The organism is Nostoc sp., assembly GCF_036919675.1.
Lineage (GTDB): Bacteria > Cyanobacteriota > Cyanobacteriia > Cyanobacteriales > Nostocaceae > Nostoc.
In genome coordinates, this window is sequence record NZ_JBALCP010000134.1 from 346,028 (window position 1) to 403,698 (window position 57,671).

The following is a 57,671-nucleotide window of genomic DNA, read 5'->3' on the forward strand; positions in this document are numbered from 1 at the left end:
AGACTTGTCAAAACACCAACGATACCGTGTCCTGTGAATACTTCTAATGCTATCAGAGAGACAAAACCAATCATTGCTAAACGACCGTTGAGCAGTTCTGCAAAAGGAGTGAAGCCTGTGTGATCGCCTTGCTCATCTATATAAACCTTTGGCTCAATCGCAAAGTTGTTCAGTTTGCCTTGGTCGTCAATTCTAGCAGTGTTTGTACGCATGGATTTTTCCCTGTCTTCTCTTTATGTAAATAAGTGTAACAAAGATATTAACATTTGTAAAGCAAATGCAGTGATTTATAAAATATTGGCTGTGTATTAAATAAACTCCCAAAACCTAACCTTCGATGAAACCACTAGCAATGTTAGATTTAAGTTATGATAAAAGATTGTTAACTTTTCTATTTTTAGCCAATCATGACAGCAACGGGTAAGGCAACCCAATTCGAGTACAAAGCACTGCACAAGCCGAACCAGCTTATTTATGGTTTAGGTCAGACGGCAGTGATTACAGGATGGACAGTAAAGCAGGCGATCGCTAAACACCTACAACCCGAAGATTATGCTGTAATTGGGCAACTATACTCGCCGACCCGTGGGATAAACTTACTAATTCGCAATTTGCTGTTGAATCCCCACGTCCGCTATTTAGTTGTTCTCAACGCTACGAAGGAAGACAAGAATGCAGGCGGATGTCAGTGCCTGCTGGACTTTTTCCGCAATGGTTTTGAAGAAGGTTCGAGTGACGACACTGGACGGCATTGTTGGATAATTCGCTCTACTATTCTTAGTTATATTGATATTGATATTGATATTAATGCCCTAGAAAAATTACGACAGTCCGTAGACTGCAAAGAAGCCAAATCAATTGCTGATGGAGTTAATCAAGTTAAATCCTATGCCGAACGGGAAGTAATTGAGCCGTGGGGTAAACCGTTAAAGTTTGATATGTCAACTATCGAATCAACTGTTTTACCAGGGCCACTCTATGGCCACCGAGTAGAAGGCAAGACTATAGCTGAAACTTGGGTAAAAATTATTCACCGCATTAAAACAACAGGCACGATTCGCCCTACGCTTCATGATGGACAATGGCAAGAACTGATTGACTTAATGGCAATTGTCACTTCGGAGCCAGATAACTTCCATTTTCCAGAACCAAATTACTTGCCATTTGATCACTCTTCCATCAATGCTTATACCTCGTCAATTTTAGATGATGTTTCTTACAGTGAAGAAGGAGTAAAGTACACATATGGTCAACGCCTGCGTTCAGGGTTTGATGAAATTGACCAAATTAAGGCAGTAATTAAAAAACTTTCAGATAATATTGATTCAGCTAGGGTAGTGATGTCCTTGTGGGATGTGCGTAATGACCTCCTCTTAAACGATAGTCCACCTTGCCTTAATCACATTTGGATACGAGTTGTTGATCATGAACTATCTTTAACAGCAACTTTCCGCAGTAATGATATGTTTTCAGCATGGCCTGCCAATGCTATGGGGTTAAGAGCTTTGCAAAAACATATTTGGGATGAAGTGACTAAACAATCAAGGCATCAGCTGAAAATGGGACCATTAATTACTATTAGCCAGAGTGCCCATATTTATGATGACTGTTTTGAAAATGCTGATCAGCTGATTCAACATCAGTACCCCAAAATTTTTAAGCAAAAGGATTACATCGATCCTTCAGGTAACTTTATGATCAATGTACAAGATGGCATGATTTTAGTAGAACACACAACGTCTGGCTCTGGAGAAGTAGTTAATTGTTATTCAGGTAAATCTGCAAGTCAAGTTTATGGGCAAATAGCAGCTGATTGTCCAGGTTTACAAGTAGAACATGCAATGTACTTGGGAGCGGAGTTGCAAAAAGCAGAAGTTGTTTTGTCAATAAGCCAAGGTCTAATTTATGAACAAGATAAGCCATTAAAAACCCATTTGATTTCAAAGTAAATTCAATTCTTAATTGTATAAAATAATATTATATACGAGGAAGTGTTACAATTTCTAGCTGATCTTGATATTTACCTTGACGGGCCTCATAACTGATAGCGCAGGGTTCACCTTCTAAAAATAGTAATTGCACCACACCTTCATTAGCGTAGATGCGACAGTCAGCACTAGAAGAATTAGAAAATTCTAAGGTAAGATGACCTCGCCATGCAGCCTCAGCAGGCGTTAAGTTTGCAATTATTCCACACCTTGCATACGTAGATTTACCTATACAAATTACTGTAATATTCTCAGGAACCTCTAGTTTTTCCAGAGCGACCCCAAGTCCATAGGAATGAGCAGGTAAAATAAAGTAGTTGCCATTGGCATCTGTGTGCAGTGCTGTTGGCTCCAAATTTTGGGGATTAAAGTTTTTGGGATCAACTACAGTTCCGGGTATGTGGCGAAAAATGCGGAACTCAGCCGGAGAAAGGCGTATATCGTAGCCGTAAGAAGATAAACCATAGCTGATTACAGGTTGAACCGCTACAGACTCATCTTTTTGCACTTTTCGGATTAAACTTGGCTCAAAGGGCGAAATTAGACCCTGTTGAGCCATTTCAGTAATCCAGATATCGTTTTTAATCACAAGTTCACAGCTAATTCAAACCGAATTACTAGAATATCGTGAACTGAGTATTTTGTTTAGGGTCGATAACTTCGGCGGATCTCTGTAATTTGATCTGCTACATCTAAGAGAGATTTTGGCATCTCTGGCCCTGTGAGAATTATATCGACCTGGGGAGGGCGTTTTGCCAGAAACGCTAAAACTTCGCTTTCAGGAATTAAACCAAAATTAATCGCTAAACTTAACTCATCCAAGACTACGAGAGAATACTTGCTTTCACACACTACCTGTTGTGTATACAGCCACAGCTTTTGTAAGGCTTGGTTTTCTGTATCTTCTAAATCTGGTGTATCGATACAACGAGGTAAATCACAGCGAATCCAATCTAAATTTTGCCCTAGTTGTATGGGTCGATCATGTCCTTGACGAATACCTCCTTTGAGGAACTGCACTATTAATACTGGCGTTCCTTGTCCAGCTATTCTCAGTGATTGAGCCATAACGCTCGTAAAAAAGTTGCGATGGGAGCTAGTGAAAACTTGCACTAGTCCTTCAACTGGATATGGTAAGGGAAGGGTTGAATTGATACTTGGAGTTTCTAGCTGGGCAACCATAGGGTTAAGTTCAAAAAGATACAATAAATTAAGGTTTTCTGCTGACCGAAGAGGACTCTTGGGAAGGCAGATTTGGGAACTTGGGGAAAAAAGAAAAAACCCCTTATCTACTTTCTTTTCAAGAAGAGTGAATTCATTTATGCAGAAAAAGAAAAGTTTCTTCCGAGATTGCTTGCAACGAGGTATAAGGCGTTCAAGTTTTCAGAGCAAGTAGATTTATCTATGGGGTAACCCCAAAATCCCCCTATCCCAAGAGTCCCTTATCCCAAAAGTCCTCTAGTTGACAGTAATTCTTACAAATCTGCCTGTATAATTAATCTGTTTTTCACACGTGTGGTGGATTTGGCAAATTGCATTCTTAGTCAAACACTACGTTTGTGCTGAAGTCAAGAGTTATTTTCGTTTTTTGTCTGAAAGTAGTTGTAAAAATGAAAACACATGAGTTAGAGTTCCAATTATTTCAAAAAAGCTGGGCATAACGGCTGAAAATCGCTATATGTTAGATTTCCCGGTTGTTTGGGCAAAACAGACTTAACAAGTAGTGAATTTGACAGGATGAGGAGTTAATTGTTGTGAGATTGGTGATTCTGGGAGGTTCAGGATCGGGGAAAAGCACTCAAGGACAAAGGCTTTGCAGATACTTTGATATTCCTCTGATTTCTACAGGAGAGATTTTACGGGAAGCAATATCTAGCGATCAGCCTTTTCCGGAATTTCAATGGTTACAAGCCGATCCCCGGACTTCTCTTTCGGTTTACGCTAGCTTGAGTGAACTAGGTTACCACGCACGGCCCTACATGCAAAAAGGGGAGTTAGTTCCAGACGAAATGATCATTGAATTGATCCAAATTCGCCTCAGACAACCAGATATTGACTGTGCTTGGGTGTTAGAAGGCTATCCCCGTACTGTTTTCCAAGCTGAAGAATTAGATTTTTTATTGGATAATTTAGGGCAAAAACTAGATTGGGCAATTTATCTCCAAGTCTCAGAAGCAGTCATGGTTAGCCGATCCTTGGGGCGATCGCTACCAGATGACCAACCGGAAATTGTGCAACGCCGTGTAGAATTATTCTACGATCGCACCATTCCCATCCTAGAATATTACGACCGTCGTCGCCGCCTATTGACCATCAACGGCGACCAGTCACCAGATATGGTGCAGCAAAATATTTTGACTCTGCTTTCAGTTCCTTAGAAAAGGAGCAGGGGAGGCAGGGGAAGAACTATTGATTATTGACCCATGCCCAATGCCCAATGCCCAATGCCCAATGCCCCTAAAATGATGATTTGCAACACTAAGGTAACCTTAAGGCAGTATTGTAAAACTTGAGGCAACTCTAATGGCTTGGCAGCGTCCAGACGGCCGTCTTCCCTACGAATTACGTCCAATCAGCTTTTACCCCAGTTTCACCCGCTTTGCCCCAGGTTCTGTTCTCACCAGATGTGGTGACACTCAGGTACTTTGTACCGTTAGCGTTACTAAAGGAGTTCCGAAGTTTCTTGAAGGAACTGGTAAAGGCTGGTTAACTGCTGAGTACCGGATGTTACCATCTGCTACTCAAAAACGGCAAGAAAGGGAATTATTGAAATTATCTGGACGGACGCAAGAAATTCAACGTCTAATTGGCCGTAGCTTACGCGCAGCAGTGGATTTTGAGGCTCTGGGAGAACGCACGCTGACTGTAGATGCCGATGTTTTGCAAGCAGACGCTGGAACTCGGACAACAGCGATTACAGGCTCTTTTGTCGCGTTGGCTCATGCGATTTCTAAATTGTTGCAGTCGGGCGGGTTGGAGCGATCGCCTCTGTGTGGACAGGTAGCAGCAGTTTCCGTAGGATTACTGGAGGGAGAGCCATTTTTGGATCTAAATTATCTTGAAGATGTGGCTGCAACAGTAGATTTTAACGTGGTGATGAATCAACACCTGGGAATTATTGAAGTCCAAGGAACAGCCGAAGAAGGCAGCTTTAGCCGTACTCAGTTGGATCAACTCCTAGATGTCGCTCAAAAAGGAATTCAGCAATTGTTAATCGCCCAACGCGAAGCGATCGCTGACTGGGAAGCATTGTTTGTAATTAATTAGTTTTATTAATTTTTAATAAGAATTAATAAATGTATCCTCTATGGCGTTACTCAACAAAGTATCAAGTAACTGGGTGTAAATAAAAATAATCATGAAAGTAATTAGTAGTTAGTACAACTGACTACTGACAACTCACCGTTAAAAATGATAATGAGCGTCTATATTTTTCCAGCCTACTTAATCCACGATGTTAAATGTTTCAAAATTTCAAAAGGAGGATTGTAATAAGTTCGGTATTGTATTGCTGGAAGCCAGCAATATGATGAAGCCATGAACAAAACCGTTGAAGTTCTACCGGATCAGCCAGCACTAGTTGCACGAGCGCTAGAATTAATTCTGTCCAAGTTAGAAACTGCCATTGAGCAGCGGGGGCGGTTTAGCATCGCCTTATCTGGCGGTAGTACACCTAAACCGTTATACGAAGCGATCGCTAATCAAAAACTGCCTTGGGATAAAATTCATATATTTTGGGGGGATGAGCGTTACGTACCACCAGATCACCCCGATAGCAATGAACTGATGACGCGTCGTGCGTGGCTAGATCGTGTTGACATCCCAGCGGCTAACATTCATCCCGTACCAACTTTAGAAGCCAATCCAGAACTGGCTGCTGCTAAGTATGAACAACAACTCAAAGAATTTTTCAATTCTCCTGGGGTCGAGTTTCCCTCATTGGATGTAGTATTACTAGGAATGGGTGATGATGCACATACCGCATCTTTGTTTCCCCACACAGAGGCTCTCAAAGTACGCGATCGTCTGCTGACTGTGGGTAACAAAAATGGAAACCTCAGGATAAGTTTCACATACCCCTTTATCAACTCTGCTCACAGCGTGATTTTTCTGGTTGCTGGTGCTAATAAACGACCAGCTTTGGCGCAAGTCTTTGCACCTGTAGCGGATGACTTCACTTACCCATCTCGCTTAATTCAGCCCCAAGGTGAACTTTGGTGGCTGCTGGATGCGGCAGCAGGTTTGGAACTCCAACATTAAACAATGGGGCACTTGTACTGAGCATCTCGGCTTCTCTACGAGACGCTACGCGAACGCTCGATGGAGCCGGCGTCGAAGTATTGGGCGCAAGAGGCAGTGCAAAGGGGCAGAAAGACTTACTGTAACTTCCCCTCTGCTCCTCTGGTTACTGAGCGCAGTCGTTGGCGCAGCCTCTCGTAGAGAAGTATGCTCCTTTCCTCGCGTCAGAGCGTCCAATTCATTGTTCCATCAGCAGTAATTGCTAGAATCTAAAGCTAGGGCCGCTCTCTGCTTGCCAGTCCTACCTATATTTATGATGATCTTGAACAAAGGCTAAATATCGATGATCGTCTGCCCTAATTGCAATCATCCTAACCCTGACGGCGCTGTCCAGTGTGAAGCTTGCTATACACCCTTACCCGCGACTACTAACTGTCCCAGTTGTGGGGCAACTGTGCAGGCAGATGCTGCATTCTGCGGTCAGTGTGGCTATAACCTTCACTCCGCAGGAGTTCCACATGTTCATACTGCGGTAGCTGCAACAGTTACTCCCGATATTCCTGTGGAAGTTCCGCAGTTAGATCCACCCGATCCACTGTTAGAACTTTTACAACCAGATGCTTTAGGAATAAGCGGTTCTACTAATTCCCATCCCTCCGGCTCATCTTTACCACCAACAGAGGTAGCAGTTACCCCAGTAGCTCCACCACAGGTATCTGTTACAGAAAGCAGCCTCCCAGAACCACCGCCAACCGTTGTAGCTCAACCCGTAGTTTCTGGACAAACTATTCCGACTCCACCACCTTTGGAACCAACGCCAGCCTCTGAAGCCGAACTACCCCCGCCAGCAGCAGCACCAACTGCAACTGCTGCCAGAACGCAATTGCAGCAGGTTACAGCGCGGTTAATCCACGTTCAAAGTGATCGGTTAATTGAATTGCCGCAAAATCTCTCTGTGATTCATATCGGCAAGCTGAATGACCGGATTCCCCCTGATATAGATGTTTCAGGATTTCCCAATTCAGAAATTGTCTCGCGGATTCATGCAGATATTCGCGTCGAGGGAGACGCTCACTATGTAGAGGATGTGGGAAGTTCCAATGGCACCTACATTAATAATTTGCCGCTCTTACCGGGGAATCGTCACCGCTTGCGACCAGGCGATCGCATCAGCTTGGGTAAAGGAGACTTAATGACATTCCTGTTTCAACTTGCTTAACTGATTCTCGATCAATTGTGACATCAGTCTAGGCGTTTTCTGCCCATCCTCCGGCATTCCTTTTGGAGGATAAACAAATGAACCGCATCAGACAAGCGACGGATAACTATGTTGTTCTTGATAGCGCCATAGTTTACAGCCGTCGCTTTGATGTGCGAATTGTTGCATTCCCCAGCAACCCCACTACCTTAATAATTACACTAGGATGGATGAAAATACACTGCCAATTTTAGATTTTGAATTTTCCGAAAAATCTAAAATCGTTCGACTGAGCGTTCGCGCAGCGTCTCGTAGAGAAGTCGAAGTCTAAAATCCAAAATTGAGTGACCAATGAAGGAACCAAGCAAAAATTTTAAACCCTTGCTCACCAAAGAAGCCCCGCCAGTTGTTGAACGTATGGGGCTAACCTGGCTAATTGCAGCAGCGATCGCAACTGCTTTACTGTGGCAAATACCAGGAGGGGATTATATCTTATACCCATTTACAATCCTGGCAACTTGGTTTCATGAAATGGGTCACGGCTTAATGGCACTCCTATTAGGGGGACAGTTTCAGAAGTTGCAGATTTTTAGCAATGGTTCCGGTGTCGCAACTTATGGCATCCGGCCGTTATTGGGGCCAATTGGCCCAGCAATGGTCGCAGCAGCAGGGCCAATGGGGCCGCCTCTTGCGGGTGCAGCTTTGATTCTGGCTTCCCGCAGTTTTACCACAGCTACCCTGAGTTTAAAAATATTAGGGAGTTTTTTGCTGTTTTCTACATTAATTTGGGTGCGTTCCTGGTTTGGATTGGTGGCAATTCCCTTACTGGGTTTAATAATCTTGGGTATCGCCCTGAGAGCACCTCGCTGGGCCCAAGGGTTTGCCATTCAATTGCTGGGTGTACAAGCTTGTGTGAGTACGTACCATCAACTTGATTATCTATTTAGTAGCTCTGCTGGCCCCCTTGGACTCTCTGATACAGCGCAAATGCAGCGGTATTTGCTTTTACCTTACTGGTTTTGGGGCGGTTTGATGGCGATCGCATCTCTGGTGATTTTAGTCCAAAGTCTCCGCGTTGCCTATCGTTCAAAATGAATATGCTCCCTTAGCGAGCGCCAAGCATTACTTAAACTGAAGGTTGAGCGCGAATTTCATTTGCACAAGCACGACCCTGTTCAAGATCAGCAATATTAGCAACAGTTGTTTCGGCAATATTGTAGAGAGCTTCTACTGTAAAAAAGGCTTGATGTCCGGTAATAAGTACATTGGGGAACGTTGTCAGACGTTGGAAAATATCATCTTGAATAATTTCGCCAGACAAATCTTCAAAGAACAATTCCGATTCTTGTTCGTAGACATCCACACCGAGATAGCCAATCTTACCAGACTTCAATCCCTCAATCACTGCTTGGGTATCAATCAGCGCTCCTCGGCTAGTGTTAATTAGCATCACGCCTGACTTAATCTGTTTGATAGCCTCAGCGTTAATCAAGTGATGCGTTTCGGGAATCAGGGGGCAATGCAGGGAGATAATATCGGAGTTGGCAAATAGCTCAGGTAGTTCTACATACTTTCCACCTAGCGCCTCCAATTCTGGATTGTGATAAACGTCATAGGCGAGTAGGTTACAGCCAAACCCCTTCATAATCTGTCCTAAAATCAGACCGATTTTGCCAGTGCCGACAATCCCCACTGTGCGCTCATGCAAATTAAATCCCAACAGTCCATCTAGGGAAAAATTGCCTTCTCGGACACGGTTATAGGCACGATGAATTTTGCGATTCAAGCTTAAAATCAATCCTACAGCATGTTCTGCTACTCCGTAGGGTGAATAGGCAGGAACACGCACAACAGTAATTCCTAAATCCGCTGCGGCTTGTAAGTCTACATTGTTAAACCCTGCACAGCGAAGGACAACCAGCCGAGTTCCCCATGAGGCGAGAAGCTCTAAAGTTGGGGCATCAACTTGGTCATGCACAAATACGCAAACCGTCGGAAATCCGGTGGCGAGGATAGCAGTATCCCGATTTAAACGGGGTTCAAAAAACACTAATTCGTGTTGGGTGAGAGAATTTGCAGCTGACAAAAAATGCCGATCATAGACTTTTGTACTGAAGACTGCTACTTTCATGCAAAACCTCAAGCTGTATGCTGCATGGTATTCGACTACATAATACCTTGGCAGTTAGAGAAGCGATGTCTATGACGGGCTATTCGGCATCACAGCTTTGAACATTGCCAGTCTTCAGGATTGGTGTTGGTGTAAGCGATTCAATTTTCTCGGTGAGTACTAAACTCAAACGTTTCCCTCAAAAATTAAGTGTTAATTATGCTTCATACCCAATAAATAATTAAGGTAAATGACTGACTTTTGGCTGCTCGAAGTAGCCATACATCACCCGAGAAACTTGACGAATAAAATCCCTAGCTCTATTGTCATTATTCGGTCTTCGGACAAAAATTCCTGCTAAATAACGCTTACCTGATGGCGTTTCAATGATACCCGCATCGCCTAGTACAAACCGCAGAGTACCTGTTTTATGAGCAATATTTGCACCATAACCTAAGCCAGATGGGAGCAATGTTCTATTGTGACAACGAATCATAATACCTAAAACTTGGGATTGACTTGTCATCGAAATTAACTGATTATTTGTAATCAAAGCTGACAGTCGTACCAAGTCTTTTGCACTAGTTTTATTAGTTCCTTTAAAGTCTCCTAGCAGATTGTGAATTACAGTGCTTTGCAATCCCCAACGGTGAAACTTTTGATTTAATTTAGATACACCACCTAAACGGTCAATAATCATATTTGTAGCAGTGTTATCGCTAATAGTCATCATCTTAGTTGCAGTTTGCAAGAGACTAAGCTTAGTTCCGACTCGTTGATACTGCATATCTCCAGAACCGCCAGTGACATGTTTCCGTCGCATCACTAAAGTTTCACCTAGTTTGATTCTCCCTGCATCTACTTCCTGAAACAAAGCAATCAAAATAGGATATTTAATTGTGCTAGCGGCAGAAAAAGCTTTATCACCATTAAAACTAAAATAATCCCCGGTTTGTAAGTCCATAAAAAACATTCCGGGAGTGAGGAATTTATAATGCTCCATTAATGCTTTGATAGGAGTTTTTAGTTCTGATATCTCGCGTCCCAGAGGAACTAAACCAGTGAATTTAGAAGTATTTATTCGGTTGACAGGATCGCTTAGAGGAACCGGAGGAATAAATTGAAGTTTTGGTAATTGTAAATTATATTGATTTGCACTCCAGTCATTTACGTTGCCAACTTGATTTGTGTTGGGATTCGCTTTTACTGGGGACGACAGTAAAAGAATACTTGTAAGGCTCAGTAAGAACCAGCGTAGTTTCATGCAGTGCTGTGAGGATAGTGTTGGATTTATTTACAGAGATTTTCCAAAGAAGTTAATCAAATCCGGATTGATTGACATAGTAATCCCTAAAATATCCCATGTCAAGAGAGATTAATAACACATTACCTAGAATATTGAAAACAAGAATTGTGGCAAAAAAACACAAGGTTGAATATATAAAATATGCATAGAGCACATCAATTAATTATGTATTTATACAAATATTAATAGATTATGATTACTGTTTTAATTTCGCTAGCAATGATTTATACATGGCGAGAGGGATAAAAAAAGCACTTGTAGTGGAACCAATTAAAAAACGGAAACTAAAGACTACAAAATGACTAATGCTCATTGGCTTTTGAGGATTTTCTCACTGTTCTAAAAGTTCTACAGGAGATTTATCTGCAACAGGTTGGGTGTTTGTTTCAGAGGTCATCTTAGAGGATGTTTGAAAAGTATTTCTGGTACTCTAAAACCTAACTCCCCTAGCCCCCCTTCCCTACAAGAGAATGGGGATTTCAAAGCCTCTCAGGAGTGAGAGAGAGGAATGGAAGTAGGGTTTTTAGTATACTTTAGGACTTTTCAAACATCCTCTTAGTTAACCTGATGAATTGCTAACTGCCAGAGTTGAATTTCATAACAGAGATGCTTATCAAAAATGGTGCGTGCTGCTAACCCCTCGACAATCGGCTTTTCCAGCCAGCGTTTGAACGCTAAACGACCGATCGCGTGTAATGGTGGGAGTGCGATCGCTACGACATCCGCAATATATTTGATGGTAGTCAGCCCAAAAGTCCGGAAGTTATCAACACCCAAGTCAATCGTTGGTGCAATTTGGCTGGAAATGTCCTCAGTCTTAATTAACTTGAATCCAGCTTTTATCAACGCCGCCTGAAGTTCGCTAACAACATGACAATTAGAAAAAATGCCCTTTTGATATCCAGCATCAGAGCGCATCATATCCGCAAGCAATAGGTAGCCACCACTACTCAATAAACGAGCTGCACCTTGAGCTAAATCGTCAGCAGCAATATATTGGCTGCTTTCACTGAACAGAACTAGGTCGTAGGAGTGTGAAGTGTGAAAATCTTCAAATCTCGTTAAGTAGAAAGGTACTTGAGAGTTGGTATTCTTGATAAACTTCTCTTGTTGGATTACATCGGGTGCTAATCCCTCAACAGTGAAACCGCGTGAGCACAAATATGCTGCGTTCCCACCGATACCGCAACCTACGTCAAGCACAGTTTTTGTATCCTCTGGAATAAAACTCAAAAGCTTGGCTGCATAAGCAACTTGCGCCGCACGCAGGCGACTTACAGTCAATTCTTCACCCGCAGTAGGTAGTGGCTCCCAATAGCCGTAATGGAGATAGGAGGAATCTGTGATTCCCATATAATAATCTATCGCCGCATTTTGATATCGAGTTGGTTTGGGAATGTTGATTGATTTTGACTTCAGCATTGATGAATAAAGTAAGTTTTAGGGTATTAGACTTGGTTGAAATTCTGACCAACGTTTGCAAACTTGTTCGTAGCAATCGGGTAGAGTAATTTTTAGTTGATGTAAGAAATTGACCTCAATCTGAGGATCAGCCTTCTCTACGAGACGCTGCGCCAACACCACCAGAAAAATATCTCTGGGTGTGATTGACTCGCTAGGTAATTGCGCCAACCACGATAATCGGAAATGTCTTGGGCTTGGGCGTTGCCGGAGCATTCCGTTACACAATAAAAAGCGATAATGTTATAGTAGTTTAGGAAATCTGCTAAAATTTCCCTTACTTCATAGCATATGAGTATAGAATAGATACTCAAATCTGTAAATAAATAGCTGGAGAGGTGTCCGAGTGGTTGATGGTGACGCACTCGAAATGCGTTTTGGGGAAACCCAACGGGGGTTCGAATCCCCCCCTCTCCGTTTTACCTTATTCTGCAAGCATTTCAATTATTTAAGCTTGAAGTCATCTGGTTTAATTAGTTTAAGTTATGTAACTATGGTTAAATCATAAGTATACGCAACATCATATTCATTATTGCCACAAAATTTAAAATATTCTATAAATTCCGAACTATTATAAATATTAATTTATTCAATCTTATTGGACTGAATAATCAGATTGCTTTGATGTTTTTCGCTAATTTGGTTATTAGCTTTAGTCAACAAATCTATAAAAATTTCGTTTACTAATTCGTGGGCGCTAATATTTTCATCTACACCGAAACAGACTTTCACTTCTAGGCGTATTGCGTAATTCTTCAGTTAATTCCTTTGCAAACTCAGATATTGAGTTCTAAGGCATTAAAACTTTGAGTTTTTTTGGGATAAACTAATGCCATCATGTGAGGAGTGAACAATGGCAAATCACAGCATGGGGAGAGTGCTCTCATTTAGTTTTATCAGCGTCTGTTTATATCTGGGTATTAGTATAGGAGTCATTATCCGGCTTGGGCAATCACAGCGATTAAACGCTGCTACTACACCTATCGAGCCTGTGCAATTTCCATTACCTATCCCTGAACTTACGCCATCAACAACAAAACAACAAACCTTTCCAGACACTATTACCATCAAAGCCGTTGGAGATATTATTCCCGGCACTAATTTCCCTAATTATAGATTACCCCGTTTTCGAGATCAATTATTACCAAAGTCAGTGAGAACTCAGTTGCAAGGATCTGATATCTTATTTGGTAACTTTGAAAGTAGCTTAACTAATTATCCCTACACTGCCAAAGATATTAGTCGTGGACAAGTATTTGCCTTTCGCTCCCCACCTGCATATGCCCAGCTATTTGCTGAAGCTGGTTTTAATGTGTTAAATATGGCGAATAACCATGCAATGGACTTTGGCCCAGTAGGATTTAAAGATACAAAGAAAAATCTTGAGGCTGTGGGCATTGCAACATTAGGTCATAAAAATCAAATTCTCTATTTGAAAGCTAACAATATCTCTGTGGCAATGATCGGGTTTTCTCCTTATGAAATATATAATTCCATCCATAATTTAGGAGTAGCCCAAGCACTCGTAGCAGAAGCCAAAAAGAAAGCCAAGATTATAGTAGTATCGATGCACGCTGGCGCCGAAGGAACGGGGGCACTACAAGTTAAGAATCAGACAGAGTTTTTTTATGGAGAAAACCGAGGTAATTCAATCAAGTTTGCTCGAAACATGATTGATGCGGGAGCAGACTTAGTACTAGGACATGGCCCTCACGTTCCCAGAGCGATGGAAATCTATAAAGGAAAAATCATTGCCTATTCTTTAGGAAATTTTCTGGGATACCGGACTTTATCTACAAATGCTCAGACGGGTGACTCAATGATTTTAGAAGTTAAACTCAACCCAGCGGGAAATTTGGTATCAAGTAAAATTATTCCTGTTCGGATGGATCGACAGGGAATCCCTCATATTGATCAGCGTTTTCAGACTGTAAGACTTATGCGTTATTTGAATAATCAAGCTTTTCCCAAGAATCCGGTGAAAATTAATAAGAAGGGGGAAATTGTTGTAGGCAATATCAAATAAAGAACCCTTTAATTGTTATCATCTCCCAATTTTTCCGGAAATTTCTCATTTTGAGGTTGACTCTGAATCGGTGAATTTGGCGTTTCCTGTGTTGGTACTACTACACCAGAAGGATCTGACTCTTTGGATTCGGTTGATGGTGCTGTTGGTATAACCACAGGATGTGATCGATTTAGAGGCTGAGGGGAGGCAGAATTTTGCTTAAAAACAGGTGAGTTATTTTGTGGCAATGGTGCCGGGGAAGCATTACGAGATGACCGGATCGCCCGTAGTTTCTCTACTAGCGAGGGTGTAGGTGAAACCTTAGGTAAAGGTGCGGATTGTTCAGAATCACGCCGTTGTGATTCTCCTGTAGGGTTGCTGGGAGTTTCTGGCGGGGAAGAACGACGATTACGCCGCCGCTGCTTGGAATTAGAAACAGGTGCTGATTCGGTTCTTGAGGTGGTGTTAGTCTGTTCACCATTCTCGAAGCTAGGTACTTTCGCGGCTGGCTTTTGAGTTGGCTGTTCAAAAAGCGGCTTTGCTGTTGGCTGCGGCTGAGATTTGGGTAAGATTCTAGTGATGCCAAAACCTGCTGTAGCGGCAACCAAGGCTACACCTATACCAATGAATATTTTAGATGACCCCAGTTTTTTCGCCACTACAGTCTCCTTGGCGATGCCTGGGTTGGGCTGCACCAACACAGATGGTCTATGAAGGTGGTTTTGGGTAGTTTTCCCAATTAATGCTGCCTGTTGGGCAGATAAATTGACAGTTGGGACTGCGTAAGTGGCTAAGGCTTCCGGTGTCATGTTCACCCCATCTCCAGGTAGCAGTTGTAACCACTCAGCAACTGTCGCTGGCCGAAAACGAGACTCCACCGCCATACCGCGCATTACGGCCTGATTGACAGCAGCACTCAAATGTGGTTGCAGTTCGCGGGGGGAAGGCATTTGTTCGCGATCGCGCAATAATGCTGGCATAGGAACTTGAGCAGTCAACAGGGCATACAAGGTTGCGGCTAAACCATAAACATCCGTGGCGGGTGTGCGCGGCGCTTGCGTCAGGTACTGCTCAATTGGAGAATAGCCCTCAGAAACCATACCCGTGTGAGTCTGCCTCACACTGCCATTAAATTCCCTGGCAATGCCAAAATCAATTAGCACTACTTCCTGTGTTCCAAGACGTTGGATGATATTATCTGGTTTGACATCTCGGTGCAGCAAACCGTTATTGTGTACTACCTGCAAAGCTGCCCCAATTTGCCGGATGTAATGAATTGCTGTAGCTTCTGGCAAAGATATCCCTGGTAATACAAATGCGTCTGTCAAGGTTTCGCCAGGAATGTATTCCATCACCATGTAAGGCAGTCCAGCTTCAACAAAAAAGTCACTGACTCGAACTATATTTGGGTGGATACACGTAGCTAATCGTCTGGCTTCATCTTGGAATTGGCGCTCAAATTTCGCGAAATCAGGATGTTGTCGCAGCCGTTCATTGATGGTTTTCATCACCACCTCCAGGCCCAAGTAGTGATGGGTAGCTTTAAACGTAATGCCAAAGCCACCCCGCCCTATTTCTTGAATTAGGGTATATTTTCCATCCTGCAAAATTGTGCCTGCTAACATAGAGAATCCTGAGTCTTGAGTGAGCAGATAACTAGCGAGTTCTGAGTCTTGAGGGATTACCAAAAAATTTTCCCATATTTTATATAGGGCAGGGTTCTTGCCTGTCTATCCTACAGGATGATTTAGTTGTTGGAACTCCCTAAGCGGGAAAAACCTCCCCACGATCACAACAGTTTTATCTTTTTCATAGGATAACGCGGGAGTCGAGAAATCCTGAAGGAAAAAACAGACTCAAGTTGTCTTCCACGTCCGTGATGTCAAGCAGGAAACTTGATTCTACATCCTACTTGCTACAACGCCTAAAGAGCAATTCACTGACTCGGCTCTAGCCACATTAAAAGGGATCGCTTCTGTGATTTACAACTCTGCCTGCAAATTGCTCAAGTCTGAGTTTTGCTGTCTTACTATTAACCATAAGCAAAAAATCAGTAAAATTCTTTCATTACCAAGTTACCAGCTTTTGCAGTTGGAGTAACGGTTTTAGCAGGTGCAGCCGTTGCTTGCTGAGTGACATTGCCAGCAGCTAAAGTAGCTAAAGTAAAAATTGCAGTAGCAGAAACTCGCATAATATTTAATCTAATTAACTGGGAGTTATACCAATTTTGGATTTTAGATTTTGGATTTCGGATTTTAGATTAAAAGTCTTGAACAGAAGACTATTCCAGGAATTTTAAACAATACTACCTATGCAAAATTGGTGTTAGTTGTAGGGAAGTAAAGAAATAGGGATAATACTAACTTCCAGCTTCTTCGCCGATTTTCCTATCTATACCTCTTACCCAAACAGACTGTTAATATTGATGTTTTGTTTCTTATGAGTAATCTATCTCGCTTATCCCTAGCCTCTAACTCCCAAGCTGCAACTTCTCCTTTGCGGTTACTTGTATTAAGTAATGGTCATGGGGAAGATGTAATTGCAGTTCGGATTTTGCAAGAACTCCAACGACAATCAAACCCACCAGAGATATTTGCTTTATCTCTGGTGGGCGAGGGACGTGCTTATCAACAGTTGAATATCCCTCTGATCGGTTCAGTCCGCACTATGCCTTCTGGCGGCTTTATTTATATGGATGGACGTCAATTAGTGCGGGATGTACGCGGTGGTTTATTGCAACTTACCCTTAGCCAGATTAAAGCTGTCCGCCGTTGGGTGAGTTCTCAAAAAAAATTAGGTAATAAAAGAGCAATTTTAGCTGTGGGAGATATTGTCCCGCTATTGTTTGCAACTTTCAGTGGCGCTAATTATGCTTTTGTGGGTACGGCGAAATCTGAATATTATGTGCGGGATGAAGCTGGATTATTACCACGCAAATCCAAAGATGCGCGTTGGGAAAACTTTTCTGGTTCAGTTTACCATCCTTGGGAACGTTGGTTAATGAGTCGTCGCCGTTGTAAGGCAGTGTTCCCTAGAGATGCACTGACGACGGAAATATTAAAACAATGGCCAATTCTAACTTTTAATTTGGGTAATCCGATGATGGATGGTCTGCAACCGACCTTTTCACGCCAACAATTTTATAGTCAGGATAGTCAACAGCAAGAAACAGTTCGACCTTTAATGGTGACTCTTCTTCCTGGTTCCCGTCCACCAGAGGCATATACTAACTGGGAAACAATTCTAATTGCCGTATCTGCGTTGATGGCAAGTTTCCAGGAGCGAGATTCAGTGTTCTATACTTCTGGCACAGTAGTGTTTTTAGGTGCGATCGCTCCTGGTTTAGACTCTAATATTTTATCCCAAAGTGTGCAATCCCAAGGCTGGCAAACTCAATCAGCATGTCCTATCAAAATCTCTGATCCAAATGTCTTGACATTTAAACAAAGGAATGCATATCTATTGCTGACACAACAAGCCTATAATGACTGTCTGCATTTGGGAGATTTAGCGATCGCAATGGCAGGTACAGCCACAGAACAGTTTATCGGTTTAGGGAAACCTGCGATCGCAATTCCCGGTAATGGGCCCCAATTTAACCCGGGCTTTGCTGAAGCTCAAAGTCGTCATTTAGGCTCATCTTTGATTTTAGTCGAGCAGCCAGCAGAAGTTTCCCAAATAGTCCAGTCCCTATTCAAAAATCCTGATATTTTGCAAATTATTGCCGAAAATGGTCTACGACGCATGGGTAAACCAGGAGCCGCATTACGCATTGCGGAATGTTTACAGGAACGATTGGGTTAAAGAGGCATTGGGCATTAGAGACAGAGCGCAGCAGCCAAGGGGGAAAATTAAAATTACCTCTTTCCCCTCTGCTCCCTGCTCCTTGCTCCCCTACCTCTTCGTCCTCTGCCTCCTCTGTTCCCTGCTGCTTGTCCAGTACCTTACGCCACCAACCCAGAACGTAGGGCCCTAACAGCAGCTTGGGTACGGTCATCGGCACATAATTTATTTAGAATATTACGAACATGGGTTTTCACAGTACCAACTGTAATATAAAGTTTCTCGGCAATTTGCCCATTGCTACACCCAGCTACAATCAACTCTAGGATTTCCAGTTCACGTTGAGTCAAGGGGTATGTTTCCAAAACTTGCTCATATTCTGACGCCAGCGCCTCAATTTTTACAGTCTTCGGCTTGTCAGAGGTTTGGCTCTCTCCAGGAATACCTTGCCGCATCTTCCGCAATACCACGTTGGCAATTGCCGGATCAATCCAAGAGTTACCGCCGTGAGTTGCTTGGATTGCCTCCGTTAATTTACTGATACTTGTTTCTTTCATGTAATAAGAATCAGCACCCGCCGCGAAAGCTGCAAGTACAGCATCCTCTGTATGATCCATTGTCAGGATCAGAATCTTCGTTGTGCCTTGCCCAGTTTCAGCTTGGTAGCGTTTGAATTTACGGGTGAGTTCGATGCCATCCATGTCAGGCAAGCCGATATCTACAACAGCTACATCTGGCTTTGCTGTTTCTAAAAGTTTTAATCCTTGGGTAGCATTTGCCGCTTCGCCAATTACTTTCAATGCGCTGTGAGATTGTAATGCCGCTCGTAGCCCCATTCGCGTTAAGTCGTGATCTTCAATTAAAATAATACTAATTTCATTCATAGTTATACTCACTCTGACGCTGTTTGCAATCTTTCAAAGTATTACCTTTTATAAGCGCTATCTATCTATTTTCCCAAACTAAAGATAGATGATTTTTCAACCAGTCTGCATCCACCGATAGAAATAAGAAACATCCGATCTTTTAGTATTTAGATAGAGGACATATCTAGCTGGAGATATATAGATACTTACATAAAAAGTATGAAATATTATTGAGAATAGTGCAAAATTGCCCCGTTTGCTCAGAATTCAGCTTTGAAGTAGGTAGCCATAATTAAACGCAATGAAAGTCCATATTATATTTATTTACACCCATCCGCTTAGTTGCTATCTTCCATCAGTTAATTACTATTATCTTGTATAAAGTTTTGAAAAAAAGCTGACAAAAATGGACAAATTATAACAGATCGAAGTTCTGACTTTTCACAGCTTCTGGAAAACCATACTTCCATTCCTCTTTCCTACTTTTGAGAGGCTTTGAATTTTCCCCCAACCATAGAAGAGTTGGGGCTGGGGGGTTAGGATTTCGCCCTCTTCTTTTCCATATGACCTGAATTATCAGGCTCATTGGTGGACAATTGCAAAAGGAATTCAAGCACAATTACCAAAGGTAATTAGTCGTGCGTCCATATGGTGGGAGACTTACGGCTGACAAGTTAGACGCTTCAGCAATCAAAGTGGACAAGTAATCTTTTTAATGCTAAAAGGCTTGGAAGCACTTGGTATTCTTCCCAAAGTTCACAAGAAGGTCTGGGGAATTTTCCAAACAGTGGAAGTCCGCGCTAGCCAAAAAAATGCTAACACAGGCCTGGCGATCGTTCAGAAAATTGTCAAAATTCCAGGAGGTAGGATTACTTCGGATTCACAAATAAATATAGGCAGTACTTTGTCATCTACTTGGTTTAAGCAATCTGATGAGTAAAACTACTCAGGCTTATGGTAGACGATAAATGGTATGCAACTCTGACCAATGGGTGACGACGGTCGCTTGCTGACTCATTTACAATTGTTTTAAGCTTAGTAAAGTATTTTATTTTACTTTATATCAGCTCTATCTGTTGTCTTCAGAGCAATAGTTTTCAGTTGATCAATTGCTAATTGTTTTAAAGCCATTAGTCATTAACGTTTAATTCCAATATTCGGGTAAATTAACCAGATTGAGAATATAACAGACTGAATTCAACCTAAAGAGAAGTATTGGATATTATACAAAATGCCTTAGTTAATCAAGTGAGAGATTTTAAATGTCCGAAAATCTTATATTCTTTAGTTGGATAATCTGAAAAGAGAAAGATTATACATCAACCTATGTTTGGCGGCAAAAATAAAAACTGATGAAACAGACGCTGAAAATTTTGGTTGTAGACGATAACGAAGTTGACCGGATGGCAGTCCGTGATGCGCTGACTAAAGCAGGTGTTCAAATGGAACTGTTTGAAGTAAGCGATGGCAATGATGCGTTTTCTGCCTTAAGCACTACTGCCTATGATTGTGTTTTCTTCGACTATCGCTTACCAGATCAGCATGGACTAACCTTTATTCAACAGCTACGTTCTTTAAAAATTAAAGTTCCTTCAGTAGTCCTAACTGCTCAAGGAGATGAACAAATTGCTGTGCAATTAATCAAAGCTGGTGCTACAGACTATCTATCTAAGTCTAAGATATCTCCAGAAATGTTGGCACAGGTTTTGCGGAGTGCGATTCGGATTTATTGGGCTGAAACGCAGGCAGCTTTGGTAAACCAGCAGCTCAGAGAAAGTCATGAACAACTCATTCGTAAAAACCAAGAATTGCAGAGACAACAGCAACAGATTCAAATGCAAAACTTCAAGCTATTGGAGGTATCACAGCTAAAATCACATTTTTTGGCAACTATGTCCCACGAACTCAGAACGCCGATGAATGCGATTATTGGTTTTTCGCAAATACTGTTTCGTTCTAAGTTCGGTCAACTAACGCACCAGCAAGCAGATATGGTTGAGCGGATCTTGAATAATGGGAAGCATTTGCTGATGCTAGTCAATGAAGTTCTTGACTTTTCCAAGTTGGAGGCAGGACGATTAGATTTAAAGGCGGAAATATTTGATGTATCAAAGGTAATAAATCTCACTGTAGGTGAAATGCGTTCCCTTGCTGATGCCAAAAATCTATCATTGTTAGTACAAACCGATTTGCAAAATACTTTGGTATTTAATGATCCGGTTCGGATCAAACAGATTTTAATTAACCTGCTCTCCAACGCCATTAAGTTCACAGAGTCTGGGGAAATTTGGGTTGAGGTTAAGGAACTACCTGCAAGTCGAGTGACAATTGTTGTTCGGGATACAGGTATTGGCATAGCACCCAGAGATTTTAAACGGATTTTTGAAGCATTTCGGCAAGTCGATCAAACTATCACTCGCAAATATCCAGGTACAGGTCTGGGTTTGGCAATTATAGATTCGCTGGTGCGAATGATGGGCGGCAAAATTTTTCTTGAGAGCAAATTAGGCATCGGTTCAATGTTTAAAATTGAATTGCCGCGTCAAATCAGATTATTCACTGAAGCAGCTGATGCTCCAGCTATACAGTTAGATGGCGACGAGATTTATCGCTCTGCTAAAAATCCGCATAATTCATCTTCTCAAACCAGGTAAGCAGCAATAGGATATCCGAAATTTAAACTATAAATTACTTTCAAAAAAACTGATAAAAGTTGATAAATTATGTCTGTAGTTGAAAACAATAAAATTTTTCGTATCCTCGCAGTTGATGATACTCTAGATAATCTCATTTTGGTTCAAGCAATTTTAGAAAGTGAGGGCTATGAAATTGATTTGGTTTCAGATGGAATAAAGGCTTTGCGGCAAGTTGAACAATCTCCACCCGATCTGATTCTGTTAGATGTGATGATGCCGGGAATCGATGGTTATGAAGTCACACGTCGGATTCGGAATAACCCAGCAATTAGTTATATTCCAATTCTGTTAATTACTGCCTTTCACGAATCTAGCGTTGTCGAAGGTTTGGATGCTGGTGCTGACGACTTTATTCGTAAACCATTTGATACCGATGAACTACTGGCAAGGGTGCGATCGCTGCTGCGTCTCAAGCACAGTCTGGACGAACAACAAAAAATGGCCCGCCAACGGGAAGATTTTGTTTCCCGTCTGACTCATGATTTGCGAACTCCCCTAGTAGCCTCCGATCGCATGTTAAATTTGTTTGAGATGGAAACATTCTGCAAAATTTCGCCGGAAATGAAACAGGCGATCGCAGTCATGATTCGCAGTAACAAAAATTTGATGGAAATGGTGAATACCCTCCTAGAAGTCTATCGCTTCGAGGCAGGTAAAAAAACGTTGAATTGGGAAGAATGCGATTTACGTGAGATATCTCAAGAAGTAGTGAGCGAACTAAGTCCTCTAACTAGTGAAAAAGGACTGACTCTGGAAATAGACATCCATGAATTAGACCCACAGAATAAAAACGCTGCTATTATTATGGGCGATCGCTTGGAACTACGGCGGGTGCTAAACAACTTGATCGCAAATGCCATCAAATTTACAGATACAGGAGGCATAACAATCCGCATTTTTGAAAAATCATCTAATCCAGTCAATCCAGATTTGGTAACAATTGAGATCCAAGATACAGGATATGGGATTACGCCAGAAGATCAGGCAACAATTTTCGAGCGATTTCGCCAAGGTAAACATAAACGTTCAGGTAGCGGCTTAGGACTACATCTATCCCACCGGATTGTAGAAGGGCACGCAGGAACTATCCAGGTCACCTCTGAACTAGGTAAAGGTAGTCTGTTCACTGTGCAACTACCTAAAAATACTTAAGTTCTCTCCTTCACCCAACAAGTTATGGTTGCTTGATCACATCTAAAGGTTCAGAAGTGCGATCACTTTGATCCCTAGAAAATAGATCAAGCAATAAATCTGATGCTTTTAATTAATACATTAACTAAGGTTTTTGTCAAGAGTAATTTAGATGCGCTTCCCTGACAATGCACCCGACAAAACTGATTAAACATCTAGGAAATTTTCAGACAGAATTAGACATAGTAATTTTAATCATGGTATGCATTTACGATGCATAAATCGTTTCAAGGTTTTATTAATCATTTTTTGATAGTAAATAGACCCACACTTTCGGGCAATAGGAATGGTTTCTGCCTACGATAGATGTGGTTCTTCAAATCATTCATTATCTGGTCTTTCCTATGAATGCGTAAGTCCTAAGATAAATATTTTTATCATTCTATGGATAGTAGGAATAACTATTTTACAAAGTTACTATTTAGCCTATTAATGCCTGAAAGAAGTGTATGCACCCTGGAATAATATCCAGGGTGTTTTTTCTTGAGGTTTTGTTGATAGCCAAAGCTTTTTTATAATAATTAAAAATTAAATATTATCTCCGACAAAGACAAACAGCGATGTCTACGAAGGGCTACGCTGACGCTATTTTCAACTTATGTGATAAATATTACATATGCTATCTAGATTTTAGCTCCTATTAGCGTCTTAGCAATTTTCCACATTGCCTCATCTTTGCTACTTATTGCTATAGTTAAATCCAAAGCTTCAAGAAAACAGCAAACATGCGAGTAACTCTAAATATCCCAATACGGTTCAGTTAAGGCTAAAACTCTTAATCAAAGTCAATTTTTTTAACGAACCGCCAAGGACGCCTTCGCGCAGCGTCTCGTTAGAGAAGGACGCTAAGAGAAAAAAGAAATGCTTAACTGAACTGTATTGCTAAATATCCCTGAAGAATTGGCAACTCGCTTAAATTTACTGGAAGATCATCTGCCACAAATTTTAGAATTGGGACTGCGTGAGCTAAATGCTATATCCCAGACAGGTTTTACAGGTATGGCAGAAGTACTAGAGTTTTTAGCGCAACTACCAACACCAGAAGAAATTATTGCACTGTGTCCATAGAATCCGCAAGAAGCAGTTACAATTGGAGCGGTGCTCCGTATATACGGAGCACCGCTCCGATAAGGATAACCCATCTGCGGCGAAAGGAGAAAGCGATGCCGACAAATACGATGAAGGCGATTCGGCTGCACGAGTTCGGTGGACCTGAGGTGCTGCGTTACGAAGAGGCACCGGTTCTCGAGCTGAAGCCCGGTGAGGTTCTCGTTCGCGTTCAGGCGATCGGCGTCAATCCTCCCGACTGGTACCTGCGCGACGGATACAAGGCGCTTCCTCCTGAGATGAGGCCATCGGTGCCCCTGCCCGTCATCCCGGGGTCGGACGTGTCCGGCGTCGTCGAGGCCGTCGCCGAGGACGTGCAGGGCTTCTCCGTCGGCGATGAGGTCTTCGGCATGATCCGCTTCCCCAGCTACGGCAAGAGCGATGCCTATGCCGAGTACGTCGCCGCGCCTGCGTCGGACCTGGCACGCAAGCCGGCCGGCATCGATCACATGCGTGCCGCCGGCGCACCGATGTCGGGGCTCACGGCGTGGCAGTTCCTGATCGACCTGGGGCACGATGAACCGAACCCGCTCCAACCGGAGAGGCATCGCCCCGTGCCGCTCGGGGGCAAGACAGTGCTCGTCAATGGTGCCGCGGGCGGCGTGGGGCACATTGCGGTACAACTGGCAAAGTGGCAGGGTGCGCACGTCATCGCGGTGGCATCGGGCACGCAGGAGTCGTTTCTGCGCGAGCTCGGTGCTGACCAATTCATCGATTATGCCAAGAGCCTTCCCGAGGACGTCGCGCACGACGTCGATCTCGTCCTCGATACGCTCGGCGGTCCCACCACCGGTCGTTTCCTGCGCACGCTCAGGCGTGGCGGCGCCTTGTTTCCCGTTTTTCCGGGCTTCTCCGACGCTGAGGAGGCCGCGAAGCTGGGCGTCACGGTCTCGATGACCCAAGTGCGCTCGAACGGTCCGCAGCTCGCGGAATTCGGGCGCTTACTCGATGCCGGGACGGTTCGTGTCGCCATCGACAGCACGTTTCCGCTTGCGGATGCTCGAAGGGCGCACGAACGAGCCGCCCGTGGGCACATCCAAGGCAAGATCGTGCTTACGTGTAGCGACCTGCAATTATAAATGCCCAAAGCTGCAATCAGGACTTTTTCAAACCAGGATTATTTGCAACTATAATTACGCTTCAACCAGGATTAATTGCAACTGAACCAGGATTAAATGCAAGCAACCTGCAATCATCCGTTTCAACCAGTATTATTTGCAATTAACCGAAAGTGCTGTCAAACATCCATTGAACCACCTAAGAAGATGCGTTCGCTCTCTTGGGCAAGTTGTTGCAAATCAGACTTGACTACACTCCCGGTAGGCTGATCTAGCATGGCATCCAGCCAACCGGGAACTCCGTACTGAAATAGAGCTTGCATTGTCTGAGCAGTCATCGTCACATTACGCGTACCGAAGAAGTAATCCCCCTTCATCCGTTATACGAATTGGTCACGCTTTGCCAGAAATTCCTCGATTGTCAAATCAGCAACATGCAGGCGTATTCCACAATTGATGTCAGAACTGACAGCGCCAGAGATGACCTGACCCATAGTTTCTACGACTGAACCAATGGCAACACCCGCATCACCTGGGTGAAAGTCAGGCGTAGCACAGGCACGACAAACGCATCCACCTGACGGGTGGAGGACGCTTGCCAAATTCGCTAACTGCTTCAGTGCCTTAGCTTCAACAGGGAAATCTTTTGGCAGTAGCACTTCTGCAACAGGGGCATCAGGAGAATTAACTAAACGAACTGAATAAGTGCGATTGTTGTAAGTAACATCTAAACCCTGGCGCTCTAAAGCACGCAGGAGACGTTTCAGATTTTTTGGCTGCATGAAAACTCCAAATAGAGCCTTAAAAAAGACTCTTTGTTGTGAAGAGATTTAGGAGACTTGGGTTCAGCAGCCGCGTCTCAAGTGGTGCGGAGGGTCATTTTCCCAGAACTGTGGGGAAAACAACAGGTTATATAGCCTTGATAACACATACTTGCATCGGGAGACAAGTTTTTTGTAGTATTTTGTATTTTTAGCGATTTATGTACTACGTCTGTAAAGAAATTTGAAGTTTAGCTAAAAACTTTTAAAATTCTCTAGACTCTCCAGCCGGCTAGAGAGTCTAGGATGAATTCAAGGCGACTTTCTTTCCAGTTATTTCTGACTGTTGACGGTTGTCCCTCAGTCATCCAGTTTGGTCTGGCTAGGTTGTTCATTTTATCCCGTAAATCTATGACTCTCCAACTCACAGTTCCTAATATGGCTTGTTCTGCTTGTGCAGGCACCATTACCAAAGCACTTCAGGCAGTCGATGCCAACGCCAGCATTCAGGCTGATCCTACAACCAAGCTTGTCAGTGTAGAAACTCAAGCATCAGAAACAGTAATTAAAGAAGCGTTGGCTGCTGCTGGCTATCCAGTTGCTTAATCTTTAAGATCCTCCCACATCAATCACGGCGGTTCATCTAGTTATGGATACTCTCACACTCAAACTTCGAGGCATGAGTTGCGCCGCTTGCGCCAACAACATCGAAAAGGCAATTCGCTCTGTTCCTGGGGTGATTGACTGCAACGTTAACTTTGGAGCCGAACAAGCCGCTATCAAGTACGATCGCTCTCTAGCAAATTTGGAGAAAATTCAAGCTGCTATAGATGCTGCGGGATACTCTTCCTACTCACTCCAGGAAGAATTGCTCTCTGAAGAAGATGATGCTGAGAAAGCGAGTAGGCAAGCATTACAACGCCAACTCTCCCTCAAGGTAGTGGTGGGAGGTGTAATCAGCATTTTCCTATTTTTGGGGTCGTTGCCCATGATGACTGGGCTGAACTTCCCCTTAATTCCAAGCTTCCTGCAAAATCCTTGGGTACAGTTAGTGCTGACAACACCCGTCGTGTTCTGGTGTGGTGGATCTTTTTACCGAAATGGCTGGAAAACCCTCAAGCGCCATACGGCGACAATGGACACGCTGATTGCTTTGGGCACAAGTGCAGCCTATCTATATTCTTTGTTTGTCACTATTTTCCCGAAATTTTTTATTGCTCAGGGCTTGATACCTCATCTTTATTACGAAGTTGCCGCCATTGTCATTACCTTAATTTTGTTGGGGCGGTTGTTGGAAAATCGCGCTAGGGGACAAACTTCTGAAGCCATCCGCAAACTCATTGGACTGCAAGCCAGAGATGCCAGAGTTATCCGCGATGGTAGGGAAATTGATGTTCCTATCGCCGAAGTCAGAATCAACGATGTAATTTTGGTGCGTCCTGGTGAAAAGATTCCAGTAGATGGCAAAGTGATTGCAGGCGCTTCGACGGTAGATGAAGCGATGGTGACGGGTGAAAGTTTGCCAGTTAAAAAGCAACCAGGAGATGAAGTGATTGGGGCAACGATTAACGGTGCGGGTGCATTTCAGTTTCGGGTGACACGAGTCGGAAATGATACGTTTTTGGCTCAAATCGTCAAACTAGTGCAACAAGCCCAAGGTTCTAAAGCCCCAATTCAACGCTTGGCAGATCAGGTGACAGGATGGTTTGTCCCAGCTGTGATTGCGATCGCGATCGCCACTTTCGTTATTTGGTTTAACTTCACGGGCAACCTCACCCTAGCAACAATGACAACGGTGGGTGTACTGATTATCGCTTGTCCTTGTGCTTTGGGTTTAGCTACCCCCACTTCTGTAATGGTGGGGACGGGCAAAGGTGCAGAAAATGGCATCTTGATTAAAGGTGCGGACAGCTTAGAACTAGCACACAAAATTCAAACCATCGTTCTAGATAAAACTGGCACTTTGACTCAGGGGAAACCTACAGTTACAGACTTTGTAACTGTCAACGGTACAGCTAATGGTAATGAAATCAAGCTTTTACAGTTAGCAGCAACGGTGGAACACAATTCTGAGCATCCTTTAGCATCAGCAGTGGTGAAATATGCCCAGTCTCAAAAAGTGAGTTTAACAGAGGCAAAGAACTTTCAGGCGATGCCAACGGCTACCCACTTCGTGGCTAACGCAGGTAGTGGTGTCCAAGCAGTTGTTTCAAATCAGCTAGTGCAAATTGGTACACAACGCTGGTTAACAGAACTTGGAATTAACACCATCACTCTCCAGCAGTATAAAGATGCATGGGAAGCGGTTGGGAAAACAGTCATTTTGATTGCTGTAGATGGCGAACTACAAGGAATAATGGGTATTGCTGATGCCCTCAAACCTTCATCAGCAGCAGTAGTGAAAGCTTTACAGAAGTTAGGTTTAGAAGTAGTAATGCTCACCGGAGACAATCGTAAAACTGCTGATGCGATCGCTCTGCAAGTTGGCATCCAGCGAATCTTTGCCGAAGTCCGTCCAGATCAGAAAGCGGCGATTATCCAATCTCTGCAAGGGGAGATAGAGAGATTTCCCAATTCAAAATCCCAAATTCCAAATCGTTCGACTGAGCGACTTGCCTTGAGCGTACCCCTACGGGGAAGCAAGCTACGCGCAGCGTCTCCAAGAGTTGCCGAAAGAAGCCGAAGTCCAAAATCTAAAATTGTCGCAATGGTAGGTGATGGCATAAATGATGCGCCAGCTCTAGCACAGGCTGATGTGGGAATTGCTATTGGTACGGGAACAGATGTAGCGATCGCAGCTAGCGATATTACCCTAATTTCTGGAGATTTGCAAGGAATTGTCACAGCAATTCAACTGAGTCGCGCCACCATCAATAATATCAGGCAAAATCTCTTCTTTGCCTTTATTTACAACGTTATTGGTATTCCTATTGCGGCAGGAATTCTGTTCCCCATCTTTGGTTGGTTACTCAATCCAATTATCGCTGGAGCAGCGATGGCTCTTTCTTCGCTTTCTGTTGTTAGCAATGCCCTCAGATTGCGTAACTTTCAACCAAAAACTACCTCATAATTGCAGAGTAATTTAGGAAATGTTCAGTAAAAAAATGCTTTGGGGAAGCCTTATAACTTTAGTGCTTCTCACTGGAACATCAGGTGTAACATTAGCAGAAATGCCAGCCCACTTGTCAGAGCAAACCAGCCAATTTCAACGCATTGAGCAACCTTTAGGCTTGAAAGTTGGTGTTGCGATCGGTGGTTTAGCCTTAATTGGACTAGAGTTGTGGTGGTTCCTTCTCTATAAAAGTTCTGAGTCGTGAAAGGATTTTTTAAAAGTCGTTAGTGATGTATCAAAAACTTTTAGATTCCCCCTAGCCCTCCTAAAAAAGGCTACGGTGTATACACAAGTCTGAAATAGCTTACTCACCTGGTTTTTCGCGTCAGTTTTACCCCACCCTAACCCTCCCCGATGGATTGGGGAGGGAACAAGATTTCTTATTTCCCCCCTTTATAAGGGGGGATTAAGGGGGGTAATTCGACTTGTGTATACACGGTAGCCTAAAAAAGGGGGGAACTGGAGTTCAAAGTTCTGAATAAATTATGACTTATGCACGGGAGCATCTCAAATGTGTAAAAACATAATTTGTCATTGCGAGCAGAACGCTTTATTCACAATGACTTGTAAAGATTTTGGTAAATTTGCTTGCATTGGGACGCTCCCTTATCCACTGTACAAATTAATCATGGTATGGATTATACCTATCCATAGGTCGTTTCAGGCTTTTATTAATTATTCTTTGATGGTAAATTGAGATGCTGTCGTTGCTTTAGAACTTGGGGATTTTGCCCCAAGTCTGAGCAAGCTTGATTTTGTGCAGTTTTATAAAAAATTAATATCAGCACTGAGGGGTGTTTTGGATAATGGGACAAATTGTGTCTTTATGCTGTCTGCCATTATTCTTCCAGCCTGACAGTAATCCATCTATTTCAGACCGTAAAGTTAACAACTGATCGATTTGGTGATCAATTTGTAAGAGCTTGTTTTCGAGCTTTTCTTTAATTTCACCACAGGGAGCTTGTCCTTGGTCATAAACCTGAAGAATATTTCCAATTTCCTCTAAGCTAAGACCAAGATTTTGCGCCCTTTTAATGAAAGCTAAACGAGTCAGTACATCCAATGAAAACTGGCGAAAGCCTCCCTCTGTTCGTCTTGATGATTTGAGTAAACCTAAACTCTCGTAATAGCGAATTGTCCTGATGGTGATTCCGCTTATATCTGTTACCTGACCAATCAAAAGCAGTTTCGTCTCCTGAGTTAACACGGCAGATTTTCCCAAATATTGTAATTATTATGACATATTTTCCTAATTTATTAACTCATTTGAGAGTTTGGCAAAATGTTGGCATCAGTAGTTTAAATCTAATTAAAGATTTTTTTAAGTCACTACAAACCTTTAATCATTTACGCTGATTTACTTAAGTTTAACATTTTTATTTAATAAACTTAACTCAATATTTGACCTTTCTAATTTTATCTATTGATAGGGTAACTGTTTGTCATGGTACTGAAAGTAACTGTTTTTTTTTCGTTTGCATGTTACTTCTAGATCAACTGCTTCACCTCAAGTGAAACTATAAAAATGAATTTCAACTCGCAGACTTTTAGCTCAACCCGTAAACCTAAAACTTTCAATAATCCAGAGCGTTTTATTGAGGGATGGTATTGGTTAATACCCTCTCGAAATCTGCGGGTGGGTGAAGTAAAACCTGTCACGATTTTGGGTAGAGAATTAGCGATTTACCGTGGTAAAGACAAAAGAGTAGTTACCTTTGATGCCTACTGTCCGCATATGGGCGCTCACCTTGCTGAAGGTAAAGTTGAGGGTAATGCACTACGTTGTTTTTTCCACCATTGGAAGTTTGATGCTGAAGGGATGTGTACTGATATCCCATGTTTAGATGCACCACTTTCCCTAAAGTTACAAACTTGGCCTACTGCTGAAAAGTACGGGATGATTTGGGTTTGGACTGGAGAAATACCACAGCAACCTTTACCTTTTGTTCCAGAGTTAGAAGAAAAAGAGTGTGATGTTGCTATTACTTCCCATTTTGTGATGAACTGTCACCCGAATGTGGTAATGATTAATGCAATCGATGCTCAACACCTCAATACAATTCACAAACTGCCAATAGAAGTTATTTTTGAAAGACAGGAACTGAACGAGAATGCTATTATCTTCAGTAACACTACACCCATCAAAAACAATTCGTCTTTCATTAAGCTCATCCGTCTTTTCTACAAAAATGCCATAACTTACAGTATTTGCTATTGGTACGGTAGCATTGGCATTGTGACAGCTGGTCCCGATTTCTTTCATGTTCACATGATGGTTGCAGTTCGCCTCCACGAAGGGGGAAAAACTGAAGGTCAAATCTTGTTGATGACCAAAAAACGCAAAGGAATTTTTGGTTGGTTATGCAATCGAGTTGTGCTATGGCTGACTAAGATTACAGCTAAGTACTTTCTCATGGGTGACATTAAGATTGTCCAAACAATTCAGTTTGATTTGAAAACTCCCATCAAGGCAGATCAGTCAATTATGCAGTTTATTAACTATGTTGAAAAACAGCAATCCCTAATGTGGGGGACTTGGCAAGAAGCGCGATCGCGCGATGTGGAGAGCAAGCCCAAGCGTGAGATATGGGAAGATACAATGAGTAATGACTAATATCATGTCTATATGACCAGAATTTTGTCAGACTGCCTGGAGAGTACAAAACTGTAACTTAACAGGCTAATTATTTTATGGTCAATTAAACGGACATGATATAACAACTAATAAAAGTTAAAAGTTCAACAAATTACTTTTAACTTTTAATTTATTTTTTTCCTGGGCTACCAGATCAATAAAAAGAAGTGGCAAAGCCACTTCCTAATTCCCAGGTAGAACCTAAGTCATGAGTATAACCACTACAAAAATTTGAAATAGTATAAACAAACACCAATTAACTGAATATCTCTATTTTCCTTGTTTTCTAGGTGGGGAAATCCTGATTTCCATCTGCCAAATAACTGTATATTTACATAAGTCTCATGATTGCAATGCAGACTCAATTTTATCCAGTTCATCGCCAAGATGTGCCAGTTTTGCCTCTTCATCAAGAAGCTGCTGTTCTAATTGAAACTTAACGGCGGTACCAGCCTCAATTGCTACAGCTTTTTTCATCTGCTTAAACTTCTCGCTGCGGATGTCAAATTCTGCTTGAAGTGCGTCTAGTTTTTGTTGCGATCGCCGTCGCCCTCCAGCAGTTAAGCTAGTAGCAGATGGGCTAGTTTCAATAGTTGCTGTTTCACCAGGCAAAAATTTACTTCCACCTGCGTAATAGCAAAGGGGAAAGTTATCGCCTAAATCCAGCACTTTATTTACAAACGGGTGCTGCGGCCCTGATGCTCTTTTTGGCACTTGGTCAAACAAGTAAACTAAAATATCAAGAATACGTGCATAGCCATCCTTATTCACCGCTGCTTTCCCTTGCAAGGCTGACAACAAGCAATCTGTGAAAGCACTGTAGGGTTGACCCGTGTAAGAATATTCGTCTTCCCGCGAAGAAGCAACTACAACTCGACCGCTTCCTGTTCCTAGCACATTTAACAGTTCCGGCGGTAAGGGTGATTTTACAAAGATTTCCCCTGGTTCCTTCAAAGCTGGAACGCCACCAGCATGACAGCAATCTAATAAAACTACGAGTTTACGCGCTGTAATTGCTTCAATCTTTTGGGTAAATTCTAAACCTGATATAGCTGTGTCTACGCGTTGACTGGGGTCATAACCGAATGGTACAAGGAAGTATTCATTGGGGCGCTGGATGCGTCCACCGTGACCAGAGTAGTAAATGATGACTGTCGCATCAGGATTTTGATTTACCTGGGCGATGATTTGGTCAAAAGCTGCGAGGATATTTTGCCGAGTTGCAGAGGTTTCGGTTAGCAGTGTGACTTGTTCTGGTGGATAGGCGGCGCGACTTGGGTCAATCAGTATATCTCGTATAGCTGTTGCATCGAGGACTGTGACTGGTAAATCAGCACCTACGCCAATAAGTAATGCATAAGCGTTGGTAAAAGTTTGGTTTGTCATGCGGTGGGTGAGGAATGCGATCGCCTTTTATACTCTATATACTTAAAATATCAAGAATACGTGCATAGCCATCTTTATTCACTGCTACTTTACTTTACAAGGCTGACAACAAGCAATCTGTGAAAGCATTATAATATCGTTTGCGTTGCGCTTAAGGTTGAATGGGCACAAACTCATATTTATCAGTACCAGGTTTTTGTTGAACTTTGACTAAGAATATGTCATTATTTTTGCGATCGCCTGATGCTAAAAACTGAATCTTTCCCGTTGCACCATCGACTGAAAAATCTGGACTGTGCAGCACCTTTTTCAATTCATCGCGTTTGTTGGTTCGTTGTAAACCTGCGATGATCGCCAAAGTTGCATCATAAGCCGTAGCTGTTCGCCAATTGACAGTTGCACCCCAAAGTTTTTGGGCTTGTTGTGGAAAGATGTTATTAGGAAATGCTGCGGGATACCAAGGTGCAGAGATTATCAGTCCGTTGATACCTATACCCTCTTTTAAGGTTTCGTCAGTGAAAAGTGTAGGACTACCAAATACAGTCAACTGCCCTTGATTAGATTGTACCACCGCTAGACCTTGCTTTATTTTATCTACATAAAGACCTAACACCAAGGCATTAGCACCGCTACGTACAGCTTGAGAAATGACAGCACTAGGGTTAAAGTCACGGGCAGAAATATCGCACTCTGTAGAATTAATCTGACCGCCAGCAGCCTTTATCGCTTTAACAAACTCGTTGTTAAACGATTGATTATCCATCCCTTGGTAATCAACACAGATAAGAAAATTGGTTTTGCCCGCTTTTGTAATAGCGTAATTAGAGACGCTATCTGCTATGGATTTAACATTAGGAGCAGTGCGGAAAATATAATTGCCAATACTGGTAAGATTTTGGGCATAACTGGTAGGAGATATCATCACTAACCCATCTTTTTCATAGACTGGGGCTGCGGAGAGAGAAGCATTACTAGAATTATGTCCGACGACAGCTAAGATGCTGGCATCTTTGACAAAACGACTGGCAAGCTGTACAGCTTCACTTGGGTCATTATCATCATTAGCGATCGCTACCTCCAAAGCTTTGCCATTAATACCAGTACTGCTATTCACCTCATCTTGAGCTTGAGCCACACCGCGTAGCATCTCTTTTGCTACATTTGGATTTGTACCAATGGGTACGCTCACAGCTATTTTAATGTGTTCTGCCTGCTGACCAGCCTTAGCGTTATTTAAGTAAATCAATGTTTCTGGGTCTGTAGGATTAGTTTGACGGTATGAATTGAACTTATCAATAGCAAGCTGGCAGTCACCCTTGGAAAATGCTTTAACTCCAGCTTCTTTATCTGAATTGGTATCTTGTGTTAATAAAATTTCTTCACCCAAGCTAATTCTGTCATTCAAACTATAGGTCTCCTTAGCACATAATGAGTTTTGTGGAAGTTGAGATGTAGTAAATCGAAAAATGTATACTCCTACTCCTGTGCCTCCAATCAGCATTCCCAGAGCTAATACAGATAAAAATAATCGTGATGAAAATCTGCTTCTTATTAGCGCGTTTTTATGGATAGTGAGTTGCTCGAATAGCTCTGGAAGATTTGCTTTTATCTTTTCGGGAATAGGTAAATCAACTCCGGCAACCTGTATTTTGTTTTCTCCTTCTAGTATTTTGCTAATTTGATCTGTTGCAGCCTCCAAATTGCCACGGGCTAACTTTCCCATTCCGCGTGCATAACTGAGTAACGGATCGAATTCAGCTAATGGCTGTGCAAATGTTTCTGTTATTGAGACGATTCTTATAAGTTCTGCTTTATTATTAAAATCCAATTTCGAGAATTCCAATGCCAGTTCATGAGCTACTTTCCCCGGTTGTGTGTATGCTAAAGCTGTCCACTGTTGAGCCTGGGCAAAGTCTTTAATATCGGGATCATCATTTTGAAGTCTTTGCCGTACATACTCAAGCAAAAAATCTGACAGTTCATTAATCCGCTGTTGACCAAACTTTTCATCTTCTTGTAATACTTTCAACAGCACATTTCGCACTGCCAAATCCATTTCGTAAAGTTCATGCCCAACTTCATCGCAAAGACTAGAAAGCAGCAGATCCGCTACCGCTACCCAAGGGATTCCTAGTACTTCACCATGAATATCTTGTTGGAAGTTAGCCCACAGACGATATAAAATATCGGGTGTGAGTGCTAAGGGAAAAGCAGCATGATATGCCAAATATAAGTACGCTTTTTCAAAGCGTTTTTCCCAAGACTCAATGCGTCGGTTGGCAACTTCTAAGCTAATTTCGCTCACTTCTAAGCTAATTTTGCTCATTTTCTCCGCCCCTCAAAGTTCGTAGGGCGACCGCGTAGCACATCAATAGCATCTTGCAAACCTCGGCGACTGACTTCAAACATAGGTACAACACTGGCAATATCGGTAGATGTTGTACCTATCCAACGCTTTCTCGGCATAGGATTAAGCCAAGCAATATAACGCACCTGCTGTTTCAACTGGGTAATAAATTTTTTTGTTGATTTATAACGTTCCTCGCTATAATCGCCACGAGCAGCACCAGCATCACTGAAAATCAATACAGCTGTGCGCTCAGAGCAAATATGCGTGACAATATCACTAACTAATACCGCTTCCTGATGATAAAGGTCATGGTAGAGATAATCTATAGGGCAGTTGTGAAAATAGTAAATGCTAGCTTTGCCTAAACGTCCACCTCGCAAAGCAGTTTTTATCAAGCGATGCGACAGCCCATGAAAAGGCACCATTGAGCCATCTTGGTCAATTAATAACAGCAGTTCTGCCTGGTTTACTCGACGCGCTAGCAACACAGGTTCGAGTAATATTCCTTGAAATCCAATTTGGTTTACCGTTGATTCCACATCCAACTCTGTGCGTTGTCCCTTACGTACTGGGCGGCGCAAGTAGCGCCAAATCTGCTTCATTTGCCGTTCGGTTACAGGAAAAAACTCAGTGGTCAGAATAAAACGACTGTAAGATGTTCCTTCATTTCTGCTGGTATTTTGCAGCACAGCTTGAACTACTTGCACTTCATCTTCTATTACCTGTGTCAATGTAGGAAGAGGAGTAACAGACTTACTTAGATTTTGTTTGGCAAAAGAAGTACGGTGATCAGTGCGCTCATCTTCAACTTTGAATTGAGCGGCTCTCCTTAAAGATATATATACAAAACTCAAGCGTATAATCGATAACACACTCCAAGCAATCAAATCTGGTTGGGTTTTATTGATACTTTTTTCTGGCTGTACTGTTGGGGGTAGGTTTTGTGTCTCGTTTAGCTGTGCTGTTGGGGGTAGGTTCTGTGTCTCGTTTAGCTGTGCTGTTGGGGGTAGGTTCTGTGTCTCGTTAGGCTTTTGTAAACTAAGTCCAAAACCCAAGACTAATAGAACTCCGAAAATTCCCAGCATTATGTAGTCACCAATCTGAGAAATCTTTGGCTGCTGAGATTGCATAACCAATATTTCCGACATTGGCGAGACAGGCTTACTGCTCATTAGTCGCTAATAGTAACCAGAAATCTCTGATCAGCTCGTGCAAAAAAGTTTCTGAAAGACAATCGACATCATAAAAAATTAACAAGACATTCTGAGTTCGCCACCATTGATAAACTCGTTCGGCAATTTCAGGAATTGAGCTTTGTCTACCCAGACCAACTCTACCACCAAGTTCACGCCACAATGCAGCACTGTCACTTCTGCGAGCAATGCGACTGAGTTCAATTCGCACAACCTTTCCCGTCATGATATTGGGAACATTTTGTACCACTAACCGATTCAACAACCAACGTTGACCATAGTACAGTGAACCGTGGATTAAAAAGGCTCCTACTGAATGAATCTCAATAAATCTCCGAAATGCTCGCGTCTGCTCTCGATAACCCAATTTCAATAAAGCACGATACACTCTTCCACTAGATAAAGCTCGTTCTAGAACATAAAGCTGCTGATCCAATTCGTTTAGTTCAGCTTCAGTTTGTTCAATTTGCTTTTCTAATTGGAAGCGAATGAGAGTATCTGCTGCGATCGCATAATCGTGACGCAACCTTTTTAACTTCTCGGCTAGCAGGTCATAATGTTCCTGTAGTGCATGGCGTTTGTGCTGTAGATGCTGCTCGGAGGACATCCAGGTACTTTTTGAGTCAATAATCTTTACTCAAGACGACTAGCCAGATTATCGATCCAGCAATCTGGTTTACTGTGTTTGGTTTCAATAGCCGAAACATGATTGCGACACGAGATGTCACTTACATAATTTTTTCTGTCAGTAATTTACCAGTTCCAGACTTAGTATAAGAACGTCGTCTCCATAGCCTCTCTACGCCCTAGCAAGCAAACTGATGTTTAGCATACCACTACTCACTTGGGTTCAGTACAACGATAATTTCTGCTAGCCTGATTCCCAAAGATTTCCAGTGGGGATTGGTGGAGGAAAAAGTAGCATCCCCAGATACCGCTTGGTAGTCATTGGGGAACTTTTCAGAAGCATTGGGAGCCGTGTCTACTCGTAAAATGAGTTTGCCTTGATAACGAGATAATTTACTACTATCTAACAAAATCGTACCGCCGTAATCCCACGCCAATCCATAAAGTTTAAAATTACCTAATTTATTGCGTAACTCGCTCAAAGGGATTCCGACACCAATACCTTCGCGGGTTTTCCAAGCTGAACCCAGGTTACGCACATCTAGAGGTTTAGTACGAGTATTATCACTCCAAACTACCAAGAGCGTAGATGCGGAGCAGCTTGTCGTTAGACATCGCCCCTGATTTAGGTTTACCTGCGTAGCTGCAAAACTACCCATTCCTTCAGGGCCTGAAATAGTTTTATCAATGAGATGGGATGCACCAAACAGCTTCACTAAATCTTGCTTGGTGGTTTTGCGTGTAATCGGCCCCACTCTTTCCCCAGGAAGAATCAAGGTGTCTGTTAATGGTTGCGATTTAGCAACAGTCACTCGATGATTGATTTTCTGGGGTAGTGCAAAGGCTGGGTTTGCTGAATAGTTTAGCAGTAAAGCTAAAGTAGCTGTAGCAATGCCTTTGATTGATGAATTCATGGGTTCCATTTGGGGTAGCAGAATATGAGTGAGAAGCGTTAAAGAAATAACTCCTTACTCCTTAGTTTTAACTTCTACAATTTCCCAATTATGAATTCCTGATTTCCCAATAATTTTATTTCATCGCTCTAGTTGCGTTTAAAATTGCAAGCATTGCTACTCCGACATCAGCAAAGACAGCTTCCCACATCGTCGCTATCCCGAAAATACCCAATCCAATAAATACAACTTTAATTGCTAAAGCAAACCCAATATTTTGCCAAACAATTTTGCGGGTTTTTTTAGCAATTTGTATTGCTTCTGCCACTTTTGACGGTGCATCTGTCATGATCACAATATCAGCAGTTTCTATGGCTGCATCTGAGCCTAACCCACCCATTGCCATACCAACATCTGCTCTAGCAATCACTGGCGCATCATTAATACCATCTCCAACAAAGACAACTTTACCATGCTTGCCGGCGGTGCTGAGTAACTTCTCAATGGCATTAACTTTTTCTTCAGGTAATAACTCTGCTTCATAGGTATCTATACCAAGCTGTTGAGCAATCCGGGAAGCGATCGCTTGATTATCTCCTGTCAACATTACTGTTCTTTCTACACCCATTCGCTTGAGTGCTTGAATAGCGTGTCTGGCATCGTCTTTGAGTTCATCAGCAATGATAATATATCCAGCGTAAATATTATCCACTGCTAGATGAATAACTGTTCCCTCTAACTGGCAATTATCGTGATAAATCTTCTCTCTATGCAATAGGCGATCGCTTCCCGCTATTACTACCTGATTTTTAACCTTGGCTCTAATTCCATAACCTGCTATTTCTTCATAATCTCTCACATCTAATGCATCGATTTTTTCACCATAAGCATTGCGGATAGATTGGGCAATAGGATGATTTGAATGCAATTCTACTTTGGCTGCCAATTGCAACAACTCTTGTTCCTTAAAGCCATTTTGTGGTACTATTTTTGCTACTTGAAATACTCCTTTAGTTAACGTTCCAGTTTTATCAAAAACAACTGTATTGACTGCATTTAAACTATCTAAAAATGTAGAGCCTTTAACCAAAATACCACGTTTAGCAGCACCTCCCACACCTCCAAAGTAACCTAATGGAATACTGATAACTAGTCCACACGGACAGGAAATAACTAATAAAATTAAGGCCCGATAAACCCATTCTGAAGAAGTTGCACCAGAAATGAATAAAGGAGGTAATAAAGCAACTGCTAGAGATGTAAAAACTACTATTGGCGTATAATATCGAGCAAATGTAGTAATAAATTTCTCTGTTTCTGCTTTTTTACTTTTGGCATTTTGCACCAAGTCTAAAATCTTGGCAATGGAAGATTCATCAAAAAGTTTTGTTACTCTAATGCTGAGAACACCCATTTTATTGATCATCCCAGCCAAAACTGTCTCTCCCAGCCTCACCGTTCGCGGCACAGATTCTCCAGTTAATGCAGATGTATCAACTTGCGAATTACCATCTATAATCTCACCATCTAAAGGAATCTTTTCTCCAGGTTTGACAACGATAATATCCCCAATATTTACTGTTTCTGGCGATACTTTCTTGAGTTCTCCCTCTATTTGGATATTGGCATAGTCTGGGCGGACTTCTAATAAAGCTTTAATAGAATTACGAGAACGACTAACGGCAATATCTTGAAACAATTCCCCAATTTTATAAAATAGCATGACGCCGACAGCTTCGGGTAATTTATGAATTGCGATCGCCCCTAATGTCGCTACTGCCATCAAAAATGTTTCATCAAATACTCTACCTTTGAGTATATTGCGCCCAGCAGTTTTTAAAACACTCCATCCACTTAATAAATAAGCTGGGATGAAAAGCAGATATTCACCTATTGAGTAGAATGTATTGTGTAATTGATTTTCAAAAATTACACCAGGTGCATATAAGCTTAAAATCACTACCAAAGGCAATACCTCATTTTTCAGATTGAATTCTCCACCGTGGTCGTGATCGTGATCATGGTTATGATTCTCATCATGATTGTGATTATGAACATGGTTATGATTCTCGTGATGGTCATGTTCACAGTTGGAACAACCAGAAGATTCTAAATGTACTTTCTGCTTCATTTTTTCTGTTGAGGCTAGTAATTTACTTGATATATGAGCCTTTTTCCAAATGTAATCAAAAAAAGGAATTTTTACAAGTTGATAATTTAAGAATGAGAATCTATATCAGATTTATTATTCAATATTTGTCCTATCTTCTAGTTAAAATCAATATTTTTAATCTTGTAAAGATAGCGATAGTAGTTCGCAATTGTATAGAATAATATCAAATATAGTTTTTGTTCGTAGTCAGCGAGTTATCGCTCTGGATAAGATTTTAAAGGGCTAGAGCCGCTGACTACGAGCTTTAATTTAATTAAGCCCTTATACTTAACATCAAGCAAACAATCACACTCTTGGGAATATCAAAGCTATTTCATTCTCATCTAGCTCACCTCAGAATGAATTTACCAGTCTAATAGCGAAAGTCGTCTAAAGACGACTGAGAAAAGGTTATAGTCTGTTAAAACGGACTTTAGTTATTAAACTGGAACTTGAGTTATAGACGGTTTATGTATATAACGAAATAGAACTGTTAGGAATATACAGCGGATTTAAATTTTGTAAAGTACACAACTTAGCTTAGGTATCAAATTTAGACATAAAGCCTGTTTGACTTGTCAATTCTGCTGTAGCAACTACTTTGTGCTCAAACTGGGTAGATATGGAACTTTCTTGAGTAACAAGTGTCAAGCTAGCTATTCTTAGGGAAAATTCACTTGAAGTTTGAAAGTGAATATAATACCCTAAACAAGTAGACAATTTTCTCAAGGAAATCTATGAACAAAAAAATTCTCCTGAATTTGCTTTCCAGTTCCTCTATTTTTGTGTCGATGATGTCTACGCTGGCGGTATTTCATCCTGCCCATGCTAGTACTAGTATTACACAGAAATTAATGCACACACAAGACGGTCGTACCTGTATCACTAACCCACATGGGGCAAAAGATTTTGTGTGCATTCGAGATTCAGAGAGAAAGCAACCGTATACCTCATCTACACGTTCCTCAACCATTGTCACATCAGTATCAGATCAGAATATTGCCATGTTGAATTTTACTGACGCAGAAAGCGATCGGGCAATTCAGTTATTTGGATGCGATTGTCCATTGTGTATAAATTCTTTACGTCAGTTGCAGGGGACTGGAAACCTGGTTTATTAGGGGATTGAAAAGCGTTGACAGGGACTATAACTTCTGTTATCTACACGTGATTAATCACGTATAAAACATATACGAAACCAAAAAAGCACTTTTAACCACTTACCACTACTATTGTTTGGTCAAATCTGAATTCATTGTTGGGGCAGTTTGTAGCACTACTTCAAAGACCTCAAATTAATGTTGACGAAGAGAACGCACAGAGACAAAAAGAGGCAAAGATGGACAGAGGCTTTTACGCAAAGAAATTATCAAATCCTCTCTGTGCGTAAGAGCGTCCTGTTCATTCAACCACCTCATTCACAGGGAATCTATCAATCAACTGCATCGCCCGATGGGCATTACGCTGGAAAGATTGTGGCAAATGGGGAACGTGGGGTATTTGCGATAATAAATCCAACGTCCGCCGTAAAATTCTCACTACATCGCCTTCATCCAAGGTGGTGTTCTCGCAGAGTTCTGTCCACTCCATTCCTAGCGCCCATTGTTCCACTATGGCAATTAACTCAAACTCCAACCATATAGGCAGCGCGACGTTATACCGCCGTTGTCGGTGGAACATTTGGTGGCGAATTCCCCGCAATTTTTTCAAGGCTTCTGCCACTTCATTACTAAGCTCAAAGTTAACCTTGCTATCTGGACGAGGCGTTTCCATCACCAAAGCGGCGGCGGCGGCGGCTAAATGGTGCGGATCTAAGTTGTCCAATTCACCACTAGCGAATACTAAACCCAACCACAATTCATTCTCCCCTCGAATGGCGGCAGCGATTCGCCCTAATTGTGTGGGGACTAAGTTATCTAAAGCGCCAAAGTGTTGCAGAATTAAAATTAAATTGAGAAATTCTTCCCAATGACGTTGTGACTGTTGCTCTACTTGCTCTTGCAACTGTTCGAGTTCGGCTTCTAGTTCGACATAGCGGGCACGACGCTTGAAAAGCGTGGCAGCATTGCCTGATTGATGTAAGGGATGAGCTTCTAATTGCTCTTGGATGGCGGCAGTGCGACTGAGTTGTTCTGTTACTTCTGGTGCCAGATACAAAGATTCTATCGGATTGGGAATACGCCCGGCGATCGCAAAGGTTTCTTGATTACCACGGCGCGACTGTCCTGGTTTCAAGGGCATCTCTGGCGGTGGTAGTACATCAGGTGGCACCTCAACTCGCGGCAGTTCGGCATACAAATCGACTACATCCCCTGTTGTTGCTACATACCAGCGGTTATCATGTCCCAAGCATACCAAGTAAGGAGCTTGACCAGAACCCGGCGATTTTCCCACTAAGATTGCGGTTACAGGTGAAGGCACTGTGATATTTTTGCCTTTGAGACTCAACAGAGTTCCTGATACTGCAAAGCCCAACATCATCCCCAATTCTTGTTGTCTATCATCTTGCGCTTGCTCTTGCAGGGTTTTCAATATCTGGCGTTCCACTTTCAGGCGTTGCCGCAATTTCTCATAAACAGCCAGTTCATTTTCATCAACTGCGGCGATTTGCTCATGAAGTTGAGCTAATTGTGTTTGCAGTTCGGCAATTTCATCGTATTCTGGTCTTAAATGCAAGGTGGCCATGTACTGCCCAAAGCTGCGTTCTATGAGTTCCCTGGTTTGCTCTAGGGTGTGGGTTTGCAGCAAATTGAGTACCATGCCATAGCTGGGCGTAAACTGGCTTACTAGAGGGTCTGGCTTGGATGTTCCCAAATACGCGGCTTCTTTGGCTCCTTCAAAGGGAGTTTGGACTGTGACCACATGACCTTGTTTATCCATCCCCCGGCGGCCTGCCCGTCCCGCCATTTGCAAGAATTCGGAAGCGTTCAACAGGCGGTGTCCAGTGTCGGTACGCTTGGAAAGGGTAGAAATTACCGTTGTCCGGGCGGGCATATTAATTCCCGCTGCTAGTGTCTCGGTGGCGAATACTACTTTAATCAGCCCCTGCTGAAATAGTTCTTCTACCAGTGCTTTCCAAGCAGGCAAAATTCCGGCGTGGTGGGCGGCAATTCCTCGGTATAGGGGTGCAATTTGTCCAGAACGCCCTGCTTCGGGATTGCGGACTAAAAAGTCATCAATCTGTTGGCGCAAAATCTGGGACTCTTCATTATTTACCAGCCATAAATCACCCACTTCTGCCACCGCTTTATCACATCCCCGGCGGCTGAAGATAAAGTAAATCGCTGGTAGCATATCTCGTTGCTCTAACTGGCTTAAGGTATAAATAATGCCAGGAGCCTCCGGTCTACCACTTCTCCCCTTCTCCCTTTCTCCCCCTCTTCCCTTCTTCTTCTGAAGGCGGGGGTTAATTTTGGTTTTGGTATCATTCAGCAGGGGAAATAACCCTTTGGGATTGCAAAAGTGAAATTCTAAGGGGACTGGGCGAAAATCGGAGTAAATCAGGTCTGTTGGGCCGTGAACGCGATTTAGCCAGTCGGTGAGTTGATCGCTGTTGGCAACCGTTGCTGAGAGGGCTGCTAGTTGCACTTCCCGAGGACAATAGATGATTGATTCTTCCCAAACTGTACCGCGCTGGCGATCGTTCATGTAGTGGCACTCATCAAGGATTACGGCGTCAACGTCTACTAATGAGATGCCAATTTGCCCAATGGGTGTGCCATAGAGCATATTTCGGAAAATTTCTGTAGTCATCACCAAAATCGGTGCATCCCTGTTAATGGAAGCATCTCCAGTTAACAGTCCGACTTGATCAAACCCAAATTTTTCTCGAAAGTCACGTAATTTTTGATTCGATAGCGCCTTTAGGGGAGTAGTATAAAATACACGTTTTCCTCGCGACAGGGCGCGATAAATGGCGTATTCTCCGACTAATGTTTTGCCCGAACCTGTGGGGGCACACACGACTACGGAGCGTCCGGCGTTCAGGGACGCGATCGCTTCTTTTTGAAATTGATCCAGTTCAAAGGGAAATATAGACCCTAAGTCAAGTTCTGGAGACGGCGCAGGATAATTCACTCAATCACATTTGCAACCAGATTGTTTACTATACTAACGAGTCTTTTGTCAACTTCGTTAGGTTATGAGTTAGAAATGAGAAGTTAGGAGTTAAAACTCATAACTCATAACTCCTAACTCATAACTCATAACTTTATTTTCCCAGTTCTTGCGATCGCTCTGTGGCAGCTTTTACTGCTTCAATTAAAGCTGAACGAAATCCTGCCTGTTCTAGCTTGGCAATCCCCGCAATGGTTGTACCACCAGGACTGGTAACCCGATCTTTGAGTTCTGCTGGGTGTAGTTTGGTTTCCTGCAACAGTTTCGCTGTTCCCAATACGGTTTGCAAGGCTAGTTGACTGGCAATTGTTCTAGGTAAACCTGCGGCTACTCCGCCATCAGCAAGTGCTTCTACCAAGAGCGCCACGTAAGCCGGTCCGCTACCAGATAGCCCTGTAACTGCATCCATCAGCCCTTCTGACACTTCCACGACTTCCCCCACAGCAGAAAAAACTTGCTGTGCTATTTGGTTGTGCTTGGGGCTGGTGTATGCACCTAAACAAATCGCAGTAATTCCCGCCCCCACAGTTGCTGGGGTATTAGGCATTGCTCTAATAACTGGCAATTGCACAAATGCAGCTTCTAGCTGGCTTAAAGGCACACCCGCCAAGATGGAAATGATTACCGGTGAGTGTTCTCTATTCAGAAGATTAATATTTGCTAATTCTTGATTCTGAATATTAATATGTGCTACTTCTTGAGCGAGCGCGCTGAACACCTGCGGTTTCACTGCCAAAAAGACAACTTCTTTTGCTTGGGTGAAAACCTCGCTATTGTCTGTCGTCACAGCAACATCGTATTGCTGTTTTAAAAAATCTAGGCGTGAAGGTAGCGGTTCGCTAACGATGACTTCTGATGATTGATAAATTCCAGACGCGATAAGGCGGGATAAGAGCGCTTCTCCCATTACCCCACCACCAATTAAGCCAAATTTTATAGTCATTGATCATTAGTCATTAGTCGTTTGTCGTTTGTCATTTGTCACTATGAGTAAAACCCAGGACAAATGACAAAGGACAAACGACTAACAACTAATTTAACTTTATTGTGCCATCCGGTTAGTTTCGTTGCCCCAAGTTTGATTTGGAGAACCTGTAGGACGAGAGGGACGGGCTGGCGGTTGTGGTACTTCATGAAGAACGCCACCTTGGGTGCTAACTTGGACACAGCTTGGCGTAAACAAGAAGATGCTCTCACCGATGCGCTCTTGATGTCCATCTAGTGCGTAAGTACCACCTGCAACAAAATCTACTGCTCGTTGAGCTTGATCTGGGTCCATTATTGTCAGATTTAATACTACTGACTTGCGTTCTCGCAGCGCTTGAATTGCCTGGGGCATTTCTTCAAAGGTGCGTGGTTCGAGGACTAAAACTTCCGAAATTCCGTTAATTGCTCCTGGCATACCAATCACATTCCCCATTGGCTTTGAACCTGCTGCTATATCATCTCCCATTGTAGGCACTGGTTCCCGCCAGCGTCGATTTTGAGCGGTTGCGCTCTCTTGTGGTGCTGGTTGGGGATTTTCTTGCTGATACAGATTTTGGTAATTATTATTATTATCTGTTTCTGGTTCTTCTTCGTAATACTCGTATTCCACTTGCTCATTTAGACCTACAAAGTCTCTGAGTTTGGAAAAGATATTGTTCATTGTGTGTGTACTCTCCTGGTGCGAATAGCCTATATTGACTTGGCTTAGGATTGATTGAACTAGGAGCGATGCCTACGGCGGTAAACTACGCTACATCGGTGGATATTTCAGCAAGTGTTTTGCTATTTGTAGCCCATACTACGAGTTTTGGCGATGAACTGACACTTATTGGAAAGGTCTGTGCATCGCCCAAACATAATAATGAGTCAAGATTATATCCTAAGGTTTGTCCGAAGGTAATTTCTTTATACCCCATTTTCCCTTGGCGATTGCTCTTGTCAATACTATATCCTTTGTTTCCAATTGCACCAGTCTGTTACAAAATTCTTGTCATCAAATCCTGATCTCTATTAATACTGACCTCCAAGGCTGATGATCAACAGGCTAAGAGCGATCGCCAAACAATATTGTTCCTAATCGTACCATCGTTGCGCCTGCTTGCACTGCTAGTTCGTAGTCGCCTGACATACCCATAGATAGTTGCTGCATTTTAATGTGTGACCAGTTTTGCTCCTGGATTTCTTTTGCTAGCTGACGATTGAGATTAAACACATTCAAAATTTCCGGAGCATTTAATCCTGAAGGCGGAATTGTCATCAAACCTTGAATTTGTAAACTTTTGTATTGATTGAGTGTGGGTAAATCAGCCAAAAGTTCTGGCATACTCCAACCGGACTTGTTGGGATCGGGGAGAATTTTCACTTGCAGGCAAACCTGGGGACTCACTCCTAGCTGTTGCGCCAATTGATCTAAGCGCTGTGCCAGCTTCAAGTTATCAACGGAGTGAATCCAAGGGAATTGCTCGATGGCTTTTTTGGCTTTATTGCTTTGCAAATGTCCAATAAAGTGCCAAGTAATATCCGGTAAGTCTTGCAACTCGGCTTGTTTGCTGGCGGCTTCTTGGATACGACTCTCCGCAAAATCACGAATTCCTGCGGCATAGGCAGACCGAATGGCCTGGGCAGAAACTTGCTTGCTAACAGCAATCAATCGGACTGAAGTTGGTAGTGAGGAGCGAATGGAAACAATACGTTCGGAAATCGAACTGCTCATTGGAAGGTGCGTTGGAAAACACTCTGAAGTTGATCGTACTCCTGAGATTGTCCACTACGACGCAGGGTACGTAAGCGATTTTCCAACATCATTCTAGCTTCAGTCCGTCCCAAAGACTGGAATTTAACACCTTTAACGTCATTTGCTACTAAAAAAAATAAGCGCTGGGCATAAAGTGTGGTGAACAAATCTTGGTTCTCATCAACCATACAGATTTTGTAGAGTAAACCCCAAGTTGGATGGTTTATGTAAGTTTCTGCGTTTTCTGAATTCATTTAAGAGTCAAGGTGGGAGTATGTATATCTTTTCGCAGTGAATTCCAAACATTCAGACGATAATACCAACATTCGCCTGAATATTTGCTTAAAATGCAAAACTGCGGTTACGAAGACCTTGATCTAGTTCTTAATGGGCAGATGAAGCTAGTGGTAGTGAGGCGAAATGGTACAACAGAAGCCGCGAAGCGTAGATTCTACAGAGTAGAGGCTGGTCGAGAAACATCACCATCTGCTTTGGTGACTTCAATTTACCAATCTGTAGGGACAAGGCACAAAATAGTCCTGATCCTCTTGTCGAAGTTCGGCGTTGCCAGGAAAAACACCCTTTGAAGTTCCCAACGGCAACAGCAAACTTTTCAACTTCTTTCTATACTGCCACAACTGTCGGTGAATGGCGCAAAATAGCTAACAGAATAGGGGAGTGGAGAGTGGGGACAGCAAAGAAAACTATCTTCTATTGATTATCTAGCATTTTCAGTGCTGCAAGTTGTGCCTGAGCTTTGTGCAGAGATTCATACCATTCTCTCTCAGGATCGCTGTCTGCGACAATTCCTGCGCCGACTTGTCCCCAGACAATGTTGAGTGCTGAGTGACTTCGGCGTGAGCGCTCAGTCGAACGCTGGGGGATGAGTCTTGAGTGGGGAGATGAGGAAGATGAAGAAAAATTTACTCCCCCTGCCTCCCCTGCCTCCCCTGCTCCCCCACCTTGTTGAGACGCGGGAGCTAGTAACAGGGTGCGGATTAAGATATTTAAATCTAAATAACCACGCCAATCTAAATAGCCACAAGAACCGTAGAACAAGCTGCGCCGCACGGGTTCTAATTCTTCAATAATTTCCATGCAACGGACTTTGGGACAACCTGTAATTGTGCCACCTGGGAACGTGGCGCGAATCAAATCAATGGTATTGCATTCGCCTTTTAGAGTACCTTTAATGTTGCTGACAAGATGCATCACATGGCTATATCGCTCAATTGTCAGCAATTCGTCAACAGCAACCGTTCCCCATTCACAAACTCGCCCTAAATCATTGCGTTCCAAATCCACTAGCATGATGTGTTCTGCACGTTCTTTAGTGTTGCTGAGTAAATCTTGGGCCAGTTGTATATCTTGTTCTGGAGTGACACCACGCGATCGCGTCCCAGCGATCGGTCTGGTTTCGGCTTGCCGATTTTGCAACATTACTAACCGTTCCGGCGAACAACTGATCAGTTCCCCCCAAGGCGTTTGCCAATAGCTGGCAAAAGGAGAAGGATTGATTTTTTGCAAGGCTTGGTAAATTTCCCAACCAGAAGCCGATGTAAACGCTTGAAATCGTAATGAAAGATTTGCCTGAAAGATGTCTCCAGCTTGAATATATTTTTTTACCTGGTTGACAGCTGTTTCATAATCTGCCTGAGATGTCAAAAATAGGGGGAGCGAAGAGGACACGGGGATGCGGGGACAGGGAGACACTAAGAATTCTTTCCCCGCGTCTTTCTTTGCTAACTTATTTTCTAACTCATCGAGTCCACTTGCATCACTAGCGGCTAGCCAAAGAATTTGTTGTGCATGATCCAAAACGGCAAAACAATCTGGTTCGTACCAAAAAGCTATGGGAAAGGGTAGGGGATCAATTTTATTACGAGGTAACTGTTCAATTTCCCATGCCACATCGTAGCCTAGCCAACCCAACCAACCGCCAGTAAAGGGGAGATCGGAAGCAGGGGAAGTAAATTTCTCCTCATGTCCCGCTACTCCTTGCTGCAACAGCTTTTCTAGGAAGCGAAAAACCTCTCCTACTTCTGGTGTCCACATCTGTGGGATGCCATCTACTATGCGAGGAGCGCCTGCACAGATAGAATATTGGTTGAGTTGGGAATGGTCGATTGGCGTTGGGTAGGGACTTTCTAGTAGGGTAGCAATTGCTGGTGCAGCGGTGGGGCGAAAAAGAGCAGCAAAAACTTCCGAACCTGTGCGCTTTTCTAAGGGTAGCGATCGCCAATACCAAGGCTTGGTCATACTGTTTACAAGCGTTGTCAATAGTTAGTTAACAGTTTTCAGCAGTGAGTACAAATAACTACGACTACTGACCACTGACAAAATGCAATTACCTATTACCTATTAGGTGAATTCTAGTAATAAAATTACCATAGCCGTTGGTTTCGACTTCGCTCAACAAACTGAGTAATCGAGAGTTGAGCGAAGTCGAAACTCGTCAACATAGGTATTTTTTTTATCAGAAATCACCTTACCATTTTCTCGACGCAAAATTAGACTTGAGTTCCTATAGCTAGCCGTATTCCCCAGAATAAAATTAAAGTTGCAATAGCAAGCCAGTCACGCCCTTTTAATCGTAAGTCGTGCCACTGGACTCGATGCTCATTGGGACTGGTAAAACCCCTCACCATCATTGCATTCGCCATTTGATCGGCTCGTAAGAGCAGATTTTCTAACAGTCTCTCTGCAACTGTCATCCAAACTTTGAATCCTCCTTTCAATCCCAGCTTTTTCCAATTAATTGCCCTTGTCATCACAGAGCGAAATAAGTTTTGTACTTCTTCTAATACCAGAGGAATAAAGCGCAAGGACAAGGTTAAAGTTAAGGCAATTTCTGTGACAGGCAACTTCAGGCGTCGCAGAGGTTGCATTAAGCTTTCTATACCAGATGTGATTTCTTCTGGTGCGGTTGTCAGCAGATACAGGTTAGTGCTGTAAATCACGGTAAATATAAGTGTACTCAGGCGTACTGCCAAATCCAAGGAATAGCGAGTTACTTTCACTGGGCCTTTGTGAAATAGCACGTAGCTGTATTTTTTTTTCTCAACTACTTGCTCTTGAACAATATTATTGGAGTTTGATGGCTGGCTTAATATTTGTTCATTAGCTGGCAGGCGTGGCTGATAATCTACACCCATTCCATCAGGACTGATCGCTCCGATCGCTAAGACAAAAAACGATAGCATTAACAGCCAACCCATTTGCTGCTGCCATACTCGTCGAGGAATCCTGGCAATCAAGGTGGCAATAATTAATACTACCACCAGCAGCACCCGCCAAGAGTTGTTAGCCAAAATATAGCTTGTTAAAAAGCTCATCAACCAGGCGAACTTGACTCGCGGATCGATTTTATGCAGCCAAGTTTGGGGTTGTTCTAAATAAAGTCCAAGTGGCAGCGATCGCAATAAATCCATTTTAAAGTTAAGAGTTAGGAGTTAGCAGTTTTGACTTTAACAGGACTTACGCATTGAAAACCTGAAACCTCGATCCTCCTTTAAAAAGGCTACGGTGTACGCACAAGTCGAAAAAAGCTCGATTTCTTTCCCATTATTCTCTCGTTCCTATGCTCTGCATGGGAATGGCTAATTAGGGGCTGCTGCCTCCACTCAGACATTGAGTCAGAGCCTCAATTAATGCATTCCCACGCGGAGCATGGGAACGAGGAACTCTCATAACTTTCACCTTGTACCGCTATCAAACTCAAGTCGATAGGGTTTTATAGTTAGCAAGCAATTCTGACTTTAACTCATAACTCCTGTACAGACGCGATTAATCGCGTCTGTACTCCTAACTTAATTTAACGCGAGTTGCTCTATTAACATTACCAGTTTCGGCATCACGGACTTTTTTACTCCGCCACAGTAAAATCATTGGCGTGCCCTTGAATCCTAGCTGTTGCCGGAATTGGCGTTCAATGTAGCGGCGGTAGTTGTCGTTGAAGCGTTTGGAATCATTGACAAATAAGGCGATCGTTGGTGGTTGGCTACTTACTTGTGTACCATAATAAATCTTGCCTTGACGCCCACCACGGGATGCTGGCGGTGAATGCCAACTGACGGCATCTGTTAAGACTTCGTTAATAACTGATGTGCTGACACGGCGTTTGTGTGATTCAGCCGCCGTTTTCACCAACTCTAGAATTTTTTCTACCCGTTGTCCTGACAAGGCACTCACAAAGATTGTTTCTGCCCATTCGGTAAAATGTAACCGTGATTGCAGAGTTTTTTCGTAATCGTAGATTGTGTAAGAGTCTTTTTCGACAGCATCCCACTTATTAACGACGATGATGCAAGCTCGACCTTCTTCGATAATCCGCCCAGCTAATTTTTGGTCTTGCTCAGTCACTCCATCTACAGCATCTAGTACTAATAAAACCACGTCAGCGCGGCGAATCGCTTTGAAAGCACGGTTAATACTAAAGAATTCTGTGCCGTATTCTATGTGTTTCTTTTTGCGAATGCCGGCGGTGTCAATCAAGCGATAGCTTTGTCCGTCTCGTTGAATGAAAGTATCAATAGCATCGCGGGTGGTGCCGGAAATTGGGCTGACAATTGCCCTCTCTTCCCCGACAAAAGAATTGAGTAAGCTCGATTTGCCTACATTCGGGCGTCCCACAATTGCTACTTTGATTTCATTCGTTTCTGGGATGTCCTCAATAGCAGGTATGTGATTAATTAACTCATCGAGTAACTCTCCTGTACCACTGCCATGAATCGCGGAAATGGCGTAAGGTTCGCCCAATCCTAATTCCCAAAATTCGGCAGCTTGGATTAAGCCTTGTTCTGGGGATTCACATTTATTTACAGTTAGTAGCACAGGTACGCGTTGTTGGCGCATCCATTCGGCGATTTCTAAATCTGCCGATGTGGGGCCTGTTTTACCATCTACCACAAAAATAGCGGCACATGCTTCTGCAAGCGCTGTCATTGCCTGCTGGCGAATTAGTGGTAAAAATTCGGTATCATCATTAAAGACTAAACCACCAGTGTCTACGACTAAAAATTCGCGACCATTCCAGAAAGCTGGCATGTAAGTGCGATCGCGTGTCACTCCCGGTTCATCATGGACAATCGCCGTTTGTTCCCCGGCGAGTCGATTAACCAGGGTGGATTTGCCCACATTTGGGCGTCCGATAATTGCAACAATTGGCAGTGCCATAAAACCAGGGTAAGTCAGAGACGTAGTATATCACGTACTTACATTTTACTCACTTTAAACTTGAAGTTTTAATAATTTCCCAAGTATTGGATCTGAACAATGGGAACTACCGTCCTACCCAGCGCTTCAGCAGACACGCTCAAGTCCTTGAGTGCGATATCATTTCCACTCAGGATGCTAAAGTGCGATCGCGTTTAGCTAAATTGATTAAACCCGATACCGATAGCGTGCGCTTTTATTTTCTCTGTGGCTGTTGTCAGCGAAAAGTCGAAACATATTGGACATATTGGCAAAGAACAGCCAGGGGACTTTATTATTTTATTGCCATAAAATCAAATTTTAACCAAAAAAAAGTGGGCTGCTTGCCCACCCTAGTCCATTATTTACTTAATACTACTTTATACAGGTGCTTCAGTAGCAGTCTTGCCAACCAACATTGCAGCATTTTCCTCGCTTTCGAGAATACCGAATTCAATCAACAAGTCTTCTAACTCTTCCATCTCGATAGGTGTGGGGACAGTCAGACTCTTGTTGTTGATGATCTTTGTACCTAATGTCCGATATTCATTAGCTTGGTTGCTGTCAGGTGCATACTCGTTAACAGTCATGCGGCGCAATTCTGCGTGTTGCACAATGTTGTCACGAGGTACGTAGTGAATCATTTGGGTGTTCAAGCGTTTTGCCAAGGTTTCGATTAGGTCGATTTCCCGGTCAACGTTACGGCTGTTGCAAATCAAACCACCCAAGCGCACACCGCCAGTGTGAGCATATTTGAGAACACCACGAGCGATGTTGTTGGCTGCATACATCGCCATCATTTCACCAGAGGTAACGATGTAGATTTCTTGTGCCTTACCTTCACGGATAGGCATAGCGAAACCACCGCACACAACGTCACCCAAAACGTCGTAACTTACAAAATCAACATCTTTGTAAGCACCGTTTTCTTCCAAGAAGTTGATAGCGGTGATAATACCACGACCAGCGCAACCCACACCAGGCTCAGGGCCGCCAGACTCCACACAACGTACATCCCGGAAACCGGTGAGCATTACTTCTTCGAGTTCAATATCTTCTACAGCGCCTCGTTCAGCAGCCAATTGAAGAACGCTTGTTTGAGCTTTACTGTGTAGCATCAAACGGGTAGAGTCAGCTTTGGGGTCGCAACCGACAATCAGGACGCGCTGACCCATTTCAGCCATTGCTGCTAGCGTGTTTTGAGAGGTGGTAGATTTACCAATACCGCCTTTACCATAAAAAGCTATTTGTCTAATCTTTGGGTCACTCATGGTTGTGTTTTCCTAAAATGATTTAGTTGATGGGTTGGAAGCTTGATGTGAGATATTCACCCTTGGTGCTGTTGGGAAGTAGAGCCTGTTGGCGTAGACGTGTAGCGACTTGTCGCTACACATCGCATCCTGACAAAAACATTTAAAATCAGAACATATTTACCCACGAAGCGTAGACGCAGAGTGACTTGTCGTCAGACATCGCTTAAGGGATAGAGAAATCTCTATCTCCTAATAACGAAGCCTTTGAAACTTTGACTTCAGCATTGTCAGTTGTTGTAACAGAATCCCAAATGGTTGCTCAAGCCTCAAGAGTGGTTGCAGCAGGAATTCAAATGAACGCAGATTTGTTCTCTGAACCACACAACCAACCAAATTGCAATCCACTCTTAAATGGTCGCTACAACTTCTCTGATTTTGCTGATGTCAAGTCGCCAAGAACTTCTATAGCGCTTCTCGTTTCGTGATTGATGCAGTAGGATAAATTCCAGCCTAAAAGTGGTAGCTACAAATGCAGTACTATAAAGCCTGCACAGGCAACCCCTAATACTCTGGCTTAGATAATATCTTGGTGACTTTTGACAGTATGGTTAAATTCCTGAAAATTCTGGAACAACACCATTCTGCTTGAAGTTTTCGTTCCAAAAGTCAGCAACTGCTTCAACTTAGTTCGCGGTTGAAAATGTTTTTTACCGCAAGATTAAGTTCGTAAATATTCTGTATTACTATGGATTTGTCAGGCTGTACTAAGAGTCTTTCTTCCCAGACTCCAAGAGTAATTGCCTTTAGCGGGTAATGCTCTAGCTAGGTTAGCCAACTCTTATTGGCTCATACCCAGATAAATTTCGATTGACTTCAAGTTGTTACAAAGGCTACTATCCTACTCAATCTAGTTTTAGATTTTTGTGGTAAAAAGATGTAGCGAATTGAAGTGGACTTACCAGAGCAAAAAAACCTTCTTGAGCTTGCCTCAAACTTGTCTTGAAGTCTTTTTGTGTTTTCACTTTTTTGATTCCTATAAAAACCATAACATATATCTCACTAATTTATTTGTCGAATTTAAAATTATTTATCTCCTCGCCAGAAGATTATCCTTAGGATCTTTAATAGTCATAAGTTACGTGCTCACAGGTTACCAGTTAGTGAAATTATTTATCATAGCCAAGATGTGCAGTTAGATACTTTTGGGTATTTTTGAAAAGTATTTAAAAGTAATGTTTTACAACAAAAACAAAATTTATTATTTTTACGATCAAAAATTTCGTCACGAAAGTAGATTAAATAACTCACACAATTTCATCCGATAATATCAAGTTGGCTTAATTACCTATAATTCAAAACTCCCCCTGCCCCCTACGATTTTAATGATAAAACTTTCACCGGACAGAGATGACACCGTTTCACTTTAATAATCATATAAATACGTTGGTAGGGGCACACCAATGCTCATCCGTGTCAACTTAAGCTAAAATCCCCATAAAACCTCGTTTCCAGCCTCTGGCTGGAAATGCAAATCAATTGCGGCTCTGCCGCGAGTCAGAGAGGCGGCAGCCCCAAAATAGGCGTTCCCAGTCGCAAACTGGGAACGAGGTAAACGAGGTAATGTCTCAAAACATTCTCGCTTACTACCTTTCATTTTAAGTTGACACCAATGACCAACGCTGTGCCCTTACGAGAAATCTAATATGTATCAAAGTTTGTGTGAAATCGTATAATATCTGTGCAATTAGCGCTTGTGATGATTTCGCATGGCTTTATGAATCTTCTTCCATCGTTCTTTCTCAGCTAGTTGTGCCCTCTGGTCTTGTTTGCGGGTAAGGTAGTCAAGTTCTTTTTGTAACTTTTGGTAGCTGAAAAACCTGGAATAATCAAGTTCTCCCTCAGCCAAAGCCTGCTGCACTACACAACCTGGTTCGTTATTATGCTGACAATTGCGGAAATGGCATTTCTGCGCCAAGGTTTCGATGTCTGCAAAAGTTTCTTGCAAACCTTCATCACCTGCCCAAATTTTGATTTCCCGCATTCCTGAGGTATCAATAATTAATCCGCTAGTAGGGAGCAAAATCAACTCACGATGAGTTGTCGTGTATCTACCTCGGTTATCACCTCGCCGGACTGGTTGCACAACTTGCACAGATGCGCCTTGCAGTTGGTTAGTGATAGTGGATTTCCCAACACCAGAAGACCCCAACAAAGCAACTGTCTGTCCTGGTTGCAGGTAAGGTTTTAAGGCATCCAATCCTTGATGATTGGTGGCACTTAAAACTGCAATTGGTACACCCAAAGCAACTGCTTCCACTTGTGCTAAGTACTCTTCTAAAGAGTTGCACAAATCTGCTTTATTTAACACCACTACTGGATTTGCACCACTTTCCCAAGCCATAATCAGATAACGCTCAACTCTTCTAGGGTTAAAATCGCCATCCAGCCCTGAGACTAAGAAGACTGTATCAATATTAGTGGAGTGGGTATCTTTATGGGTGTCAACTTAAGCTAAAACCCTTTTCAAACCTCGTTCCCAGCCTCTAGCTGGGAACGAGGTGAAAACAAGATATTAAGCTTGTTTTACTCCTAACTCTGCCAATTTTAGATTTCTCTTCAATCCAATATTCAAAATTCAAAATCTAAAATTGGATAACTTCTACCTCCTTCAAATAGTTCTTTGCCGCACATGTTGCCCATTAAGCCCTTGCTTAATCCAACTCAGACATTCATATTCGGATTTGAATAATTTTGGAGCTGCAATATTATTCAATAACTCTGGTGGGTAATGGTCATAAAAACATTTGTCTCCTTCTTGGAAGATGATAATCAAATTGTTCCGATAAATGTAGCGAGACTTAAAACTATCCCCCCGATGAACAAACTCGGAATTTTGATCAATATGTTCTTTAGCAATATCAACGATATTACTAACGTTACTTCCATAGATTCCATCTGGGTTTTCTGCTTTATGAAATTTGCTTTTGTGCCCAATCTCAGATAGCAATTTATACGAATAAATCTCGTAATTATCAGCTTGCCCAAAAACAAATGGAATGATAAGATATCCTTTGTATGAGACTGAACTTTCATAAAGAAGACGATTCATCTCAACCTCCTTTGATGTAACTGCTCTCAAAAAATTTGCTAAAATCACATACACATTAAAAATCAATGCTTTTCTGTTAGATATATTCATGCATCACTTAAACCCTGATCGCCATTTAAAAAATTGGGCTATTAACCCTTTTGTCAAGGAGAAAGCGATATGAAGCTTAAACAGAAAAGTATGGTAACACTAATTATCGCTCTTTTTTTAATTACTAAACATTAGATATCTTGTAAAAGTTAAAAAATTAGTAATTTCATTCTGTGGGACTATTCCCCTACTCCCTCTGTCCCTTGCGCCCTACCTTTCAAGACTATAAACTAAGCTGATTGGGGGGATGCTCAAGATTATTCCAAGGTAGGGGGGGAACTGGTGTATCACTCTGTTCTAATAGCTGTTGGAAGTGACGGGCTATGCTAGGCGATCGCCCTTCTATTGGACAATGGACAAAGAAATAAATTCGCACTCCCATCTGCAACCATTGCTGAATCTGCCTTACCCACTCTTCCATAAACGGCTGATTCACTGATAAATTTGGATGAGAAATAAACCGAATTAGAGTAAAAGGTGCTGTCACACTCAATTGCAAGGGTAATTTAGGTTTACGCCGTTCCGATTGCAACTGGGGGTCATCATCTCCAGTGTAGATGGGGCGCGAGTCTAAGAGTACCCGTCCCACACCTAGCTTTTCTAAAAGCACCGTTAAATTACTAGCATGGGGTTCCCTGAACCAGTCGGGATGCCGAACTTCCAGCGCTAGGGGTGCTTCTGTACGCGGCCAAGCTTCGAGAAAGTTGGTCAAATCGTCAAGCAATGCAGGTGCATAACTGGGTGGTAACTGAGCAAACATTGGGCCAAGACGCTTCTCTAAAGGGCGCATCCCTTCCAGAAATTTCAAAGCAGCCGGAATATAAGGTTGTAGCAACCTTTGATGGGTAATATCTCGCGGTAATTTCAGACAAAATTCAAAACCTGTTGGTGTTTCGGCAGCCCAACGGGTTACAGTTTCTTGGTTAGGCACCGCATAAAAGGTGGTGTTACCTTCTACAGTCGTGAAGCGACGACTGTAAAGATGGAGAAAATCGGCAGTGCGAGTGCCTTGGGGATAGAGTTCGCCCACCCAACCTTTATATGCCCAAACAGCACAACCAATAAAAA

51 protein-coding genes, 1 tRNA gene and 1 pseudogene (2 of these 53 running past the window's edge) are annotated in these 57,671 nt (G+C 42.6%); 21 read left to right on the plus strand and 32 right to left on the minus strand.

Annotation, left to right across the window (positions count from 1 at the left end; translation table 11 throughout):
• Positions 1–212, minus strand: the 5' portion of a protein-coding gene (locus V7K49_RS31435; protein ID WP_335209136.1) for a high light inducible protein. Its footprint begins 4 nt before the window's first position; the window shows 212 of its 216 coding nt (coding positions 1–212); it begins with the start codon at positions 210–212; its stop codon lies off the left edge, out of view.
• A 195-nt stretch (positions 213–407) separates the two neighbouring features.
• Between V7K49_RS31435 and V7K49_RS31440 the strand changes: the two genes are divergently transcribed.
• Positions 408–1,949: a thymidylate synthase gene (locus tag V7K49_RS31440; protein ID WP_335209137.1), complete on the plus strand. Its 1,542-nt coding sequence runs from the start codon at positions 408–410 to the stop codon at positions 1,947–1,949.
• A gap of 28 nt (positions 1,950–1,977) precedes the next feature.
• On the opposite strand, the gene dcd is transcribed toward V7K49_RS31440, so the two are convergent.
• A complete protein-coding gene (gene dcd / locus V7K49_RS31445) occupies positions 1,978–2,547 on the minus strand; it encodes a dCTP deaminase (RefSeq protein ID WP_335209227.1) in 570 nt (189 codons plus the stop codon).
• 86 nt (positions 2,548–2,633) lie between these two features.
• Positions 2,634–3,170 (minus strand): P-loop NTPase family protein, encoded by a 537-nt coding sequence (locus V7K49_RS31450; RefSeq protein ID WP_334865941.1) that lies wholly within the window; start codon positions 3,168–3,170, stop codon positions 2,634–2,636.
• A gap of 572 nt (positions 3,171–3,742) precedes the next feature.
• Here V7K49_RS31450 and V7K49_RS31455 point away from each other — a divergent pair.
• From V7K49_RS31455 to V7K49_RS31480, 6 genes are all read left to right on the plus strand, one after another.
• Complete coding sequence (locus tag V7K49_RS31455; protein WP_335209138.1) at positions 3,743–4,366, plus strand: adenylate kinase family protein; 624 nt, start codon at positions 3,743–3,745, stop codon at positions 4,364–4,366.
• Between the two features lie 145 nt (positions 4,367–4,511).
• Positions 4,512–5,255 (plus strand): ribonuclease PH, encoded by a 744-nt coding sequence (rph, locus tag V7K49_RS31460; RefSeq protein ID WP_335209139.1) that lies wholly within the window; start codon positions 4,512–4,514, stop codon positions 5,253–5,255.
• Between the two features lie 270 nt (positions 5,256–5,525).
• Positions 5,526–6,248, plus strand: coding sequence for a 6-phosphogluconolactonase (pgl, locus tag V7K49_RS31465; RefSeq protein ID WP_335209141.1), 723 nt, complete (start codon positions 5,526–5,528; stop codon positions 6,246–6,248).
• A 322-nt stretch (positions 6,249–6,570) separates the two neighbouring features.
• Positions 6,571–7,446, plus strand: coding sequence for an FHA domain-containing protein (locus V7K49_RS31470; RefSeq protein ID WP_334865933.1), 876 nt, complete (start codon positions 6,571–6,573; stop codon positions 7,444–7,446).
• A gap of 77 nt (positions 7,447–7,523) precedes the next feature.
• On the plus strand, positions 7,524–7,679 hold the full coding sequence (locus tag V7K49_RS31475; protein ID WP_335209142.1) for a hypothetical protein: 156 nt from the start codon (positions 7,524–7,526) through the stop codon (positions 7,677–7,679).
• A 97-nt stretch (positions 7,680–7,776) separates the two neighbouring features.
• Positions 7,777–8,520, plus strand: a complete 744-nt coding sequence (locus V7K49_RS31480) for a M50 family metallopeptidase (RefSeq protein WP_335209143.1) — start codon at positions 7,777–7,779, stop codon at positions 8,518–8,520.
• Positions 8,521–8,551: 31 nt separating this feature from the next.
• Here V7K49_RS31480 and V7K49_RS31485 read toward each other — a convergent pair whose 3' ends face one another.
• From V7K49_RS31485 to V7K49_RS31500, 4 genes are all read right to left on the minus strand, one after another.
• On the minus strand, positions 8,552–9,556 hold the full coding sequence (locus tag V7K49_RS31485; protein WP_335209144.1) for a 2-hydroxyacid dehydrogenase: 1,005 nt from the start codon (positions 9,554–9,556) through the stop codon (positions 8,552–8,554).
• Between the two features lie 220 nt (positions 9,557–9,776).
• A complete protein-coding gene (locus V7K49_RS31490; protein ID WP_335209146.1) occupies positions 9,777–10,799 on the minus strand; it encodes a serine hydrolase in 1,023 nt (340 codons plus the stop codon).
• Between the two features lie 597 nt (positions 10,800–11,396).
• A complete protein-coding gene (locus V7K49_RS31495) occupies positions 11,397–12,263 on the minus strand; it encodes a class I SAM-dependent methyltransferase (protein ID WP_335209147.1) in 867 nt (288 codons plus the stop codon).
• Between the two features lie 18 nt (positions 12,264–12,281).
• Positions 12,282–12,518: a hypothetical protein gene (locus V7K49_RS31500; RefSeq protein ID WP_334865921.1), complete on the minus strand. Its 237-nt coding sequence runs from the start codon at positions 12,516–12,518 to the stop codon at positions 12,282–12,284.
• A gap of 116 nt (positions 12,519–12,634) precedes the next feature.
• Between V7K49_RS31500 and V7K49_RS31505 the strand changes: the two genes are divergently transcribed.
• Positions 12,635–12,719: transfer RNA gene (locus V7K49_RS31505), tRNA-Ser, on the plus strand.
• 436 nt (positions 12,720–13,155) lie between these two features.
• A complete protein-coding gene (locus V7K49_RS31510) occupies positions 13,156–14,328 on the plus strand; it encodes a CapA family protein (RefSeq protein ID WP_334865919.1) in 1,173 nt (390 codons plus the stop codon).
• A gap of 8 nt (positions 14,329–14,336) precedes the next feature.
• On the opposite strand, the gene V7K49_RS31515 is transcribed toward V7K49_RS31510, so the two are convergent.
• Positions 14,337–15,935, minus strand: a complete 1,599-nt coding sequence (locus V7K49_RS31515; RefSeq protein ID WP_335209229.1) for a serine/threonine-protein kinase — start codon at positions 15,933–15,935, stop codon at positions 14,337–14,339.
• Between the two features lie 425 nt (positions 15,936–16,360).
• Complete coding sequence (locus tag V7K49_RS31520) at positions 16,361–16,501, minus strand: hypothetical protein (RefSeq protein ID WP_335209237.1); 141 nt, start codon at positions 16,499–16,501, stop codon at positions 16,361–16,363.
• Between the two features lie 248 nt (positions 16,502–16,749).
• Between V7K49_RS31520 and V7K49_RS31525 the strand changes: the two genes are divergently transcribed.
• Positions 16,750–18,114 carry a lipid-A-disaccharide synthase-related protein gene (locus tag V7K49_RS31525; RefSeq protein WP_334865917.1) on the plus strand — a complete coding sequence of 455 codons (1,365 nt, stop codon included), beginning with the start codon at positions 16,750–16,752 and terminating at the stop codon, positions 18,112–18,114.
• A gap of 140 nt (positions 18,115–18,254) precedes the next feature.
• Here V7K49_RS31525 and V7K49_RS31530 read toward each other — a convergent pair whose 3' ends face one another.
• Positions 18,255–18,977: a response regulator transcription factor gene (locus V7K49_RS31530; protein WP_334865915.1), complete on the minus strand. Its 723-nt coding sequence runs from the start codon at positions 18,975–18,977 to the stop codon at positions 18,255–18,257.
• 697 nt (positions 18,978–19,674) lie between these two features.
• On the opposite strand from V7K49_RS31530, the gene V7K49_RS31535 reads away from it, so the two are divergent.
• The 5 genes from V7K49_RS31535 (at position 19,675) to V7K49_RS31555 (ending at position 25,032) form a co-directional block, all read left to right on the plus strand.
• Positions 19,675–19,899 (plus strand): hypothetical protein, encoded by a 225-nt coding sequence (locus V7K49_RS31535; protein ID WP_335209148.1) that lies wholly within the window; start codon positions 19,675–19,677, stop codon positions 19,897–19,899.
• A gap of 412 nt (positions 19,900–20,311) precedes the next feature.
• Complete coding sequence (locus tag V7K49_RS31540) at positions 20,312–21,613, plus strand: ATP-binding response regulator (RefSeq protein WP_334865911.1); 1,302 nt, start codon at positions 20,312–20,314, stop codon at positions 21,611–21,613.
• Positions 21,614–21,682: 69 nt separating this feature from the next.
• Entirely contained in the window at positions 21,683–22,807 is a 1,125-nt protein-coding gene (locus V7K49_RS31545) for a hybrid sensor histidine kinase/response regulator (protein ID WP_335209149.1), read from the plus strand.
• 918 nt (positions 22,808–23,725) lie between these two features.
• Entirely contained in the window at positions 23,726–23,914 is a 189-nt protein-coding gene (locus tag V7K49_RS31550; protein WP_335209151.1) for a hypothetical protein, read from the plus strand.
• Between the two features lie 95 nt (positions 23,915–24,009).
• Positions 24,010–25,032, plus strand: coding sequence for an NADP-dependent oxidoreductase (locus V7K49_RS31555; RefSeq protein WP_334865905.1), 1,023 nt, complete (start codon positions 24,010–24,012; stop codon positions 25,030–25,032).
• Between the two features lie 158 nt (positions 25,033–25,190).
• Here the strand turns inward: V7K49_RS31555 and V7K49_RS31560 are convergent, their stop codons facing one another.
• On the minus strand, positions 25,191–25,388 hold the full coding sequence (locus V7K49_RS31560; RefSeq protein WP_334865903.1) for a hypothetical protein: 198 nt from the start codon (positions 25,386–25,388) through the stop codon (positions 25,191–25,193).
• Positions 25,389–25,391: 3 nt separating this feature from the next.
• Positions 25,392–25,793 carry an RtcB family protein gene (locus V7K49_RS31565; RefSeq protein ID WP_334865901.1) on the minus strand — a complete coding sequence of 134 codons (402 nt, stop codon included), beginning with the start codon at positions 25,791–25,793 and terminating at the stop codon, positions 25,392–25,394.
• A 390-nt stretch (positions 25,794–26,183) separates the two neighbouring features.
• Between V7K49_RS31565 and V7K49_RS31570 the strand changes: the two genes are divergently transcribed.
• The 3 genes from V7K49_RS31570 to V7K49_RS31580 all read left to right on the plus strand — a co-directional run bounded on the left by V7K49_RS31570 (position 26,184) and on the right by V7K49_RS31580 (position 29,089).
• The gene (locus V7K49_RS31570) at positions 26,184–26,378 is read left to right on the plus strand and encodes a heavy-metal-associated domain-containing protein (protein WP_334866512.1); all 195 of its coding nucleotides are present in this window, start codon (positions 26,184–26,186) and stop codon (positions 26,376–26,378) included.
• A 73-nt stretch (positions 26,379–26,451) separates the two neighbouring features.
• Complete coding sequence (locus V7K49_RS31575; RefSeq protein ID WP_442948714.1) at positions 26,452–28,842, plus strand: heavy metal translocating P-type ATPase; 2,391 nt, start codon at positions 26,452–26,454, stop codon at positions 28,840–28,842.
• 19 nt (positions 28,843–28,861) lie between these two features.
• A complete protein-coding gene (locus tag V7K49_RS31580; RefSeq protein ID WP_334865897.1) occupies positions 28,862–29,089 on the plus strand; it encodes a hypothetical protein in 228 nt (75 codons plus the stop codon).
• Positions 29,090–29,665: 576 nt separating this feature from the next.
• Here V7K49_RS31580 and V7K49_RS31585 read toward each other — a convergent pair.
• A complete protein-coding gene (locus V7K49_RS31585; protein ID WP_335209230.1) occupies positions 29,666–30,091 on the minus strand; it encodes a heavy metal-responsive transcriptional regulator in 426 nt (141 codons plus the stop codon).
• A 318-nt stretch (positions 30,092–30,409) separates the two neighbouring features.
• On the opposite strand from V7K49_RS31585, the gene V7K49_RS31590 reads away from it, so the two are divergent.
• Positions 30,410–31,498 carry an aromatic ring-hydroxylating dioxygenase subunit alpha gene (locus V7K49_RS31590; RefSeq protein ID WP_335209154.1) on the plus strand — a complete coding sequence of 363 codons (1,089 nt, stop codon included), beginning with the start codon at positions 30,410–30,412 and terminating at the stop codon, positions 31,496–31,498.
• 363 nt (positions 31,499–31,861) lie between these two features.
• Here V7K49_RS31590 and V7K49_RS31595 read toward each other — a convergent pair whose 3' ends face one another.
• The 6 genes from V7K49_RS31595 to V7K49_RS31620 all read right to left on the minus strand — a co-directional run bounded on the left by V7K49_RS31595 (position 31,862) and on the right by V7K49_RS31620 (position 40,099).
• Positions 31,862–32,905, minus strand: a complete 1,044-nt coding sequence (locus tag V7K49_RS31595) for a caspase family protein (protein ID WP_335209155.1) — start codon at positions 32,903–32,905, stop codon at positions 31,862–31,864.
• Between the two features lie 151 nt (positions 32,906–33,056).
• Positions 33,057–35,231 carry an ABC transporter substrate-binding protein gene (locus V7K49_RS31600; protein WP_335209156.1) on the minus strand — a complete coding sequence of 725 codons (2,175 nt, stop codon included), beginning with the start codon at positions 35,229–35,231 and terminating at the stop codon, positions 33,057–33,059.
• Positions 35,228–36,385 carry a hypothetical protein gene (locus tag V7K49_RS31605; RefSeq protein WP_335209157.1) on the minus strand — a complete coding sequence of 386 codons (1,158 nt, stop codon included), beginning with the start codon at positions 36,383–36,385 and terminating at the stop codon, positions 35,228–35,230. Before V7K49_RS31605 ends, V7K49_RS31600 begins: the two co-directional genes overlap by 4 nt.
• Positions 36,386–36,416: 31 nt before the next feature.
• Complete coding sequence (locus V7K49_RS31610) at positions 36,417–37,055, minus strand: hypothetical protein (protein WP_335209158.1); 639 nt, start codon at positions 37,053–37,055, stop codon at positions 36,417–36,419.
• A gap of 229 nt (positions 37,056–37,284) precedes the next feature.
• Positions 37,285–37,989, minus strand: coding sequence for a hypothetical protein (locus V7K49_RS31615; RefSeq protein ID WP_335209160.1), 705 nt, complete (start codon positions 37,987–37,989; stop codon positions 37,285–37,287).
• Positions 37,990–38,104: 115 nt separating this feature from the next.
• Positions 38,105–40,099, minus strand: coding sequence for a heavy metal translocating P-type ATPase (locus V7K49_RS31620; protein WP_335209161.1), 1,995 nt, complete (start codon positions 40,097–40,099; stop codon positions 38,105–38,107).
• A gap of 758 nt (positions 40,100–40,857) precedes the next feature.
• On the opposite strand from V7K49_RS31620, the gene V7K49_RS31625 reads away from it, so the two are divergent.
• Positions 40,858–41,241: a hypothetical protein gene (locus V7K49_RS31625; RefSeq protein WP_334865882.1), complete on the plus strand. Its 384-nt coding sequence runs from the start codon at positions 40,858–40,860 to the stop codon at positions 41,239–41,241.
• A 280-nt stretch (positions 41,242–41,521) separates the two neighbouring features.
• On the opposite strand, the gene V7K49_RS31630 is transcribed toward V7K49_RS31625, so the two are convergent.
• From V7K49_RS31630 to der, 8 genes are all read right to left on the minus strand, one after another.
• A complete protein-coding gene (locus V7K49_RS31630; protein WP_335209162.1) occupies positions 41,522–44,197 on the minus strand; it encodes a DEAD/DEAH box helicase in 2,676 nt (891 codons plus the stop codon).
• 133 nt (positions 44,198–44,330) lie between these two features.
• The gene (gene proC, locus V7K49_RS31635; protein ID WP_335209163.1) at positions 44,331–45,179 is read right to left on the minus strand and encodes a pyrroline-5-carboxylate reductase; all 849 of its coding nucleotides are present in this window, start codon (positions 45,177–45,179) and stop codon (positions 44,331–44,333) included.
• Positions 45,180–45,278: 99 nt separating this feature from the next.
• Entirely contained in the window at positions 45,279–45,884 is a 606-nt protein-coding gene (locus V7K49_RS31640) for a cell division protein SepF (RefSeq protein ID WP_298919307.1), read from the minus strand.
• Between the two features lie 384 nt (positions 45,885–46,268).
• On the minus strand, positions 46,269–46,937 hold the full coding sequence (locus V7K49_RS31645) for a YggS family pyridoxal phosphate-dependent enzyme (RefSeq protein ID WP_335209164.1): 669 nt from the start codon (positions 46,935–46,937) through the stop codon (positions 46,269–46,271).
• Positions 46,934–47,212, minus strand: a complete 279-nt coding sequence (pipX, locus tag V7K49_RS31650; RefSeq protein ID WP_196514765.1) for a transcriptional coactivator PipX — start codon at positions 47,210–47,212, stop codon at positions 46,934–46,936. The genes V7K49_RS31645 and pipX overlap by 4 nt, the downstream gene beginning before the upstream one ends.
• A 457-nt stretch (positions 47,213–47,669) precedes the next feature.
• Positions 47,670–49,217, minus strand: coding sequence for an anthranilate synthase component I (locus V7K49_RS31655; RefSeq protein WP_335209165.1), 1,548 nt, complete (start codon positions 49,215–49,217; stop codon positions 47,670–47,672).
• 251 nt (positions 49,218–49,468) lie between these two features.
• Positions 49,469–50,389 (minus strand): energy-coupling factor transporter transmembrane component T family protein, encoded by a 921-nt coding sequence (locus tag V7K49_RS31660; protein ID WP_334865873.1) that lies wholly within the window; start codon positions 50,387–50,389, stop codon positions 49,469–49,471.
• 373 nt (positions 50,390–50,762) lie between these two features.
• Positions 50,763–52,133, minus strand: coding sequence for a ribosome biogenesis GTPase Der (der, locus tag V7K49_RS31665; protein ID WP_334865872.1), 1,371 nt, complete (start codon positions 52,131–52,133; stop codon positions 50,763–50,765).
• 143 nt (positions 52,134–52,276) lie between these two features.
• Here der and V7K49_RS31670 point away from each other — a divergent pair.
• Positions 52,277–52,405: pseudogene (locus tag V7K49_RS31670) on the plus strand (CRISPR-associated endonuclease Cas2); the annotation flags it as partial.
• 126 nt (positions 52,406–52,531) lie between these two features.
• Here the strand turns inward: V7K49_RS31670 and nifH are convergent.
• The 5 genes from nifH to V7K49_RS31695 all read right to left on the minus strand — a co-directional run.
• Positions 52,532–53,422, minus strand: coding sequence for a nitrogenase iron protein (gene nifH, locus V7K49_RS31675; protein WP_334967716.1), 891 nt, complete (start codon positions 53,420–53,422; stop codon positions 52,532–52,534).
• Between the two features lie 1,465 nt (positions 53,423–54,887).
• Positions 54,888–55,058 carry a hypothetical protein gene (locus V7K49_RS31680; protein WP_335209167.1) on the minus strand — a complete coding sequence of 57 codons (171 nt, stop codon included), beginning with the start codon at positions 55,056–55,058 and terminating at the stop codon, positions 54,888–54,890.
• A gap of 90 nt (positions 55,059–55,148) precedes the next feature.
• The gene (rsgA, locus tag V7K49_RS31685) at positions 55,149–55,877 is read right to left on the minus strand and encodes a ribosome small subunit-dependent GTPase A (RefSeq protein WP_335209232.1); all 729 of its coding nucleotides are present in this window, start codon (positions 55,875–55,877) and stop codon (positions 55,149–55,151) included.
• A 195-nt stretch (positions 55,878–56,072) separates the two neighbouring features.
• A complete protein-coding gene (locus V7K49_RS31690; RefSeq protein ID WP_335209233.1) occupies positions 56,073–56,513 on the minus strand; it encodes a hypothetical protein in 441 nt (146 codons plus the stop codon).
• Between the two features lie 313 nt (positions 56,514–56,826).
• Positions 56,827–57,671: the 3' portion of a DUF72 domain-containing protein gene (locus tag V7K49_RS31695; protein WP_335209169.1), read on the minus strand. 7 nt of this gene lie beyond the right edge of the window; only the last 845 of its 852 coding nucleotides appear in the window; the start codon falls outside the window, past its right edge; it ends in the stop codon at positions 56,827–56,829.

Bases quoted from the DNA above. Each gene is read 5' to 3' on its own strand.
- V7K49_RS31625 (WP_334865882.1), top strand. From the start codon at position 40,858: ATGAACAAAAAAATTCTCCTGAATTTGCTTTCCAGTTCCTCTATTTTT.
- V7K49_RS31485 (WP_335209144.1), bottom strand. From the start codon at position 9,556: ATGAAAGTAGCAGTCTTCAGTACAAAAGTCTATGATCGGCATTTTTTG.
- V7K49_RS31520 (WP_335209237.1), bottom strand. From the start codon at position 16,501: ATGCGAGTTTCTGCTACTGCAATTTTTACTTTAGCTACTTTAGCTGCT.
- V7K49_RS31575 (WP_442948714.1), top strand. From the start codon at position 26,452: ATGAGTTGCGCCGCTTGCGCCAACAACATCGAAAAGGCAATTCGCTCT.
- pgl (WP_335209141.1), top strand. From the start codon at position 5,526: ATGAACAAAACCGTTGAAGTTCTACCGGATCAGCCAGCACTAGTTGCA.
- V7K49_RS31525 (WP_334865917.1), top strand. From the start codon at position 16,750: ATGAGTAATCTATCTCGCTTATCCCTAGCCTCTAACTCCCAAGCTGCA.
- V7K49_RS31610 (WP_335209158.1), bottom strand. From the start codon at position 37,055: ATGTCCTCCGAGCAGCATCTACAGCACAAACGCCATGCACTACAGGAA.
- V7K49_RS31490 (WP_335209146.1), bottom strand. From the start codon at position 10,799: ATGAAACTACGCTGGTTCTTACTGAGCCTTACAAGTATTCTTTTACTG.
- V7K49_RS31645 (WP_335209164.1), bottom strand. From the start codon at position 46,937: ATGAGCAGTTCGATTTCCGAACGTATTGTTTCCATTCGCTCCTCACTA.
- der (WP_334865872.1), bottom strand. From the start codon at position 52,133: ATGGCACTGCCAATTGTTGCAATTATCGGACGCCCAAATGTGGGCAAA.
- V7K49_RS31595 (WP_335209155.1), bottom strand. From the start codon at position 32,905: ATGACAAACCAAACTTTTACCAACGCTTATGCATTACTTATTGGCGTA.
- V7K49_RS31660 (WP_334865873.1), bottom strand. From the start codon at position 50,389: ATGGATTTATTGCGATCGCTGCCACTTGGACTTTATTTAGAACAACCC.
- V7K49_RS31450 (WP_334865941.1), bottom strand. From the start codon at position 3,170: ATGGTTGCCCAGCTAGAAACTCCAAGTATCAATTCAACCCTTCCCTTA.
- V7K49_RS31690 (WP_335209233.1), bottom strand. From the start codon at position 56,513: ATGAATCGTCTTCTTTATGAAAGTTCAGTCTCATACAAAGGATATCTT.
- V7K49_RS31510 (WP_334865919.1), top strand. From the start codon at position 13,156: ATGGCAAATCACAGCATGGGGAGAGTGCTCTCATTTAGTTTTATCAGC.
- V7K49_RS31560 (WP_334865903.1), bottom strand. From the start codon at position 25,388: ATGAAGGGGGATTACTTCTTCGGTACGCGTAATGTGACGATGACTGCT.
- V7K49_RS31640 (WP_298919307.1), bottom strand. From the start codon at position 45,884: ATGAACAATATCTTTTCCAAACTCAGAGACTTTGTAGGTCTAAATGAG.
- proC (WP_335209163.1), bottom strand. From the start codon at position 45,179: ATGACTATAAAATTTGGCTTAATTGGTGGTGGGGTAATGGGAGAAGCG.
- V7K49_RS31580 (WP_334865897.1), top strand. From the start codon at position 28,862: ATGTTCAGTAAAAAAATGCTTTGGGGAAGCCTTATAACTTTAGTGCTT.
- V7K49_RS31545 (WP_335209149.1), top strand. From the start codon at position 21,683: ATGTCTGTAGTTGAAAACAATAAAATTTTTCGTATCCTCGCAGTTGAT.
- V7K49_RS31440 (WP_335209137.1), top strand. From the start codon at position 408: ATGACAGCAACGGGTAAGGCAACCCAATTCGAGTACAAAGCACTGCAC.
- V7K49_RS31475 (WP_335209142.1), top strand. From the start codon at position 7,524: ATGAACCGCATCAGACAAGCGACGGATAACTATGTTGTTCTTGATAGC.
- V7K49_RS31600 (WP_335209156.1), bottom strand. From the start codon at position 35,231: ATGAGCAAAATTAGCTTAGAAGTGAGCGAAATTAGCTTAGAAGTTGCC.
- dcd (WP_335209227.1), bottom strand. From the start codon at position 2,547: ATGGCTCAACAGGGTCTAATTTCGCCCTTTGAGCCAAGTTTAATCCGA.
- pipX (WP_196514765.1), bottom strand. From the start codon at position 47,212: ATGAATTCAGAAAACGCAGAAACTTACATAAACCATCCAACTTGGGGT.
- V7K49_RS31680 (WP_335209167.1), bottom strand. From the start codon at position 55,058: ATGAAAGGTAGTAAGCGAGAATGTTTTGAGACATTACCTCGTTTACCT.
- V7K49_RS31565 (WP_334865901.1), bottom strand. From the start codon at position 25,793: ATGCAGCCAAAAAATCTGAAACGTCTCCTGCGTGCTTTAGAGCGCCAG.
- rph (WP_335209139.1), top strand. From the start codon at position 4,512: ATGGCTTGGCAGCGTCCAGACGGCCGTCTTCCCTACGAATTACGTCCA.
- V7K49_RS31555 (WP_334865905.1), top strand. From the start codon at position 24,010: ATGCCGACAAATACGATGAAGGCGATTCGGCTGCACGAGTTCGGTGGA.
- V7K49_RS31620 (WP_335209161.1), bottom strand. From the start codon at position 40,099: ATGAAGCAGAAAGTACATTTAGAATCTTCTGGTTGTTCCAACTGTGAA.
- V7K49_RS31535 (WP_335209148.1), top strand. From the start codon at position 19,675: ATGCTAAAAGGCTTGGAAGCACTTGGTATTCTTCCCAAAGTTCACAAG.
- V7K49_RS31515 (WP_335209229.1), bottom strand. From the start codon at position 15,935: ATGTTAGCAGGCACAATTTTGCAGGATGGAAAATATACCCTAATTCAA.
- V7K49_RS31615 (WP_335209160.1), bottom strand. From the start codon at position 37,989: ATGAATTCATCAATCAAAGGCATTGCTACAGCTACTTTAGCTTTACTG.
- V7K49_RS31470 (WP_334865933.1), top strand. From the start codon at position 6,571: ATGATCGTCTGCCCTAATTGCAATCATCCTAACCCTGACGGCGCTGTC.
- V7K49_RS31480 (WP_335209143.1), top strand. From the start codon at position 7,777: ATGAAGGAACCAAGCAAAAATTTTAAACCCTTGCTCACCAAAGAAGCC.
- V7K49_RS31495 (WP_335209147.1), bottom strand. From the start codon at position 12,263: ATGCTGAAGTCAAAATCAATCAACATTCCCAAACCAACTCGATATCAA.
- V7K49_RS31500 (WP_334865921.1), bottom strand. From the start codon at position 12,518: ATGCTCCGGCAACGCCCAAGCCCAAGACATTTCCGATTATCGTGGTTG.
- V7K49_RS31655 (WP_335209165.1), bottom strand. From the start codon at position 49,217: ATGACCAAGCCTTGGTATTGGCGATCGCTACCCTTAGAAAAGCGCACA.
- V7K49_RS31590 (WP_335209154.1), top strand. From the start codon at position 30,410: ATGAATTTCAACTCGCAGACTTTTAGCTCAACCCGTAAACCTAAAACT.
- nifH (WP_334967716.1), bottom strand. From the start codon at position 53,422: ATGAGTGACCCAAAGATTAGACAAATAGCTTTTTATGGTAAAGGCGGT.
- V7K49_RS31605 (WP_335209157.1), bottom strand. From the start codon at position 36,385: ATGCAATCTCAGCAGCCAAAGATTTCTCAGATTGGTGACTACATAATG.
- V7K49_RS31540 (WP_334865911.1), top strand. From the start codon at position 20,312: ATGAAACAGACGCTGAAAATTTTGGTTGTAGACGATAACGAAGTTGAC.
- V7K49_RS31570 (WP_334866512.1), top strand. From the start codon at position 26,184: ATGACTCTCCAACTCACAGTTCCTAATATGGCTTGTTCTGCTTGTGCA.
- V7K49_RS31530 (WP_334865915.1), bottom strand. From the start codon at position 18,977: ATGAATGAAATTAGTATTATTTTAATTGAAGATCACGACTTAACGCGA.